The 55,128-nt window shown below is 69.5% G+C and carries 56 protein-coding genes and 1 riboswitch (1 of these 57 only partly in view); of the genes, 36 read left to right on the top strand and 20 right to left on the bottom strand.

What is annotated here, in order from left to right; genetic code table 11:
* The 6 genes from ACIQCS_RS09365 to hemC all read right to left on the bottom strand — a co-directional run.
* A protein-coding gene (locus ACIQCS_RS09365) for a CaiB/BaiF CoA-transferase family protein (protein WP_345849513.1) crosses the window boundary here: on the bottom strand, positions 1-559 show its 5' portion. The gene continues 548 nt to the left of window position 1, outside the view; 559 of the gene's 1,107 nt are visible here — the first part of the coding sequence; it begins with the start codon at positions 557-559; its stop codon lies beyond the left edge, outside the window.
* Positions 556-1,074, bottom strand: coding sequence for a GNAT family N-acetyltransferase (locus ACIQCS_RS09360; RefSeq protein WP_345849514.1), 519 nt, complete (start codon positions 1,072-1,074; stop codon positions 556-558). Before ACIQCS_RS09360 ends, ACIQCS_RS09365 begins: the two co-directional genes overlap by 4 nt.
* A complete protein-coding gene (locus tag ACIQCS_RS09355; RefSeq protein ID WP_345849515.1) occupies positions 1,074-2,258 on the bottom strand; it encodes an acyl-CoA dehydrogenase in 1,185 nt (394 codons plus the stop codon). The genes ACIQCS_RS09360 and ACIQCS_RS09355 overlap by 1 nt, the downstream gene beginning before the upstream one ends.
* A gap of 114 nt (positions 2,259-2,372) precedes the next feature.
* Positions 2,373-3,206 (bottom strand): hypothetical protein, encoded by an 834-nt coding sequence (locus tag ACIQCS_RS09350; protein ID WP_345849516.1) that lies wholly within the window; start codon positions 3,204-3,206, stop codon positions 2,373-2,375.
* Positions 3,207-3,238: 32 nt separating this feature from the next.
* Positions 3,239-3,907 carry a uroporphyrinogen-III synthase gene (locus ACIQCS_RS09345; RefSeq protein ID WP_345849517.1) on the bottom strand — a complete coding sequence of 223 codons (669 nt, stop codon included), beginning with the start codon at positions 3,905-3,907 and terminating at the stop codon, positions 3,239-3,241.
* Positions 3,904-4,818, bottom strand: coding sequence for a hydroxymethylbilane synthase (hemC, locus tag ACIQCS_RS09340; protein WP_345849518.1), 915 nt, complete (start codon positions 4,816-4,818; stop codon positions 3,904-3,906). Before hemC ends, ACIQCS_RS09345 begins: the two co-directional genes overlap by 4 nt.
* 204 nt (positions 4,819-5,022) lie before the next feature.
* Between hemC and tsaD the strand changes: the two genes are divergently transcribed.
* The 3 genes from tsaD to ACIQCS_RS09325 are packed head-to-tail and all read left to right on the top strand — an operon-like array spanning position 5,023 to position 7,555.
* Positions 5,023-6,048, top strand: a complete 1,026-nt coding sequence (gene tsaD, locus ACIQCS_RS09335) for a tRNA (adenosine(37)-N6)-threonylcarbamoyltransferase complex transferase subunit TsaD (RefSeq protein ID WP_345849519.1) — start codon at positions 5,023-5,025, stop codon at positions 6,046-6,048.
* Entirely contained in the window at positions 6,045-7,022 is a 978-nt protein-coding gene (locus ACIQCS_RS09330; RefSeq protein WP_345849520.1) for an NAD(P)H-dependent glycerol-3-phosphate dehydrogenase, read from the top strand. The genes tsaD and ACIQCS_RS09330 overlap by 4 nt, the downstream gene beginning before the upstream one ends.
* Positions 7,019-7,555, top strand: a complete 537-nt coding sequence (locus ACIQCS_RS09325; protein ID WP_345849521.1) for a DUF1697 domain-containing protein — start codon at positions 7,019-7,021, stop codon at positions 7,553-7,555. Before ACIQCS_RS09330 ends, ACIQCS_RS09325 begins: the two co-directional genes overlap by 4 nt.
* On the opposite strand, the gene ACIQCS_RS09320 is transcribed toward ACIQCS_RS09325, so the two are convergent.
* Positions 7,552-7,710: a DUF1674 domain-containing protein gene (locus ACIQCS_RS09320; protein WP_345849522.1), complete on the bottom strand. Its 159-nt coding sequence runs from the start codon at positions 7,708-7,710 to the stop codon at positions 7,552-7,554. The two genes, ACIQCS_RS09325 and ACIQCS_RS09320, sit on opposite strands and share 4 nt — an antisense overlap.
* A 35-nt stretch (positions 7,711-7,745) precedes the next feature.
* Here ACIQCS_RS09320 and ACIQCS_RS09315 point away from each other — a divergent pair, with 35 nt between their 5' ends.
* The 5 genes from ACIQCS_RS09315 to purH are packed head-to-tail and all read left to right on the top strand — an operon-like array spanning position 7,746 to position 13,341.
* On the top strand, positions 7,746-9,053 hold the full coding sequence (locus ACIQCS_RS09315; RefSeq protein WP_345849523.1) for an RsmB/NOP family class I SAM-dependent RNA methyltransferase: 1,308 nt from the start codon (positions 7,746-7,748) through the stop codon (positions 9,051-9,053).
* Positions 9,054-9,090: 37 nt separating this feature from the next.
* On the top strand, positions 9,091-9,747 hold the full coding sequence (gene rpe, locus ACIQCS_RS09310) for a ribulose-phosphate 3-epimerase (RefSeq protein WP_345849524.1): 657 nt from the start codon (positions 9,091-9,093) through the stop codon (positions 9,745-9,747).
* Positions 9,744-11,477, top strand: coding sequence for a heparinase II/III family protein (locus ACIQCS_RS09305; RefSeq protein ID WP_345849525.1), 1,734 nt, complete (start codon positions 9,744-9,746; stop codon positions 11,475-11,477). Before rpe ends, ACIQCS_RS09305 begins: the two co-directional genes overlap by 4 nt.
* 36 nt (positions 11,478-11,513) lie before the next feature.
* Positions 11,514-11,720, top strand: coding sequence for a hypothetical protein (locus ACIQCS_RS09300; RefSeq protein WP_345849526.1), 207 nt, complete (start codon positions 11,514-11,516; stop codon positions 11,718-11,720).
* A 49-nt stretch (positions 11,721-11,769) separates the two neighbouring features.
* Positions 11,770-13,341 carry a bifunctional phosphoribosylaminoimidazolecarboxamide formyltransferase/IMP cyclohydrolase gene (gene purH, locus ACIQCS_RS09295; protein ID WP_345849527.1) on the top strand — a complete coding sequence of 524 codons (1,572 nt, stop codon included), beginning with the start codon at positions 11,770-11,772 and terminating at the stop codon, positions 13,339-13,341.
* A 31-nt stretch (positions 13,342-13,372) separates the two neighbouring features.
* Here the strand turns inward: purH and ACIQCS_RS09290 are convergent, their stop codons facing one another.
* The 5 genes from ACIQCS_RS09290 to nadB all read right to left on the bottom strand — a co-directional run bounded on the left by ACIQCS_RS09290 (position 13,373) and on the right by nadB (position 22,207).
* Positions 13,373-14,902, bottom strand: coding sequence for a lipopolysaccharide biosynthesis protein (locus ACIQCS_RS09290; protein WP_345849528.1), 1,530 nt, complete (start codon positions 14,900-14,902; stop codon positions 13,373-13,375).
* Positions 14,899-17,667, bottom strand: a complete 2,769-nt coding sequence (gene polA / locus ACIQCS_RS09285) for a DNA polymerase I (RefSeq protein WP_345849529.1) — start codon at positions 17,665-17,667, stop codon at positions 14,899-14,901. The genes ACIQCS_RS09290 and polA overlap by 4 nt, the downstream gene beginning before the upstream one ends.
* Positions 17,668-17,850: 183 nt before the next feature.
* Positions 17,851-18,972 (bottom strand): serine hydrolase, encoded by a 1,122-nt coding sequence (locus ACIQCS_RS09280; protein ID WP_401530653.1) that lies wholly within the window; start codon positions 18,970-18,972, stop codon positions 17,851-17,853.
* 164 nt (positions 18,973-19,136) lie between these two features.
* Positions 19,137-20,570, bottom strand: coding sequence for a hypothetical protein (locus ACIQCS_RS09275; RefSeq protein WP_401530690.1), 1,434 nt, complete (start codon positions 20,568-20,570; stop codon positions 19,137-19,139).
* A 32-nt stretch (positions 20,571-20,602) separates the two neighbouring features.
* Entirely contained in the window at positions 20,603-22,207 is a 1,605-nt protein-coding gene (gene nadB, locus ACIQCS_RS09270; RefSeq protein ID WP_345849531.1) for an L-aspartate oxidase, read from the bottom strand.
* Between the two features lie 78 nt (positions 22,208-22,285).
* Here nadB and ACIQCS_RS09265 point away from each other — a divergent pair, with 78 nt between their 5' ends.
* A complete protein-coding gene (locus ACIQCS_RS09265; protein WP_345849532.1) occupies positions 22,286-23,194 on the top strand; it encodes a PHB depolymerase family esterase in 909 nt (302 codons plus the stop codon).
* Between the two features lie 12 nt (positions 23,195-23,206).
* Here the strand turns inward: ACIQCS_RS09265 and ACIQCS_RS09260 are convergent, their stop codons facing one another.
* Both ACIQCS_RS09260 and ACIQCS_RS09255 read right to left on the bottom strand, forming a co-directional pair.
* Complete coding sequence (locus ACIQCS_RS09260; RefSeq protein ID WP_345849533.1) at positions 23,207-24,130, bottom strand: ABC transporter ATP-binding protein; 924 nt, start codon at positions 24,128-24,130, stop codon at positions 23,207-23,209.
* Between the two features lie 57 nt (positions 24,131-24,187).
* Positions 24,188-25,282 (bottom strand): histidine kinase, encoded by a 1,095-nt coding sequence (locus ACIQCS_RS09255; protein WP_345849534.1) that lies wholly within the window; start codon positions 25,280-25,282, stop codon positions 24,188-24,190.
* 96 nt (positions 25,283-25,378) lie between these two features.
* On the opposite strand from ACIQCS_RS09255, the gene ACIQCS_RS09250 reads away from it, so the two are divergent.
* From ACIQCS_RS09250 to ACIQCS_RS09225, 6 genes are all read left to right on the top strand, one after another.
* On the top strand, positions 25,379-25,612 hold the full coding sequence (locus tag ACIQCS_RS09250; RefSeq protein WP_280277492.1) for a zinc-finger domain-containing protein: 234 nt from the start codon (positions 25,379-25,381) through the stop codon (positions 25,610-25,612).
* Positions 25,613-25,944: 332 nt separating this feature from the next.
* Positions 25,945-27,366 (top strand): metalloprotease TldD, encoded by a 1,422-nt coding sequence (gene tldD, locus ACIQCS_RS09245; protein WP_345849535.1) that lies wholly within the window; start codon positions 25,945-25,947, stop codon positions 27,364-27,366.
* On the top strand, positions 27,363-27,866 hold the full coding sequence (locus ACIQCS_RS09240; RefSeq protein ID WP_345849536.1) for a type II CAAX prenyl endopeptidase Rce1 family protein: 504 nt from the start codon (positions 27,363-27,365) through the stop codon (positions 27,864-27,866). The genes tldD and ACIQCS_RS09240 overlap by 4 nt, the downstream gene beginning before the upstream one ends.
* A 9-nt stretch (positions 27,867-27,875) precedes the next feature.
* Positions 27,876-28,808: a DUF5996 family protein gene (locus tag ACIQCS_RS09235; protein ID WP_345849537.1), complete on the top strand. Its 933-nt coding sequence runs from the start codon at positions 27,876-27,878 to the stop codon at positions 28,806-28,808.
* Positions 28,809-28,816: 8 nt separating this feature from the next.
* Entirely contained in the window at positions 28,817-29,368 is a 552-nt protein-coding gene (locus tag ACIQCS_RS09230) for a pyridoxamine 5'-phosphate oxidase family protein (protein ID WP_345849538.1), read from the top strand.
* Positions 29,368-29,586 (top strand): DUF2007 domain-containing protein, encoded by a 219-nt coding sequence (locus ACIQCS_RS09225; protein WP_275912636.1) that lies wholly within the window; start codon positions 29,368-29,370, stop codon positions 29,584-29,586. Before ACIQCS_RS09230 ends, ACIQCS_RS09225 begins: the two co-directional genes overlap by 1 nt.
* Here ACIQCS_RS09225 and ACIQCS_RS09220 read toward each other — a convergent pair.
* On the bottom strand, positions 29,570-30,025 hold the full coding sequence (locus ACIQCS_RS09220; RefSeq protein ID WP_345849539.1) for a hypothetical protein: 456 nt from the start codon (positions 30,023-30,025) through the stop codon (positions 29,570-29,572). The two genes, ACIQCS_RS09225 and ACIQCS_RS09220, sit on opposite strands and share 17 nt — an antisense overlap.
* Before the next feature lie 122 nt (positions 30,026-30,147).
* A complete protein-coding gene (locus ACIQCS_RS09215) occupies positions 30,148-30,786 on the bottom strand; it encodes a TetR/AcrR family transcriptional regulator (protein WP_345849540.1) in 639 nt (212 codons plus the stop codon).
* Positions 30,787-30,846: 60 nt separating this feature from the next.
* Between ACIQCS_RS09215 and ACIQCS_RS09210 the strand changes: the two genes are divergently transcribed.
* From ACIQCS_RS09210 to ACIQCS_RS09190, 5 genes are all read left to right on the top strand, one after another.
* On the top strand, positions 30,847-31,461 hold the full coding sequence (locus ACIQCS_RS09210; protein WP_345849541.1) for a glutathione binding-like protein: 615 nt from the start codon (positions 30,847-30,849) through the stop codon (positions 31,459-31,461).
* Between the two features lie 122 nt (positions 31,462-31,583).
* Positions 31,584-32,747 (top strand): lycopene beta-cyclase CrtY, encoded by a 1,164-nt coding sequence (gene crtY / locus ACIQCS_RS09205; protein WP_345849542.1) that lies wholly within the window; start codon positions 31,584-31,586, stop codon positions 32,745-32,747.
* Complete coding sequence (locus ACIQCS_RS09200; RefSeq protein WP_345849543.1) at positions 32,744-34,222, top strand: phytoene desaturase; 1,479 nt, start codon at positions 32,744-32,746, stop codon at positions 34,220-34,222. Before crtY ends, ACIQCS_RS09200 begins: the two co-directional genes overlap by 4 nt.
* A 64-nt stretch (positions 34,223-34,286) precedes the next feature.
* Entirely contained in the window at positions 34,287-34,868 is a 582-nt protein-coding gene (locus ACIQCS_RS09195) for a TIGR00730 family Rossman fold protein (RefSeq protein WP_345849544.1), read from the top strand.
* Positions 34,865-35,809, top strand: a complete 945-nt coding sequence (locus ACIQCS_RS09190; RefSeq protein ID WP_345849545.1) for a phytoene/squalene synthase family protein — start codon at positions 34,865-34,867, stop codon at positions 35,807-35,809. The genes ACIQCS_RS09195 and ACIQCS_RS09190 overlap by 4 nt, the downstream gene beginning before the upstream one ends.
* 12 nt (positions 35,810-35,821) lie before the next feature.
* On the opposite strand, the gene ACIQCS_RS09185 is transcribed toward ACIQCS_RS09190, so the two are convergent.
* Complete coding sequence (locus tag ACIQCS_RS09185) at positions 35,822-36,061, bottom strand: hypothetical protein (RefSeq protein ID WP_345849546.1); 240 nt, start codon at positions 36,059-36,061, stop codon at positions 35,822-35,824.
* A gap of 82 nt (positions 36,062-36,143) precedes the next feature.
* Between ACIQCS_RS09185 and ACIQCS_RS09180 the strand changes: the two genes are divergently transcribed.
* Positions 36,144-37,970, top strand: a complete 1,827-nt coding sequence (locus ACIQCS_RS09180; protein WP_345849547.1) for an ABC transporter ATP-binding protein/permease — start codon at positions 36,144-36,146, stop codon at positions 37,968-37,970.
* Between the two features lie 8 nt (positions 37,971-37,978).
* Complete coding sequence (locus tag ACIQCS_RS09175; RefSeq protein WP_345849548.1) at positions 37,979-38,896, top strand: alpha/beta hydrolase; 918 nt, start codon at positions 37,979-37,981, stop codon at positions 38,894-38,896.
* Between the two features lie 8 nt (positions 38,897-38,904).
* Here the strand turns inward: ACIQCS_RS09175 and ACIQCS_RS09170 are convergent, their stop codons facing one another.
* Positions 38,905-40,365 (bottom strand): ATP-binding protein, encoded by a 1,461-nt coding sequence (locus tag ACIQCS_RS09170; protein ID WP_345849549.1) that lies wholly within the window; start codon positions 40,363-40,365, stop codon positions 38,905-38,907.
* 174 nt (positions 40,366-40,539) lie between these two features.
* Between ACIQCS_RS09170 and ACIQCS_RS09165 the strand changes: the two genes are divergently transcribed.
* From ACIQCS_RS09165 to ACIQCS_RS09135, 7 genes are all read left to right on the top strand, one after another.
* Positions 40,540-41,061: a hypothetical protein gene (locus tag ACIQCS_RS09165; protein ID WP_345849550.1), complete on the top strand. Its 522-nt coding sequence runs from the start codon at positions 40,540-40,542 to the stop codon at positions 41,059-41,061.
* 38 nt (positions 41,062-41,099) lie between these two features.
* Entirely contained in the window at positions 41,100-42,866 is a 1,767-nt protein-coding gene (gene recQ / locus ACIQCS_RS09160; RefSeq protein ID WP_345849551.1) for a DNA helicase RecQ, read from the top strand.
* A complete protein-coding gene (locus tag ACIQCS_RS09155) occupies positions 42,863-43,351 on the top strand; it encodes a hypothetical protein (protein WP_345849552.1) in 489 nt (162 codons plus the stop codon). Before recQ ends, ACIQCS_RS09155 begins: the two co-directional genes overlap by 4 nt.
* Positions 43,348-43,782, top strand: coding sequence for a TIGR01244 family sulfur transferase (locus ACIQCS_RS09150; protein WP_345849553.1), 435 nt, complete (start codon positions 43,348-43,350; stop codon positions 43,780-43,782). The genes ACIQCS_RS09155 and ACIQCS_RS09150 overlap by 4 nt, the downstream gene beginning before the upstream one ends.
* Positions 43,779-44,138: a hypothetical protein gene (locus ACIQCS_RS09145; RefSeq protein ID WP_345849554.1), complete on the top strand. Its 360-nt coding sequence runs from the start codon at positions 43,779-43,781 to the stop codon at positions 44,136-44,138. Before ACIQCS_RS09150 ends, ACIQCS_RS09145 begins: the two co-directional genes overlap by 4 nt.
* Positions 44,139-44,203: 65 nt before the next feature.
* A complete protein-coding gene (locus tag ACIQCS_RS09140; protein ID WP_401530637.1) occupies positions 44,204-45,175 on the top strand; it encodes a sterol desaturase family protein in 972 nt (323 codons plus the stop codon).
* Entirely contained in the window at positions 45,109-46,689 is a 1,581-nt protein-coding gene (locus ACIQCS_RS09135; protein ID WP_345849555.1) for an FAD-dependent oxidoreductase, read from the top strand. Before ACIQCS_RS09140 ends, ACIQCS_RS09135 begins: the two co-directional genes overlap by 67 nt.
* A gap of 258 nt (positions 46,690-46,947) precedes the next feature.
* Here the strand turns inward: ACIQCS_RS09135 and ACIQCS_RS09130 are convergent, their stop codons facing one another.
* Positions 46,948-48,363, bottom strand: coding sequence for an ammonium transporter (locus ACIQCS_RS09130; RefSeq protein ID WP_401530634.1), 1,416 nt, complete (start codon positions 48,361-48,363; stop codon positions 46,948-46,950).
* A gap of 14 nt (positions 48,364-48,377) precedes the next feature.
* Positions 48,378-48,716: a P-II family nitrogen regulator gene (locus tag ACIQCS_RS09125; RefSeq protein ID WP_086127851.1), complete on the bottom strand. Its 339-nt coding sequence runs from the start codon at positions 48,714-48,716 to the stop codon at positions 48,378-48,380.
* A 225-nt stretch (positions 48,717-48,941) separates the two neighbouring features.
* Here ACIQCS_RS09125 and ACIQCS_RS09120 point away from each other — a divergent pair, with 225 nt between their 5' ends.
* The 7 genes from ACIQCS_RS09120 to ACIQCS_RS09090 all read left to right on the top strand — a co-directional run bounded on the left by ACIQCS_RS09120 (position 48,942) and on the right by ACIQCS_RS09090 (position 55,085).
* Positions 48,942-49,649, top strand: coding sequence for a hypothetical protein (locus tag ACIQCS_RS09120; RefSeq protein WP_345849557.1), 708 nt, complete (start codon positions 48,942-48,944; stop codon positions 49,647-49,649).
* A complete protein-coding gene (locus tag ACIQCS_RS09115) occupies positions 49,649-50,398 on the top strand; it encodes a sterol desaturase family protein (RefSeq protein WP_345849558.1) in 750 nt (249 codons plus the stop codon). The genes ACIQCS_RS09120 and ACIQCS_RS09115 overlap by 1 nt, the downstream gene beginning before the upstream one ends.
* 73 nt (positions 50,399-50,471) lie before the next feature.
* The gene (locus ACIQCS_RS09110; protein WP_345849559.1) at positions 50,472-51,320 is read left to right on the top strand and encodes a MipA/OmpV family protein; all 849 of its coding nucleotides are present in this window, start codon (positions 50,472-50,474) and stop codon (positions 51,318-51,320) included.
* 38 nt (positions 51,321-51,358) lie between these two features.
* A riboswitch (TPP riboswitch) is annotated at positions 51,359-51,466 on the top strand.
* Between the two features lie 117 nt (positions 51,467-51,583).
* Positions 51,584-53,416, top strand: coding sequence for a phosphomethylpyrimidine synthase ThiC (gene thiC / locus ACIQCS_RS09105; RefSeq protein ID WP_345852038.1), 1,833 nt, complete (start codon positions 51,584-51,586; stop codon positions 53,414-53,416).
* Between the two features lie 75 nt (positions 53,417-53,491).
* On the top strand, positions 53,492-53,968 hold the full coding sequence (locus ACIQCS_RS09100; protein WP_345849560.1) for a DUF1579 domain-containing protein: 477 nt from the start codon (positions 53,492-53,494) through the stop codon (positions 53,966-53,968).
* Positions 53,969-54,154: 186 nt separating this feature from the next.
* Entirely contained in the window at positions 54,155-54,472 is a 318-nt protein-coding gene (locus ACIQCS_RS09095) for a hypothetical protein (RefSeq protein ID WP_294050149.1), read from the top strand.
* A gap of 103 nt (positions 54,473-54,575) precedes the next feature.
* A complete protein-coding gene (locus ACIQCS_RS09090; protein ID WP_345849561.1) occupies positions 54,576-55,085 on the top strand; it encodes a RidA family protein in 510 nt (169 codons plus the stop codon).
* Positions 55,086-55,128 lie beyond the last annotated feature (43 nt).

Raw genomic sequence — 55,128 nt, 5'->3', positions numbered from 1 at the left:
CCAGGATCGCCACCGCCGAATAGACGCCGGTGAAGATGTCGGCATAGGCGATGCCGGCCTTTTGCGGCGCGCCGTCGGGTTCGCCGGTCAGCGACATGAAGCCGCCCATGCCCTGGATGATGAAGTCATAGCCCGCGCGCGGCGCATAGGGCCCGGTCTGGCCGAAGCCGGTGATCGAGCAGACGATCAGCCGGGGATGGCGCGCCCGCAGCGACGCCGCGTCGAGCCCGTATTTCACCAGCCCGCCCATCTTGTAGTTCTCGATCACCACATCGGCGTCCGCCACCAGCGCGTGCACCGCGGCCTGCCCCTCGGGCGTGGCGATGTCGATGGCCCGGCTCGTCTTGCCGCGGTTGCAGGCGTGGAAATAGGCGGCGTCGCGATTCTCGCCCTCGGCATCGTGGAGAAAGGGCGGCCCCCAATGGCGGGTGTCGTCGCCTTCGCCCGGCCGCTCGACCTTCACCACTTCGGCGCCCAGATCGGCGAGCAGCTGGCCGCACCACGGGCCGGCGAGGATCCGCGCCAGCTCGACGACCCTGATCCCCTCCAGCGGCTTCATGGCCGGGAAATCGCGTAGATCAGGTGCGGCTTCATCTCGCCCGCCATCATCCGCTCGACCGTGCCCGGCCGCACCACGCCGCCGATCTTCTCCATCGCCCGGCGCGAGCGCAGATTCTCCACGCCCACGGTGAACACCACGGTGCGCACGAACCGGTGGATGTGATCGAGCATCAGCCGCTTGATCTCGCGATTGTAGACGCCGCCCCAATAGGCCCGCGCCAGATAGGTCCAGCCGATCTCGATCTCGTCGGCCTCGGGCACCCAATTGTCGAAGCGCGACGAGCCGATCACGGTGCCGGTCGCCTTGTCGAGGATGGTCAGCGCCCCGCCGCTGGCGATGCCGGCGTCGAAATAGGCGCGGAACACCGGCTCCTGCCAGCGGTCATGCGCCGGATGCACTTCCCAGACGAGCGGATCGGAGGCGACCGCGAACAGCGCGTCCCAGTCCGCCGGCGTGCTGGGGCGCAGCACCACCAGCGCGCCTTCCAGCACCGGCTGCCGATCGGGTGCCATCAGAACGCCGCGATCCCGGTGATCGCGCGGCCCAGGATCAGGCCATGGACGTCATGCGTGCCTTCATAGGTGTTGACCGTCTCGAGGTTGATCGCGTGGCGCATCACATGGAACTCGGCCGAGATGCCGTTGCCGCCATGCATGTCACGCGCGATGCGGGCGATGTCGAGCGCCTTGCCGCAATTGTTGCGCTTGATGATCGAGATCGCCTCGGGCGCGAGCGTCCCCTCGTCGAACATCCGGCCGGCCCGCAGCGCCGCCTGCAGCCCGAGCGCGATCTCGGTCTCCATGTTGGCGAGCTTGAGCTGCACCAGCTGGTTCGCCGCCAGCGGCTTGCCGAACTGGGCGCGATCGAGCGTATACTGCCGGGCGGCGTGCATGCAGGCCTCGGCAGCGCCCATGCTCCCCCAGGCGATGCCGTAGCGCGCGCGGTTGAGGCAGCCGAACGGCCCCTTCAGTCCCTGCACCTCGGGCAGGAGCGCGTCCTCGCCCACTTCCACGCCGTCCATCACGATCTCGCCGGTGATGCTCGCGCGCAGGCTCAGCTTGCCTTCGATCTTGGGCGCCGAAAGGCCCTTCATGCCCTTTTCCAGCACGAAGCCCTTGATGCCGCCGCCATGGGCCTCGCTCTTCGCCCAGACGACGAACACGTCGGCGATCGGCGAGTTGGTGATCCACATCTTGCTGCCGGTCAGCCGGTAGCCGCCGTCGATCTTCGCCGCGCGGGTGCGCATGCCGCCGGGATCGGAGCCGGCATCGGGTTCGGTCAGCCCGAAACAGCCCACCCATTCGCCGGTGGCGAGCCTGGGGAGATATTTCCGCTTCTGCGCCTCGGTGCCATAGGCGTTGATCGGGTGCATCACGAGCGAGCTCTGCACCGACATGGCCGAGCGATAGCCCGAATCGACGCGCTCCACTTCGCGCGCGACCAGCCCATAGGAGACATAGCCGAGCCCCGCGCCGCCATAGGCTTCGGGAATGGTCGCGCCGAGCAGGCCCAGCGCGCCCATCTCGGCCATGATCTCGCGGTCGAACCGCTCTTCCAGATAGGCGCTGGTCACGCGCGGCAGCAACTCGCCCTGCGCATAGTCGCGGGCGGCATCGCGGACCATCCGCTCCTCGTCGGTCAGCTGCGCATCGAGCCCGAAGGGGTCCGACCAGTCGAACCGGCCCATCTCTGCCATTTCCTCGTCCTTCTCTCGTCGGCCCGGCCAAGGCCGGGTGTTGCTCCGCCGTCCCGCTTAATGGCTCCGGTTCCCGGCGCGCGTCGGGATGACGGCATGGGGTATGCGGTGCGGCTATCCCGCCTGCCGGGCGGCCGGCGACGGCACGTCCATCGCGGCGCGCTCGATCTCGGCAAGACCGGCGCGGGCCGCGACATAGCGTCGGGCGGCGCCGGTCCAGCTCTCGGCGACCGCGACGCCGGGCATATGGGCCACTTCGGCGAGCGCCGCCTCGACATCGCCGCGGTCGAGCGCGCGGCGGGCGCGGCGCAGCCGCTCGGCGGGCAGCGGGCTCGGCGTGTCGGCCTGGCGCAGCACCACCAGGTTGCCGAGCATCCGGCGCACCCGGTTCCACAGGCTGTCGCCCGGATCATTGGCGAGGCGCGGCCCCAGCGTGTCGAGCGCGAGCCGCAGATCCTCGAGCGTCACCGGCTGGGCGGCGGCGCGCAGGATCGCGGCGACCGCGTCGCCGTCATGCTCACCGAAACGCTGCTTGAGCTGGCCCTCGAGCGGCCCCAGCGGCTGGCCGCGCTCGAGCGCGCGCCGCGTCGCGAGGACGATCAGCATCCGCTCGGCGCGCGTCGCATAGGAAGCGGCATTGCGGGCGCTGCCGTCGGCGTCGCGCAGGCGCAGCTCGATCTGGTCCAGCTTGCCCGCCAGCAGCGTCTCGCGCGCGCTGAGCGTGGCGAGATCGGTGCCTGGCGGCAGCGTCGGCACCATCGGCTGCGCGCTGGCGTTGGGAGAGGGCAGGGGCGCCGGCGCGGGCGCCCGCGGCGAAAGCCCGCCGGCCAGCCCGACGGCGGCGATGGTCACGCCGATCCCGCCGGCGAAGGCGATCGTGCCGATCAGGCTGGCGCTGCGCCACCAGGGCACGCGCGGCGCCGCGGGCGCGAAGGTCTCGTCGCTCATGGGGCCCTTATTCGCCGCGTGGCCCGGCCCGGTCAATCGGCGAGCTGCAGGGCGAGTGCGATCAGTGTGTCCGCCCGCATGTCGGCGGCGACGGCGACGCGGAGCCAGCCCCGGCCCGCCGCTTCGGCCGCGCGCGCGCTGATCGCCGCGATGCCGGTGGTCGCGCGGTGATCCGGCGCCACCAGCTCGGCGAGCCGTGCCCCGGCCCGGGGGGACTGGACGAGCGCGACCGCGCCGTGCAGCCGCGCTGCCTGTTCGCGCGCGATCGGCAGCGGTTCGCTGGCATAGACGGTGAGCGCCCGGGCGATGATGCCGCCGGCTTCGAGCATCCGATCGCGCCCGCCCAGCAGCAATGCCCGGCGCACGCCGGCGGCTTCGGCCGCAGCCACCAGCGCGGCCCCGTCGCCGGTGCCGGCATGGGCGACGGCGAAGCCCGCCTGCCGCGCCGCCGCAGCAGTCGCGCCGCCCACCGCATGGACCGGCAGGCTCCGCAGCGCGGCCAGCTCCGGCCCGCCATGGCGCAGGGCATTGGCGCTGGTCAGCAGCAGCGCGTCGAACGCTGCCGGATCCGGCGCGTGCCAGGCGACCGGCGCCGCGGCGAACAGCGGCAGGCGGATCGCCATGCCCCCCGCCGCTTCGATCGCCGCGACGGTCGCGCCGTTGCCGGGCTCGGGCCGGAGCACGGCGATCGGGCGGCTCACCCCTCGAACAATCGGCGGACCGCTGCCGGTGCGCGTGCCAGCAGGTCGCGGGCGAGCGCGACGGGCAGCGCATGATCGAGCGGCGCGCCTTCGATCGCGCCATGGACGTGCGCGGCGCCGTCCTCGGAGAGCAGCTCGGCTTCGAGCGTCAATATGCCCCCTTCGATCGTCGCCAGCGCGGCGACGGGGGAGTGGCAGCCGGCCCTGAGCGCGGCGAGCAGCGCGCGCTCGGCGGCGATGCAGCCATGGGTCTCGACATGGTCGATCGCGCGCAGCAGCTCGCGGGCATGGGCATCGTCAGCGCGGATCTCGACGCCCACCGCGCCCTGGGCCGGGGCGGGAAGGAGGATATTGGTGGGGATCGGCGCGCCGACGTCATGGCGTCCCAGCCGGGCCAGCCCGGCGGCGGCGAGCAGAGTCGCGTCGGCTTCTCCCTGGGCCAGCCGGGCCAGCCGCGTGTCGACATTGCCGCGGAACAGCACGATCGACAGGTCGGGCCGCAGCTTGCGGATCTGCGCGGCGCGGCGCGGCGAGCTGGTGCCCAGCACGCCGCCTTGCGGGATCGCCGCGATGGATGCGGCGCCCACCAGCCGGTCGCGCACATCGGCGCGCGGCAGCATCGCGGCGATCGCGATCATCTCGGGCCGCAGGGTCTCGACGTCCTTCATCGAATGGACCGAGGCGTCGATCTCGCCGGCGAGCAGGGCGCGGTCGAGCTCCTTGGTCCACAGCGCCTTGCCGCCGATCTCGGCGAGCGGACGGTCCTGCACCTTGTCGCCGGTGGTGCGGATCACGACGATCTCGAAGTCGGTCACGGGCCGCGCGTGCGCGGCGGCGAGCGCGTCGCGTACCATCTCCGCCTGTGTCAGCGCGAGCGGCGAGCCCCGGGTACCCAGTTTGAAAACGGCCATGTCGTTCGCCTTACCGGCTCGGATGCCGCTTGTCGAAGCGGACACTTTTGTTCGCGCAGAGAGCGCAGAGGGTTTCGAGGCCGCTACGCGGCGGTTTTACTGCTCCGCGCTCTCTGCGCCTCTGCGCGAACCAAAAATCCCGAACTTCGACAATCGCGCCCCGACACCCTAGATGCGCAAGCAACGGAGTATGAAACGAACGACATGGCCCTGATCCTCGGCCTCGAATCGAGTTGCGACGAAACCGCCGCCGCATTGGTCACCACCGATCGGCGGGTGCTGGCGCACAAGCTGGCGCGGCAGGAGGCGGCCCATCGCCCCTATGGCGGCGTCGTGCCCGAGATCGCCGCGCGCGCGCATGTCGAGGCGCTGGGCCCGTTGATCGAGGGCGCGTTCGCGGAAGCGGGCGTCACCCTTGCCGATGTCGACGCGGTCGCCGCGACGGCCGGCCCGGGCCTGATCGGCGGAGTCATGGTCGGCCTCGTCGCCGGCAAGGCGCTGGCGCTGGCGGGCGGCAAGCCGCTGATCGCGATCAACCATCTGGAAGGGCACGGCCTTTCGCCGCGGCTCACCGATCCCGATCTCGCCTTTCCCTATCTGCTGCTGCTGGTCTCGGGCGGCCATTGCCAGCTGCTGCTGGTCGAGGGTGTGGGCCGGTACCGGCGCCTCGCCACCACGATCGACGACGCTGCCGGCGAAGCGTTCGACAAGACCGCCAAGATGCTCGGCCTCGGCTTTCCCGGCGGCCCGGCGGTGGAGGAAGCGGCGGCGCGCGGCGATCCCGGGGCGGTGCCGCTGCCGCGTCCGCTGCTCGGCTCGGCGGAGCCGCATTTCTCCTTTGCCGGCCTGAAGAGCGACGTGGCGCGCAAGGTCGGCCGCTACGGCGTCGAGGATATCGCGGCTTCGTTCCAGCAGGCGGTGGTCGATTGCCTGGTCGATCGCACGCGCCGGGCGCTGGCGAAGGTGCAGGCGACGGCGCTGGTCGTCGCCGGCGGCGTCGCCGCGAACAAGGCGGTGCGCGGTGCGCTGGAACGATTGGCGGCGGAAGCCGGCATGCGCTTCGTCGCGCCGCCGCTCTGGCTCTGCACCGACAATGCGGCGATGATCGGTTGGGCGGGGGCCGAACGGTTCCTCGCCGGGTTCAGCGATCCGCTCGACACGCCGGCGCGGGCGCGCTGGCCGCTCGATCCGGATGCGGAGAAGGTGCGCGGCGCGGGAGTGAAGGCATGAGGATAGGCGTGATCGGCGGCGGTGCCTGGGGCACGGCCCTGGCCCAGGTCGCGGCGCGTGGCGGCGAGGACGTGCTGCTCTGGGCGCGCGAAGACGAAGTCGTCGAGAGCGTGAACACCCGCCACCGGAACGATCTGTTCCTCTCCGGCGTGCCGCTCAGTCCCTCGATCCGCGCCACCCAGGCGCTTTCGCAGCTTTCGGATCGGGACGCGCTGCTGGTGGTCGCGCCCGCCCAGCACGTCCGCGGCGTCCTTTCCCAGCTCCCCGTCGGCACGACGCCGCTGGTCCTCTGCGCCAAGGGGATCGAGGCCGGCACCAAGCTGCTGGTCGGCGAAGTGGCCCATCAGGTCGCCCCCGGGGCGCCGCTCGCGGTGCTGTCCGGACCCACCTTCGCCCATGAGGTCGCGGCCGGCAAACCCACCGCCGTCACGCTGGCCTGCGAGGACGAGGGGCTGCGCGCCCGCCTTGCCGAGCGGCTGGCCGGCCCCGCTTTCCGTACCTATGGCTCGGCCGACCTGGTGGGGGCGGAGATCGGCGGGGCGGTCAAGAACGTCCTCGCCATCGCCTGCGGCGTGGTGGAGGGCGCCGGCCTCGGCCTCAACGCCCGCGCCGCGCTCATCGCCCGGGGCTTTGCCGAGATGACGCGCTTCGGCCTCGCCCGCGGTGCCCAGGCGGAGACGCTCACCGGCCTGTCCGGCCTGGGCGACCTGGTCCTCACCTGCTCCTCCACCAATTCGCGCAACTTCTCCCTCGGCCTCGGCCTTGGCCAGGGGAAGCAGGCGGCCGCGCTGATGGCCGACCGCAAGACCGTGGCGGAGGGCGCCTTCACCGCACCCGTCCTGCGCGAAGCCGCGCGGGACGCGGGGATCGACATGCCCGTCACCCGCGCGGTCAACGACCTGCTCGAGGGCGCCCCCGTCGCCCGGGTGATCGAGGAGCTGCTCAGCCGGCCCTTGCGGGAGGAGCTGCAGTGAAATGGGCGGCGATGCTCCGGGGCATCAACCTCGGCAAGCGCCAGCTCAAGTCGGCGGAGCTCAAGGCGGTGGTCGAGGATATGGGCTTCACCGAAGTCAGGACGATCCTCGCCTCGGGCAATGTCGTGTTCGAGGCCGGCGACGCGGCGCCCGAAGCGCTCGAGCGCGATCTCCACGCCGCGCTGGAGAAAGCCACCGGCCTAAAGTCCGAGGTGTTCGTGCGCAACCGCGCCGATCTCGAGAAGCTGGTCGAAGCCAATCCCTTTCCCGAGGAAGCCAGGGAGCGGCCGAGCTATCTGGTCGTCAGCTTCCATCGCACCGCGCCGGACCGGGCGGCGATCGACCGGCTGGCCCAAGGCTATGACGGCCCCGAGCGCATGGTGGTGGTCGGCCGCGAGCTGTTCACCGATTTCCCCGAGGGCCAGGGCCGTTCGAACCTGATCCCCGCCCTGCAAAAGGCCAGGCTCGCGCACGGCAATACCGGGCGCAACTGGAACACGGTGCTCAAGCTGCTCGCCGCGCTGGGCGACTAGAAATCGACGGCGATGCCCTTCAGCTCCCAGTCGCCATAGCGAGTGGGATCCTGGCCGAGCGGGTCCTTCGTCTCCTGCGCCGGCGCGGGCTCGGGCACCGGCGGGCTCGGCGTCAGATACGCGGGCGGTTTCACATTTGCGGGGCGCTGGGCCATAGGCGGCAGATCGTCCTTCCCATCGCCGAGGTCAAGTGAAGCCGCCGCGCCACCATTCTTCCCGCCCTGCTCCCCGCCAGGCGCCCGATGCCCCCGGTGTTCCCACGCGCCGCGCCGCGCTCAGGCTGCTCGATGCCGTGCTCCGGCGCGGGCTGGCGCTGGAGCAGGCGCTCGACTCGGCCGCGCAGGGCCTTGCCCCCAATGATCGCGGCCTTGCCCATGCCATCGCCGCCGAAGTGCTGCGCCGGCTCCCCGATCTCGACGCGCTGATCGATTCGGCGACGAAGCAGCGCCTGCCCGATGACGCCAAGGCGCGCTTCGCGCTGCGCATCGCGCTCGTCCAGGCGCTGGCGCTCGGCACGCCGGGCCATGCCGCGATCGCCACCGTGCTGCCGCTTGTCGATGGCGGGCCGCGCAAGCTGGTGCACGGCGTGTTCGGCGCGCTGGTTCGCCAGGGCGCGACTCTGCCCGAGCCGCCGACCCTGCCCGATGCGGTGGCGCTGCGCTGGCACGCCGCCTGGGGCGACCATGCGATCGAGGATGCCGAGCGCGCCATCGCGGTGCCGCCGCCGCTCGATCTCACGCTGCGCGATCCCGCGATCGCGCCCGACCTGCCCGGCGCCAGCCTGATCCCGGGCCATCTCCGCCTCGACGAGAAAGGCGTGGTGGCGATGCTTCCGGGTTATGCCGAGGGCCAATGGTGGGTGCAGGATCTCGCGGCCTCGCTTCCCGCCCGGCTGATCGGCAAGGTCGAACCCGGGGGCGATGGCACTGCGCTCGATCTCTGCGCCGCACCCGGGGGCAAGACGCTCCAGCTCGCCGCCGCCGGCTGGCGGGTGACCGCGGTCGACGTCTCCGAAAGTCGTCTGGCGCGACTTCACGAGAATCTGGAGCGCACCGGCCTCGGCGCCGAGGTGATCGCCGCCGATCTGCTCGGCTGGGCGCCCGCCGCGCCGGCCGACGCGGTGCTGCTCGATGCGCCGTGCAGCGCCACCGGTATCTTCCGCCGCCATCCCGACGTGCTCCACCGCGTCCGGCCGAGCCTGATCCGGGAGATGGCCGAGCTGCAGGGCAGGCTGCTCGCGCGCGCGGCTGACTGGGTGCGGCCGGGCGGCACGCTCGTCTTCTCGACCTGCTCGCTCGAGCCCGAGGAAGGCGAGGCGCAGCTGGCGGCGTTCCTCGGGGCGCGTTCCGACTATGCGATCCTGCCGGTCCGGCCCGAAGAGCTCCCCGATGGCGTCATGCCGCGCGCGGACGGGAGTTTGCGCCTGCTCCCCGGAACGCTTGCCGATGCCGGGGGGTTGGACGGTTTCTTCATCGCGAGGCTCGTCCGCAACGGCTGAGGTTGCGCGCGAATCGCGGGGTGCCTAAGGATTCGTCATGGCCGTCCGCATCGCACCTTCGATCCTCTCCGCCGATTTCGCCAGGCTCGGCGAGGAAATCCGCGCCATCGACGCGGCGGGAGCCGACTGGATCCATGTCGACGTGATGGACGGGCATTTCGTGCCCAACATCACGATCGGGCCGGGCGTGATCAAGGCGCTGCGCCCGCACACGGCCAAGCCGTTCGACGTGCATCTGATGATCGCGCCGGTCGATCCGCTGCTCCAGGCGTTCGCGGATGCCGGTGCCGACTGCATCTCGGTGCACCCGGAATCGGGCCCGCACCTCCACCGCACGCTCCAGACGATCAAGGGCCTGGGCAAGCGTGCCGGCGTGGTGCTCAATCCCTCCACGCCGGTCGACGCCGTCGACTATGTGATGGACATGATCGATCTCATCCTGGTGATGAGCGTGAATCCGGGCTTTGGCGGGCAGAAGTTCATCGAGAGCCAGCTCGGCAAGATCGCCGAGCTGCGCAGGCGGATCGATGCCAGCGGCCGGGCGATCGACCTGGAAGTGGATGGCGGCATCGACCGCGAGACCGCGCCGCGCGCCGTTGCCGCGGGCGCCGATGCGCTGGTCGCCGGCACCGCCACCTTCACCGGCGGGCCCAGCCATTATGCGGCGAACATCGCCGCGCTGCGAGGCGGGTGAGCGATGACGGCATCGACTCCGCGGCCGACGGAGTCGAGCAGGGCAAGCGGCTCATCCGCACCGGCGGGGAACATGGGCTCAGCCTTGCCGAGCGCATTTCCGAGCGCTTCCAGCGGCTCGCCTGGCGCACGCCGCTCCACAATATGCGCCTGAAGGGCCGGCATCCCCTGAAATTGATCGCGGTCGGCGAGGACCCGTTCTTCGGCGATGTCGAGCGCGGCAACGCGCTGCTCGACGGTCATATATCGTTCCGCGGCGAGCAGCGCGCGATCGCCGGGCTCGACTTCGCCCGGCCCGACTGGTCGGCGGCGATGGGCGCATATCTCCACGGCTTCAGCTGGCTGCGCGATCTCTCCAGCGTCACCACGCGCGTCACCGCGGCGCCGATCGCCGAGGCGCTGACGCAGCGCTGGCTCGCGGTGCATGGCGACAAGGTCTCCGATCCCGCCTGGCGCGCCGATCTGGTCGGCCGGCGCATCCTGGCCTGGACGGCCCATGCGCCGCTGATCCTCTCGGCGAACGATCTGGTCTATCGCTCCTCGGTGCTCCATGCGCTCGCCAAGGGTGCGCGGCACCTCGATCGCGCCGCCGATCGCGTCCCGCTCGGCACGCCGCGCATTGCCGCCTGGTGCGGCGTGCTGGCCGCCGGGCTGATGATCCCGGGCGGCGATCCGCGCCGTTCCTTCGGCGAGACCGGGCTGCGCCGCGCGCTCGAACAATCGATGTTCGACGATGGCGGCACCGTCGGCCGCTCGCCCGCCGGCCAGCTCGACGCGGTGCAGCTGCTCTCGGTCCTGGCCAATGCCTATGCGGCGCGCCGGCTCGAGCCGCCCGCCTTTATCGGCTCGGCGCAGGCGCGGATGGTCACCGCGCTGCTCGGCGTCTGCCATGGCGACAAGGGGCTGGGCAGCTGGCAGGGCAGCGCGCCCGTGCCTGGCGCGCTGATCGAGCAGGCGGTGGAGGCGACCGGCGTGCGCACCCGCCCGCTCAAGCAGGCGCGCGAATGGGGCTATCAGCGCCTGGGTGCCGGCGGCACCGTGCTGATCGTCGACGCAGCGCCGCCGCCGCTCGCGCGGCTGGCCGCGGGCGGCTGCGCCTCGACGCTCGCCTTCGAGCTATCGGACGGGCCGCACCGGATCGTCGTCAATTGCGGTGGCGCGAACATGGCCCATGCCGCGATCCCCGCCGCGCTGAGCGAGGGCCTGCGCACCACCGCCGCGCATTCCACCCTGGTGCTGGCCGACAGCAATTCGACGGCGATCCACCCGGATGGCTCGCTGGGCCGCGGCGTGGTGGAAGTCGAGCTGGCCCGGACCGAGAGCGAGAATGGCAGCCGGATCGAGGCGAGCCATGACGGCTATGTCCGCCGCCTGGGCTTCGTCCATCGCCGGCTGATCGCGCTGGGCGGCGACGGGCGCGACGTGCGCGGCGAGGACATGCTGCTGCCCGCCGACAAGCGGAGGCGCAAGGCGAACACGCCGTTCGCGATTCGCTTCCACCTGGCGCCCCAGGTCGAGATATCGCCCACCGCGGACGGGCAGGCGGCGATCCTGCGCCTGCCGAGCGGGCATCTCTGGCAGTTCCGCTGCAAGGGCGGCCTGCTGGCGTTCGAGGATTCGCTCTGGATCGACGGCACGGGCAAGCCGGTGGCGACGAAACAGCTGGTGATTACCGGCGAATCGCTCGCGGGTGGTGCAAACGTCAGCTGGCTGTTCCACCGCGCGAAGTGATAAGGCCTCGCCCGCGGATTCGGGGGAGGAAGCAAGATGGCGCAGGTCGAGGTGTTCGATGAGGAGGAAGCGCGCGAGCCGCTCTTCGTCGGCGAGTTCGGGTTTCTGCCGCGTGCCGGCGAATGCCTGTCGATCGAAGTCGACGGTGCGTTCAGCTATTACCGGGTGACGGAAGTATGGTTTCGCCACGACGAGGAAGGCGAGGCATTCCAGCCTTGCCTGCGCGTCGAGCTCGAAGACTAGCCGTTAGGGGGTTGCGCGGTGCGCCCCGATCCGTAGAGGGGCTTGCCGCATGGATCAGGTGAAAATCAGGCGCGCACTCCTCTCTGTCTCCGACAAGACCGGGATCGTCGAACTCGCACGGGCGCTGGCGGCGCAGGGAGTCGAGCTCGTCTCGACCGGGGGCACCGCCACCGCGCTCCGCGATGCCGGGCTCGCGGTCCGCGACATCTCCGACCTCACGGGCTTTCCCGAGATGATGGACGGGCGCGTGAAGACGCTCCATCCCAGGGTGCATGGCGGCCTGCTCGCGATCCGCGGCAACGAGGACCATGAGGCCTCGATGGCCGAGCACGCGATCGCGCCGATCGATCTCGTCGTGGTCAATCTCTATCCCTTCGCCGAGACGGTGGCGCGCGGCGCGAGCCGCGACACGATCATCGAGAATATCGATATCGGCGGCCCCTCGATGGTGCGCTCGGCGGCGAAGAATCACGAAAGCGTCGCGATCCTCACCGATCCCGCCGACTATGCGCTGGTGACGGACGGCACGACCACGCTGGCCCAGCGCCGCAAGTTCGCCGCCAAGGCCTATGCCGCCACCGCCGCCTATGACGCGATGATCGCCAGCTGGTTCGGCCTGGTCGATCAGGGCGAGGAATTCCCCGACACGATGCACCTTGCCCTCAAGCGCGGCCAGCAGCTGCGCTACGGCGAGAATCCGCACCAGAAGGCCGCCTTCTACATCCATGGCGGCCCGCATGTGCAGGGGATCGGCCAGGCGCGCCAGGTCCAGGGCAAGGAGCTGAGCTACAACAATTATAACGACGCCGATGCGGCGCTCGAGCTGGTCAGCGAGTTTCGCGACGGCCCGCCGAGCGTGGTGATCGTCAAGCATGCCAATCCCTGCGGCGTGGCCAGCGCGGAGACGCTCGCGGACGCCTATGCCGCGGCCTTTGCCTGCGACACCGTCTCGGCGTTCGGCGGCATCATCGCGGTCAATCGCCCGCTCGATCGCGCCACCGCCGAGCAGATCACGTCGATCTTCACCGAAGTGGTGGTCGCCCCCGGTGCCGATGCGGAAGCGCTGGCGCTGTTCGAGGCGAAGAAGAATCTCCGCCTGTTGCTGACGGAGGGCCTGCCCGATCCGGCGCGCGGCGGCCTGACCGCCAAGTCCTTCGCGGGCGGCTGGCTGGTCCAGAGCCGCGACAACGGCATCACCGCGCGCGAGGACCTGAAGGTGGTGACCCGGCGCGCGCCGACCGAGCAGGAGCTGGCCGACTGCCTGTTCGCCTGGAAGGTGGCCAAGCACGTCAAGTCGAACGCGATCGTCTATGCCAGGGACGGCAGCACGGCCGGCATCGGCGCGGGCCAGATGAACCGCCTGGAGAGCGCGCGCATCGCCGCCTGGAAGGCGAAGGACGCCGCCGAGAAGGCCGGCTGGGCGCAGCCGCGCACCATCGGCTCGGCGGTCGCCTCCGACGCCTTCTTCCCCTTTGCCGACGGCCTGCTCGCCGCGGTGGAGGCCGGGGCGACGGCAGTGATCCAGCCCGGCGGCTCGATCCGCGACGACGAGGTGATCGCGGCGGCCGACGCGGCCGGCCTGGCGATGGTCTTCACCGGCATGCGGCATTTCCGGCACTGAGCAATTCCCCCTCCCCGGCAAGGGAGGGGGGCTAGAGCGGCCCTTCCGTCGGCAGCGTCGCTTCGCTGGCCGCCGGCATCTTGCGGAACAGCGCCCGGTCCTCCGGGCCGAAGCCGAACTTGATGATCACGAACAGATAGGTGACCAGGATCGCCGGCATGCCGATGCTGAGCTCGGCCCATTCATATTGCTTGGGCAGGGAAGTGAACGCGCCGCCGACCAGGCCGGCGATCGCGATCGCGGCGAAGAAGCTCGGGCGGATCGAGACGACCGATGCGCCGGTGAGGCGATAGAGCAGGGCGGCCTTCACCGCCGAGCCGATCGTCAGCGACACGGCGAGCGCCAATGCCGGCCCGGCGGCCTGGACCGGCTCGGGCCAGCCCTCCGCCCGTGCGACGAAGACGAACACGAAGCTCAGCACGATCTGCAGCAGCAGCACGCACACCGATATCGCCAGGTTCTTGTGCCGGGCGATATAGACCAGGCCGGTCTCGCAGACCGCCCCGGTCGAGGCGAGCACCTCCGCGACGAGCAGGATGCACAGCGCGCCGGCGCCGATCACGAACTCCTTGCCGATCAGTCCCATCACGCCCTCGGCCGGGAGCGAGAACATCACCGCCAGCGCCGCCTGGGCGCTGGTCACCCAGAAGCCGACCTGGCGCACCTGCTTGGCGACCGCCACCCGGTCGTCCTCGGCCAGCGCCTTGGTGACGACCGGCCCCAGGATCGGATCGAAGCTCGATTTGAGCCGCTGCGGCACCGATGCCACCTGCTGCGCCATATAGTAGATTCCGACCACCGCCGGGCTGAACAGCAGCGCGAGGATGAAGCGATCGACGTTGCGTGTCGCCCATTCGATCGCGTCGGCGCCGGCGAGCGGCGCATTGGCGCGCGCGAGCCACCAGATTGAGCTGGGGCGCGGCCGCCAGCCATGCGGCAGGCCATATTCCTTGATGAAGGGCACGATCGAGGCCGCGAGCGCCGCGACCATCGACAGCGCATAGGCGAAGATCAGCCCGTCGCGCGCCGAGACATAGGAAAAGGCCCAGGCGGCGATGCTGATCGTCCAGGGCTCGATGATCGCCCGCGCGGTCACCGCCGCGCCGATATTGTGGCGATAGGCGCAGGCTGACAGCGCGACGTCGGAAAGCGCAGGGCACAGCACCACCAGCGCGACCAGCGGCTCGAGCCCGGTCACCTGGCTGTTGGGAAACATCGCCTGGGGGAAGACGACCAGCACGCCGCTGGCGATCAGCGACGCGATCAGCGCCACCACCATCGCATCCCACACGACATGGGCATGCGGCCGATCGGTACCGGCCAGCGCCTGGGCGAGCCCGCGCTTGAGGCCCAGCGTGGCGAGCAGCGCCGCGACTTCGATCACCAGCACCGCGATCGCATAGCGGCCGACAATGTCCGGGCCATAGGCGCGGCCGGCGATGAACAGGAACGGCAGCCGGGCGGCGAGGCGCAGGACGAAGCCGAGAATGTTGGTTCGCCCGCCCTTGGCGAGCGCGTCGATGTCCTCGCCCCCCGACGGCGCGGTCACGGCCTGGCTCAATGCGCCGCGCCCCAGCTCGGGCCCACGCCGATCTCGACGCCCAGCGGCACGCTGAGCCTGACCGCCGGCTCGGCGGCGGTCGCCATCACCCGCTGGATGACCGGCCGCGCCGCCTCCACATCGCCCTCGGGCAGCTCGAACACGAGTTCGTCGTGCACCTGGAGGAGCATCCGGACGTTCGGCAGGCCAGCTTCGAGCAGTGCCGGGCCCATCCGCGCCATCGCCCGCTTGATGATGTCGGCGCTGGTGCCCTGGATCGGCGCGTTGATCGCCGCCCGCTCGCTGCCGGCCCGCTCGTTCGGATTGGGCGATTTGAGCCGCGGGAAATGCGTCTTCCGGCCGAACAGGGTGGTGGTGTAGCCGCGCTCCTTGGCCAGGTTCAGCGTGTCGGCGATGTAGCGGTTGATGCCGGGGAAGCGCTCGAAATAGCGGTTGATCATCGCCTGCGCCTCGTCGGGCGTGACGTCGAGGCGGCCGGCCAGGCCCCAGCGCGAGATGCCGTAGAGGATCGCGAAGTTGATCGTCTTGGCGCGGCCGCGCGTATCGCGGTTCACTTCGCCGAACAGCTCCATCGCGGTGCGGTTGTGGATGTCCTCGCCCTGCTCGAACGCTTCCCGCAAGGCGGGCACGTCGGCGATATGCGCCGCCAGGCGCAGCTCGATCTGCGAATAGTCGGCCGAGAGGATCACATTGCCCGGTTCCGCCACGAACGCATCCCGGATCTGCCGGCCGGTCTCGGTGCGGATCGGGATGTTCTGGAGGTTGGGGTCGGTGGAGGAGAGCCGCCCGGTCTGCGCGCCGGTCAGGCTGTAGCTGGTGTGCACGCGCCCGGTCGCCGGGTTGATCTGCGCCTGGAGCGCATCGGTATAGGTGGATTTGAGCTTGGTCAGCTGGCGCCAGTCGAGCACCTTCAGCACCATCTCGCGGCCCCGCTCATTCTCGGGCGAATCCTTGTCGGCCGCGATGCGCTCCAGTTCGTTCACGTCGGTGGAATAGACGCCGGACTTGCCCTTGCGCCCGCCCTTGATCCCCATCTTGTCGAACAGCACGTCGCCCAGCTGCTTGGGGCTGCCGATGGTGAACTTGAAGCCGGCCAGCCCGTGGATCTCCTCCTCCAGCGCGGCGATCTGGTGCGAGAAGTCGGTCGAGAGCCGGTGGAGCACCTGCGCATCCACCTTGATGCCCGCGCGCTCCATGCCCGCGATCACGCCGACCAGCGGCCGGTCGACCATCTCATAGACTCGGGTCGATCCCTCATAGGCGAGCCGCGGCTTGAAGCGGCGCCACAGCCGCAGCGTCACGTCCGCGTCCTCGGCGGCGTAGCGGGTCGCGGCCTTGAGATCGACCTGGCCGAAGCCGAGCTGGTTCTTCCCCGTGCCGACCACGTCCTTATAGGCGATGCAGCTGTGCGAAAGATGGGTGGCGGCCAGCTCGTCCATGCCGTGCCCGTGCAGCCCGGCGTCGAGATCGAAGCTCATCACGATCGTGTCGTCATAAGGGGCGACTTCGATGCCGCAGCCGCCGAGCACGATCAGGTCGTATTTCAGGTTGTGGCCGATCTTGAGGACGGCGGGATCCTCGAGCAGCGGCTTCAGCTTGGCGATCGCCACCGCGCGATCGATCTGCACCGGCTTCTCGGCGAACATGTCGGTGCCGCCATGGGCGATGGGCACGTAGCAGGCCTTGTTCGGCGCCAGCGCCATCGAGACGCCGACCAGCTCGGCGCGGGTGGCGTCCACGCCGGTGGTCTCGGTGTCGACCGCCAGCCAGCCCTGGTGCCGGGCCTCGGCGATCCACCGGTCGAGCGCGGCTTCGTCCACCACGGTCTCATAGCCGTCGTGATCGCAGGGCGGATCTTCCTCCAGCCCGGGCGTCTCGTGCGTCTCGGCCGGCGCGTCCGCCACCGCCGAGAGCCGGTTGAGCAGCGTGCGAAAGCCGTGATGCTCGAGGAATGCGCGCAGCGGCGCGTCGGGAATGCCCTGCAGCGCGAAGGTCTCGAGCGGTTCGGGCAGCGGCACGTCGCTGGCCAGCTCGACCAGCTGGCGCGACAGCCGCGCCATGTCGGCATGCTCGATCAGATTGTCGCGCAGCTTGCCGGCCTTCATCGCCGGCGCGGCGGCGAGCACCGCCTCGACATCGCCATGCTCGAGGATCAGCTTGGCCGCGGTCTTGGGACCCACCCCCGGCACGCCGGGGACGTTGTCGACGCTGTCGCCCATCAGCGCCAGCACCTCGCCCAGCTTCTCGGGGCCCACGCCGAACTTCTCGATCGTGTTCTCCGGCCCCAGCCGCCGGTTGTTCATGGTGTCGAGCATGTCGACGGACGGGTCCGTCATCAGCTGCATCAGGTCCTTGTCGGAGCTGACGATGGTCACGCTCCAGCCCTGGGCCAGCGCCGCCTTGGTATAGCTCGCGATCAGGTCGTCGGCTTCCCAGCCCGCTTCCTCGATGCAGGGCAGCGAAAAGGCGCGAGTCGCGTCGCGGATCATCGGGAACTGGGGCACCAGGTCCTCGGGCGCGGGCGGGCGGTGCGCCTTGTACTGGTCGTACAGCTCGTTGCGGAACGTGTGCTCGCTCTTGTCGAGCACCACCGCCATATGGGTGGGGCCGTCGGCCTTGTTCAGCTCGTCGACCAGCTTCCACAGCATGGTCGTATAGCCATAGACGGCGCCCACCGGCTCGCCATGCTTGTTGGTGAGCGGTGGCAGCCGATGATAGGCGCGGAAGATATAGCCGGAGCCGTCGACGAGATAGAGATGGGGCATCGCCGCGCCGGGATAGCCGAGCCGGTGCGCCGAACAAAGCCCGCTTTGCTCCAGTTTGCGTCGGGGACGCCGATTCCCGGCACGGGCAGCGCTCCGGCGCGCATTTCGCCGGCGTCATCGGCCATTGGCGGGATGCGGTCGCCGCGGTCATGCGCGCGGCGTGCTCCGCCGCGTTGCCGCGCGCTAGTCGCGATGGGCGACGATCGCCTGCGCCACCTGCTGCATCAGCAGCTGGCGCTCGCGCACCGGGCGGTGGGTGTCGCCGATCATGATCGCCAGCGCATAGGATTTGCCGTCGGGCGCCGTGAGGATGCCGACATCGTTGAAGCCCGCGGTGCGCGCGCCCAGATCCTGGCCGGTGCCGGTCTTGTGGCCATAGGTCCAGCCCGGCGGCACCGCGCCGTGCACGCGGGCGCGGCCGGTCCTGGCGCCGTCCATGGTCTGGAGCAGCCAGGCAGTGGCGGTCGGCGACAGCAGCTCGCCGCGCTTCAGCCGGGCGAGCGCCACCGAGATGCCGGCGGCGGCGGCGCCGTCGGGCGGATCCTTCACATAGGATTCGAATGCCGCGAGGCGCACGGCGGGCGAAAGGCGCGAGCGGGCGATCGCGAAGCTGTTGCCCATCGAATATTCGGGCTTCCACGCCAGGCCCGCGGTGCCGGCCTGGAGCAGCTTCTCGCCGGGGCCGAAGCGCACGCCGGTAATGCCCTTGCGCGCGAGGAAGCTGCGAACGGCGTCGGGCCCGCCGACCAGCCGCAGCAGCTTGTCGTTGCAGGTGTTGTCGCTCATCTGCATCGCGCGGCGGATGATCTCGCCGACGCTGGCGGTATAGCCGGCATCGCCCTTCACCAGCGCGGCGACCGGCTGGTGGAACAGCGTGAAATCGGCCCGGGTGATCGTGATCGGGTCCTCGAGGCGGATCCTGCCCTGGTCGACCTGGTCGAGCACGGTCATCGCCACCCAGAGCTTGGACACGCTCTGCTGCGGCATCGGCCGCTCGCCATTGGCGGCGACGATCCAGCCATCGTCGATGCTGGTCACCGCGACGCCGACAAGGCCCTCGAAATTGCCGGTGATGCCGCGGATCGCCTGGTCGAGCGCGCGGGGCGCCGGCGCGGTCGGCTTCCATGCCGAGCTCTTCGCCTTGGCGTCGCCCCAGGGAAAGGCCAGGCTCACGCCATAGGCGGCGGGCAGATAGGTGGCGAGCGACGGATCGCCGTGCACGGTGCAACCCACCAGCATCGCCGGGCCGAGGCCCGCGATGGTCACTGCACGTTGAAACGTCGAGAAGTCCTCGAACTTAAACACTTAACACGACCCCTTGCCCGTCTCCGACCATGCGGCGGATGTGTTTCGCGGGAAAGTCCGCGCCATGCCGGGTTGCGACGAATACCCGTCTTGTAGCGGTGAAGCGTGAACGCAGCGAAAACGCACCGCGATTTTTCGGCGGAATGCGGGGAAAGTCCGGAGGTTCAGTTGCCGCTGGCGCGAAGCCATGCGTTGATCTCGGGCGCGGCCGGATCGGGCGTGCAGCCGCCGGCGCGGCGCAGGACGCAGCCGGGCGCGTCGGTGAGGCCGGGGGCGGCGCAGGCCTCGAGCCGATATTGCTTCGGCAGTTCCCCGGCATGGGCACGCGGCGCCACCACCACGTCGAAGGCGCCCGCATGGCGCGCGGCTTCCGCCGGCGTCCGAACCAGGTAGATCGGCGTAGCGCGGCGATAGAGCGCATAGGCGCCCGCAACGGTGTCGCGCGGCCGGTAGAGAGCGAGGCCGCAGGTGGCGGCCGGCCGGCCGGCGCGTTCGAGCGCGGCGGCGAGATCGGCCTCCAGCGACCAGTTGGGGCGGAAATGCCCCGCCGCGAGCGCCGCCGAAGCCGTGCCCCACAAGGCGAGCGTGCCCATGGTCGCCAGCGCCAGCCGGCGGCGGGGCACGCGGCGGAGCAGCTCGGCGCTGCCGATCGCGGCCAGGATCACCAGCAGCGCGGTGCTCGCCAGCACGAAGCGATATTCCTTGTGCCCGATCAGCGCATGGAAGCCGAGATGCGCCAGCGCCACCCAGAGCAGCACCGGGTAGCGCTTCGCGCCGATCCAGGCGAGCAGCAGGATCGGCGCCGTCGCGAGATACCAGTACCAGGCGATCAGCGAGAAATAGCCGGTGAGGGGCATCTCGCCATAGGCACCGGCGCGCCCGGCGATCAGGTTGATCCGCGCCGCCTCGATCATCCAGCGGAAGGGCATGGCGCCCATGGCGAGATTGGCGGCCGCGTCGATCGCCAGCGCCCCGCAGCCGCCCGCGATCAGCGGCAGCCAGGCGCCGCGCCACTCCCGCCGCGCGGTGAGGATCGCCAGCGTCAGCAAGGCGGGGGCATATTGGATGCGCGCGACGAAGCAGAGCCCCATCAGCAGCCCGGCGACCGCGAACTGGCGCGGCCCCGGCTTCCCACCCGGCTTCCCACCCGGCTTCCCACCCGGCTTTCCGCGCGCGAGCAGCAGCCAGATCGCGCCCATCAGCAGCGCCAGCCCGATCGGTTCGGAAAGCGCGCGCGGGGCGAAATAGACGAGCTCGAACCAGGTCGCCGCGACGAACCCGGCCACGATCCCGTGCAGCCGCGAGAGCCGGAGCCCCAGCGACACCGCGCTTCCCACGATCACCAGCGACAGCGCCGCGAGCATCAGCCGCGCCAGCAGCAGATGGAGCGTGGTGTCGGGCGAGAGCGCGTGCCCCAGCGCCATCGGCCCGGCGAGCAGCTCGGGGATCAGCCAGCTGCGCAGGCCTGCGCGATAGTCCCAGGTCTGCACCCAGGGGCCGGCGACCAGGTGCCAGGCGGGCTCCAGATACTGCCAGATCTCGTCGAACCAGCCGACCGTGAAAGGGATCGCGGCGGCGATGCGGAGCGCCGCCGCCAGGGCGATCGCGCCCCAGAAGATCCGCGCGCGGCTCAGGGCACCAGCACCGTGTCGACCGCCACCGGCAGCATCTCGGGATAGTCGAGCGTGTAGTGGAGGCCGCGGCTCTCCTTGCGGTGGAGCGCGGAGCGGACGATCAGGTCGGCGCTCTCGAGCAGGTTCCTGAGTTCGATCAGGTCGGGCGTCACGCGGAAATGGCCGTAATAGTCCGCCACTTCATCGCGCAGCATCTTGATCCGGTGCGCCGCGCGCTCGAGCCGCTTGGTGGTGCGCACGATGCCGACATAGTTCCACATGAAGCGGCGGATCTCGGTCCAGTTCTGCTTGATCACCACTTCCTCGTCGGAATCGGTGACGCGGCTCTCGTCCCAGGGGCGGATGGCGGGGGGCGGGGCAAGGTCGCCCCAATGCGCGGTGATGTGGCTCGCCACCGCCTCGCCGAACACGAAGCATTCCAGCAGCGAGTTGGACGCCAGGCGATTGGCGCCGTGCAGCCCCGACTGGCTGACTTCCCCGGCGGCATAGAGATTGGGCAGGTCGGTGCGCCCGTCGCGATCGATCACCACGCCGCCACAGGTATAGTGCTGGGCGGGGACGACGGGGATCGGCTCCCGCGTCATGTCGATGTCGAGGTCGAGCAGCCGGGCATGGATGGTCGGGAAGTGCTGCTTCACGAACTCCGGGCCCATGTGACTGATGTCGAGATGGACATAATCGAGGCCGAGCCGCTTGATCTCATGGTCGATCGCCCGCGCCACGATGTCGCGCGGGGCCAGCTCGGCGCGGGGATCGAGATCGGGCATGAAGCGGCGGCCCGCTTCGTCGCCGGCATCCGGGGGCAGGAGCAGGCGCCCGCCTTCGCCGCGCACCGCCTCGGTGATCAGGAAGTTCTTGACCTCGAGATTGTAGAGGCAGGTCGGGTGGAACTGCATCATCTCCATGTTCGAGATGCGGCAGCCCGCGCGCCAGGCCATGGCGATGCCGTCGCCGGTGGCGCCGCGCGGTGCGGTGGAGAACAGGTAGGTGCGCCCCGCGCCGCCGGTCGCCAGCGCGGTGGCGCGCGCGGTGAACAGCTCCACCCGGTTGGTCCGCCGGTTGAAGGCATAGACGCCCCAGACGTTGCCGGCCCCCGAATAGCGTTCCTCGTGCCGGCTGGTGGCGAGGTCGATCACCACCATGTCGGGCACCAGGGTGATGTTGGGATTGGCCTGCGCCGCCTTGAGCAGCGCGGTCTGCACCGCCAGGCCGGTCGCGTCGTCGACATGGACGATGCGGCGATGGCTGTGCCCGCCCTCGCGCGTGAGGTGCAATGCGCCGCCCTCGGTGTTGAACGGCACGCCGATCTCCGCCAGCCGGGCGATCGCGGCGGGGGCGTTCTCCACCACCATCTCCACGGTCGCGCGGTCGTTGAGCCCGGCCCCGGCGATCATCGTGTCCTCGATATGGCTCTCGAACGTGTCGCCCGGCTCCAGCACCGCGGCGATGCCGCCCTGCGCCCAGGCGGTCGATCCTTCGGCGAAGCCGCCCTTGGCAAGCACGGTCACCTTGAAGCGCTGGGCAAGGTTGAGCGCCGCGGTGAGCCCCGCCGCGCCCGATCCGATGACGAGGATGTCACTGCTATGGGGATCGTGCGCCATGTCTTCGCTGGATGTCTCTTCGGCTGGTTCCCGCCCGGACTAGGCGCTAGGCAGGGGTGCTGGCAACGGGAGAGAGATATGCGCCGCCAAAGCCTGGGTTTCGCGACGGCCGCGCTGGCGGCGCTCTGGGCCGCACCCGCCGCCGCTGCCGGCTGTACCCTGGGCGCTTCCGGCGAGACGGTGCGTGTCGCGGTGGGCCAGACGGGGCGCTTGGCGATGCTGCATCTGCCCGCCGGCTTTTCGCGCAAGCGCCCGGCGCCGCTCGTCCTGCTGCTCCATGGCAGCGGCGGCAGCGGCAAGGGCATATTCGAGAATTCGAAGCTCGCTGCGGCCGCCGATCGCCACGGCTTCATCGTCGTCGCGCCCGACGCCGGCATCCCCGTACAGCAGGGCTTCGTCTGGAACATCCCGGGCGTTCCCACGGTCACCGGCAAGATCCCCGGCCCGGGGGATGCCGACGACGTCGCGTTCCTGAAGGACGTGATCGACTGGCTGGCGGCCAATCGCTGCGCCGACCGGACCCGCGTGTACGCGACCGGTCTTTCAGGCGGGGGGCGGATGAGCAGCTGGCTGGGCTGCGTCGCCGCCGATCGCTTCGCCGCGATCGCGCCGGTGGTCGGCCTGCGCGCCGGCAATCCGCTGGCGGGCAATCCGCGCGTGCCGGATCCCGCCACCTGCACGCCGTCGCGCGCCGTTCCTGTGATCGCCTTCGCCGGAGACGCGGACAGGACCAACCCGATCCAGGGCGGCGGCGCGGGCTATTGGCAATATACGATGGCGATGGCGCTCGCCCGCTGGTCGGACCTGGATGGCTGTCGCGCCGGCCCGGCGCAACGCGCGCTGGGCGCGGCGCTATATGAGGTGCGCTATTCCGATTGCCGCGCCGGTGCCGAGGTGCTCGGCCGGATCACCCGCGGCGCCGGCCATGTCTGGGCTGCCGACAATGACGCGATGTGGGCCTTCTTCGCGCGGCACCGGCGGCGCTGAGCCGGCCCCGGCCTAGCTATTGGCCGCCCGGGTGAGGTTGAGGAACACGTCCTCCAGGTCCGCCTCGCGGGTCGAGACGTCGACGATGCCGAGGCCGGCGCCCTGCACCGCGCCCAGCACCTCGCCGGCATTCGCCTGGTCCTTGCGATAGGTGATCACCAGCGTCCGCGCGCCCTTCATCTCCACCTTCTGGAAACAGGCATTGGCCGGCGGTGCCGCCACGTCGCGGTCGACCGTCACTTCGACCACCTTCTCCTGCGCCATCCCCACCAGCTCGCGCGTCGGCTTGTTGGCGATCAGCTTGCCGTGGTTGATGATCGCGATCCGGTCGCACAATTGCTCGGCTTCCTCGAGATAATGAGTGGTCAGCACCACTGTCACCCCGCGCTGGTTGAGCTGGCGCACATAGGCCCAGAGCTGCTGGCGAAGCTCGACGTCCACGCCCGCGGTCGGCTCGTCGAGCACGAGCACCGGCGGCGAATGCACCATTGCCTTGGCCACCATCAGCCGGCGCTTCATGCCGCCCGAAAGCGTGCGTGAATAGGCATCGGCCTTGTCCTCCAGATGCACCGCGCGCAGCAGCTCCATCGCGTCGAACCGGCCCCGGGCCACGCCGTAGAGCCCGGCCTGGATCTCCAGCGTCTCCTTGGGCGTGAAGAAGGGATCGAAGATGATCTCCTGGTTGACGATGCCGATGCTCGCCTTGGCGTTGCGCGGATGCGCATCGATGTCGAAGCCCCAGATCGAGACCGCGCCGCCGGTCTTGTTGACCAGCCCGGCCAGGATGTTGATCAGCGTCGACTTGCCGGCGCCGTTCGGGCCGAGCAGCCCGAATATCTGCCCGCGCGGCACGTCGAAGGTCACCCCGTCGAGCGCGCGCTTGCCGCCCTGATAGGTCTTGCAGAGATCCTGGATCGCGATCGCAGCCTGAGTCATGCCCCGCGCATATCGCGTTGCGGCGGCTCGGCAAAGGCCCGGCGGCGGCGTGGGGCGTCAGGCGGCGTCGCGCAGCCCGTCGGCAGGGGGGATCGGCAGCCGGATCGTCGCGCGATAGCCCCGGTCGATCGGTCCGCCCTCGAGCGAGGCGGCCTCCGCATAGACCATTTCCAGCCGGGTACGGGTGTTGGCCAGGCCGATGCCATGCCCGTCGTGCCGGCCCCGGGGCGGGTTCTGCCCCTCCCAGCGATTCTCCACCGTCAGCACGAGCATGTCATCCTCGCGGTGGGCGCGTATCGCGATCTCGCTCCTGCCGGAGACTGCCTCCACGCCATGCTTGATCGCATTCTCGACCAGGGGCTGGAGCAGGAAGCTCGGCACGGATACGGCACCAAGCCCGGCCGCCACTTCCATCCCGACCTCCAGCCGCTCGCCGAAGCGCGCGCCTTCGATCTCGAGATAGCGCTCCACCGTTTCCAGTTCCTCGGCCAGCGGCAGGCTCTGCGTCTCGATGTCCATCGATGCCTGGAGGAAATTGGCGAGCCCCTCTGCCATCTGGTTCGCCTCGGCGGTGCGCCCGGTCACGATCAGGCTGGAGACGACGTTGAGCGAATTGCACAGGAAATGCGGATTGAGCTGCAGGCGCAGCATGGTGAGCTCGGCCTCCAGCCACGCCACCTTGGCCTCGGCCAGCTCGCGCTCGCGCAGGCGGATCTTCCGCATCGTGCCGGTGATGACGAACAGCGAGAGATTGCATGCGTCGATCAACAGGTAGATCACGGTGACGAGGAGCAGCGCCTGGCCCGAATGGTCGGGAATGCGCGTGGCCATGAACTCGTGGGTCGCGAACTGGCCAGCATAGTCCAGGACCATCTGGAGGATCGCCGTGCCGAGCAGCACGGCGACTCCGGCCGGGATGGCGAGCCGCAATCGCTTGCCGACCGCCCAGCGCAGCACGGCATAGGGCAATGCGACCAGCAGGATCGCCGCGCCCGTGCCCCAGGCGAGGGTGATCCATTCGCCCGCGCCCACGATCTGCCCCGAGACGAACGAGCCGGGTATGATCACCGACATCGTCGCGCCCCACAGCACCGCGGTCAGCTGTGCGGCCTGTTTCGGGGTGGGCGGCACGATATCGAACCGGTTCGTCATGGCGTGACAGGATACTAACACACGGCGCCGATAGGCAAGCGCCGCCGAATCCCGCGCATCGTTGCGGGACGCGAGCGCGCTTGCTATCGGCGACTCATGACCGCGCCCCTGCCCGAGACCATCCGCACCGCTTCCGCCCGCGTCGCCTGTGACGGCACCGGCCCCGGCCTGCCCGCTGCCCTGGGCCATCCGCGGGTGTTCCTGCAGATCGACGAGCATGGCTATGTCGATTGCGGCTATTGCGATCGCCGCTTCGTGCTGATCGGCGGCCCGGCCGACGGCGCCGACCAGGGCCGCCTGCCGGATCATCCGGCCGGCGCGAGCATCTAGGGCGGATCACGCTTCGATCCGGGGCTGCGCCGCCGTTCCTGCACGCCGTGCGGTTGCAAATCAGGATTTCGCCTGCCTGGCTCGCGCAGCCGGGATCACGGCCCGGCCGCTTTCTGATTCCGTTGGAAAAATAGGATCGGGCTTGCGCAAGAATATTGCGGGATGCCCGCTATTTCCGGCGCAACAGGGAAGGTGGGCGCGCCGGGAATCTGCCGCGTGCACGACCTTTGCGATCTTCCGCGCGCCGGCCCGGCCCGCAATATAGGGAGGCAGTGGCTGCCGCAGGTGCGAAGCCATATGGCGTCCGTCGGCGGCGCCCCTATATCTGCGGCATGTACAGCGATCCACGCAACTTCCTCTATCGCGACGGTTTCGATCCCGATGCCGCGGCGACGCTCACCGCCGAGGCGCTTCGCGGCGCGGAAGATGGCGAACTCTATCTCCAGTATCGCAAGACCGAGGCGTTCGGCTTTGACGACGGCCGGCTGAAGACCGCCTCGTTCGACACGCAATCGGGCTTCGGCCTGCGTGCCGTATCGGGGGAGACCACGGCGTTCGCCCATGCCAACGAGATCTCGCCCGCGGCGATTCGCCGCGCCGCCGAGACGATGGCGCTGATCGATCCGTCGAAACGGGCCAAGGCGCCGCCGCCCCAGGGCAACAACCGCCATCTCTACACCCATGCCGATCCGCTCGACCTGGTGCCCTTCGCCGACAAGGTGAATCTGTGCCAGGCGATCGACGCCGCCGCCCGCGCCCGCGATCCGCGCGTGGCGCAGGTCTCGGTCGGGCTCACCGGCTCGTGGAGCGTGGTCGAGATCGTGCGGGCCGACGGCTTCGTCGCCACCGATGTCCGCCCGCTGGTCCGCCTCAACGTGTCGATCGTGGTCGAGCAGAACGGCCGGCGCGAGACCGGCAGCTTCGGGCTGGGCGGGCGCACGCTCTACGACAATCTCTTCCGGCCCGAGACCTGGAACCGCGCGATCGACGAGGCGCTGGCCCAGGCGCTGGTCAATCTCGACGCGGTCGACGCGCCGGCGGGCGACATGACCGTGCTGTGCGGCCCGGGCTGGCCCGGCGTGCTGCTCCACGAGGCGGTGGGCCATGGGCTCGAGGGCGATTTCAACCGCAAGGGCACCTCGGCCTTTTCGGGCCGGATCGGCGAGCGGGTCGCGGCGCCGGGAGTCACGGTGGTCGACGACGGATCCCTCCTCGACCGGCGCGGTTCGCTGTCGATCGACGACGAAGGCACGCCGACGCGCGAGACGGTCCTCATCGAGGACGGCATTCTCAAGGGCTATATGCAGGATCGGCTGAATGCCCGGCTGATGGGCGTGGCGCCCACCGGCAACGGCCGCCGCGAATCCTTCCAGCACGCGCCGATGCCGCGCATGACCAACACCTTCATGAAGGGCGGCCGGGACGATCCCGCCGAGCTGCTGAGCCGCGTGAAGAAGGGCATCTACGCCAAGTCGTTCGGCGGCGGCCAGGTCGACATCGTCTCGGGCAAGTTCGTCTTCTCCTGCACCGAGGCGTACAAGATCGAGGACGGCAAGCTGGGTGCCCCGATCAAGGGCGCGACGCTGATCGGCGACGGCCCCTCGGTGCTCACTCGCGTCACCGGCATCGGCAACGACTTCGCGCTCGACGAGGGCGTCGGCATGTGCGGCAAGGGCGGGCAGAGCGTGCCGGCCGGCGTCGGCCAGCCGACCCTGCTGGTCGAGGGGCTGACGGTGGGCGGCACCGCGGCGTGAGATCGGCCGGGCGTCGCCTTCACGCGGCGTTCGCCACCTGGCCCGATGCGCATGGCTGGCGGCGGGCGGGCCGGGAACTGCTCTGGGGACTGCCTGTCATCGCCCTGCTCGCCTTCGCGACCGGGCTTGCCCGGTTCGATCCGATGCCGTTCGGTGCGCCTTGGCTCGCTTGCTTCTTCGGCCTGATGCTGGTGCCCGCGCTGGGCGAGGAACTGGCGTTTCGCGCGCTGCTCGTGCCCAGGCCGGATCAGCCCTTCCCGGCATGGCAGGCGGTGCTGGCCGTCACTGCCTTTCTCCTCTGGCATCCCTTGCAGGCGCTCGGCTTCGGCCCGCCCTGGTCGGCGCTCTTCCTCGATCCGCGTTTCCTGGCGATCGTCGCGGTGCTGGGCACGCTGCTCGTCCGCCTTTATCGTGCGACCGGCAGCATCTGGCCCTGCGTCGCCAGCCACTGGCTCGTCGTCGCGGCATGGAAGCTGTTGTTCGCCGGGCCGATCGGATAGGATCCGGGCATGACCCAGGCGTTGCCCCGACTCGACTGGTCCGGCTGGCGCGAGACCGCGCGGCACCTGCACCTGATCACCCAGATGATCGGCAAGATTCGCCTCGCGCGGACGCCCTGGCTCAACCATGGCTGGCACGTGGCGCTCTATCCCACGGTGCATGGCCTCACCACCGGCCCGATCCCCTGTGCCGAAGCGACGCTCCAGCTCGATCTCGATCTGCAGGTGGGCGAACTCCGCCTCGCCACCGATGCCGGGGGCGAGGCCAGCCTGCCGCTCGGCCCGGGCAGCATCGCCGATTTCCATGCGGCGCTGACCGGCGCGCTCGCCGCGCTCGGCACGCCGGTGACGTTCAACGGCGTGCCGAGCGAAATGCCGGATGCCGTCCCCTTCGCGCAGGACGTCGAGTCCCGCCCGTGGGACGGCGAGGCGGTGCGCGATTTCCACCACGCGCTGCTCTGGATCGATCGCGTCTTCCAGCAGTTCCGCACCGGCTTTCTCGGCAAGGCCAGCCCGGTGCATTTCTTCTGGGGCAGCTTCGACCTGGCGGTGACGCGCTTCTCCGGGCGGACGGCCCCGCTGCATCCGGGGGGCATTGCCGGCCTGCCCGACGCAGTGACCTGCGAAGCCTATAGCCATGAGGAAGCGAGCGCCGGCTTCTGGCCCGGGAACGACGCGTTCCCGAAGGCGGCCTTCTACGCCTATGGCTATCCGGCGCCCGCCGGCCATGCCGAAGCGCAGATCCCGGCGCCCGCTTATTACGACGCCGCGCTCGGCGAATGGCTGCTCGACTATGACGCGGTGCGCTTGGCGGAAGATCCGCGGGCGGTGCTGCGCGACTTCCTTCAGGCAAGCTATGACGCCGTCGCCGATCTCGGCCATTGGGACCGCGCCCATCTCGAATGCGTGCCGGGCATCCCGCGCCGCCCGCGCCAGGTGTAGCCGGCGGCATGGCCCGGTTCTTCGACGTGCTTTCGGACGATCAGTGCGCCTTTATCGCCCGCCAGCCCCTGTTCTTCGTCGCCACCGCCGCGGCCGGCGGCCGCGTCAACCTCAGCCCCAAGGGCATGGACTGTTTCCGCGTGCTCGGGCCCGATCGCATCGCCTATCTCGACGTCGCCGGATCGGGGAACGAGACTCATGCCCATCTGGTCGCCGATGGGCGCATCACCCTGATGTTCTGCGCGTTCGACAATCCCGCCCTGATCCTGCGCCTCTATGGCCGCGCCGTGCCGGTGCTGCCCCAGGACGAAGGCTGGGCGGCGCTGCGGGCGCATTTCACGCTGCTGCCGGGCACGCGCCAGATCTTCGACATGACGGTGGAGAGCGTCCAGACCTCGTGCGGCTGGGGCGTGCCGCACATGCGCTTCGAGCGCGAGCGCGAGACGCTCGCCAAATATCATGCCACGCACGATTCCGCGCTGCGCCTCGCCAAATATGCGGTGCGCACGCACAGCATCGACGGGCTGCCCGTCCGCAATCCCACGCAGGAGCCCCGCTGATGCCGCTCGTCGAACTGGGCCGGTACGACCGGCAGGAAGCCTTCATCGTCCAGGGGCGGCTGGAGGATGAGGACATCCCCAGCTTCGTGTTCGACGCCGGGACCAGCATCGCCGATGGCTCGTACCTGCTGATCCCGGTGCGCGTGATGGTGGACGACGAGGATCTGGCGCGGGCGCGCGCGATCCTCGACGCCGCTCGGCTCAGGTCACGATCCTGACGGGCATCGTCGCGATTTCCTTGCCGTCGCAGAAGATCGTGACGGCCCGGTATCTCGGCAGCGCCGGCTTGACCTCGGCCTTCACGTCCTGCGTCGTCACGACCTGCGGGACCGGACCGGTCGGCGCGGTGGCGATGAAATCGAAGCGCTGGGTCGGCGGCAGGGCCTTGTCGAGGATGCCCCGATGGAGCGCCAGCTTCCAGCCGGCCGTGGGCGTGGTCGCCTTTCCGAGCACATGAAGCGTCGGCGTGGAACCGGGCCCGGGCATCTTGTCGAGCCATGCCTTCCAGCCCGTCGTCTTGACTCTCGCACAGGCATTGGCCGGCACGGCCGATGCGTCGGCTGCGGCGGGAAGCGACGCCTCCCTGGTATCCAATGCCGTATAGCCGGCGGCGAGCATCGCAACGAGGGCCAGCGACGGCCAAGATAGAGCCTGCATGTCCATTTCTCCCCATGAGTCGTGGTGCGGGGATGCTGCGCCCGTTCTACTGGGAGTCAAACAGGTTCGGCGCCGAAATGGACATGTAATGCAGGGCGGTCGATTGCGGATTGATAATAAAGCTATTTAGTTTCGTCGTCCGGATTTCGAAGAGTATTTGCTTCGGCCAGCAGCAGGGCGGTCGCTTTCTTCGCGATCGCGATCAGGTCGTCGCGCGAAGTGCCGGCCCGGGCGCGGGTGCTCAGCGAATGGATCACCGAAGCGGCGATCTGGGCATCGCCGCGCGGGTCGGCGCTTCCCGCCTGCGCCATCAGCCGCTCGATCCAGCCGTCCTGCAATGCCATGAACGCGGCCAGCGCCGCGCGGATGTCCGGATCGGTAACCGCTTCGGCCGCCGCGGTATTGACCGCGATGCAGCCCGAGGGGCCATGTTCGCCGGTCAGAAAGCCTTCGATCGCGCCGAGGAACAGCGCCTTGAGCATCTTCTCCGGCGGATAGCCCACCGCATGGAGCGCGGCGAAGGTCGAATCGATCACGGCATGGGTGCGCGCCAGGCCGGCGAGATACAGCGCCTTCTTGTCGCCGAACGTCGCATAGAGGCTCGGCCGGTTCACGCCGGTCGCCGCGGCCAGCTCGTCGAGCGAAGTGTTGGAATAGCCGAGCGTGCGAAAACGCTGGAGCGCGGCGCGCAACGCCGCCTCCTCGTCGAACTTGCGCGGCCGTCCCCGCCCGCGCGACGCTGTTTTTGTATCGTTTCGCATTAAATTCCTTGACGCGCCTATTTTTGTGCGGGATCGTACAAAAATCAAGGGAGACTCGGGATGAAGCTCTATTTCACGCCTTTCGCCTGCTCGCTCGCGGCGCGCATCGCGCTCGAGGAAGCCGGGCTCGACGCCGAATATGTCCAGGTGCCCAAGGATCTGCGCCTGGCGGACGGGCGCGATTTCACCGAGATCTCGCCGATGGGCTATGTCCCCGCGATCGAGACCGGCACCGGCTTCGTGCTCACCGAAGGTCCGGCAGTGCTTACCTATATCGCCGAGCTGGCGCCCGAAGGCGCGCTCAGCTTCTCCGGCTTTTCCGACGGGCATTACCGGATGCTCGCCTGGCTGAACTTCGTCAGCACGGAGCTGCACAAGGCGGTGTTCATGCCGATTCTCGGCAAGGGCTATGGCGCGGCCGAGCAGGATGCCGCCCGGGCCCGCCACGCCCGGCCCTTCGCCGTGCTGTCGAAGCATCTCGAGGGTCGCGAATATCTCGACGATCGCTTCACCGTGGCGGACGCCTATCTGCTCGCCGTGCTCAACTGGTGCGAATATTCGAAGGTGCCGCTTGCCGAATGGCCGGTGCTGGCAGCCTATCGCGAGCGCGTTCGTGCCCGCCCGGCGGTGGCCCGGGCGATGGCCGCCGAATGGCCGCTGCTCCAGGCGGCCTGATCTTCCTCCCGGGCTCCGGGCGCGGCCGCATCGCGGCCTCTCCCGCCACACCTGCCCCTTCCGCCGGCGCGGAAGGGGCATTTTTGTTGGAATCGCGCGAATCGCTGGGTTAGGCCTGTGTCATGCCCGCAACGATCAACTGCGACGTGGCGATTGTCGGCGGGGGCCTGGCCGGCGGACTGATCGCGCTCGCCCTGCGCCGCAAGCGCCCGGATTGCGACGTGCGCATCGTCGAGGGCGGCAGCCGGATCGGCGGCAACCATCTCTGGTCCTTCTTCGCCACCGATGTCGCGCCGGGGGACCGCTGGCTCACCGCGCCGCTGATCGGTCATGGCTGGACCAGCTACGACGTCGCCTTTCCGGCGGTCTCGCGGACCCTGCGCACCGGCTATTATTCGATCGAATCGCGCCGGCTCGACCAGGTCGTCCGCGCCGAGCTGCCCGCGCAGGCGGTGATGACGCGGCGCAAGGTGCTTGCCGCCAGTCCCACCGCGGTCGTCCTGTCCGATGGCGACCGGATCGAGGCCAAGGGCGTGATCGATTGCCGCGGCCCCGCCGATCTCGCGGCGCTGCGCTGCGGCTGGCAGAAATTCTACGGCCGTGAGCTGGCCCTGGGCGAAGCGCACGGCCTGGCGCGGCCGAAGCTGATGGACGCGACCGTCGAGCAGCTGGACGGCTACCGGTTCGTCTATGCGCTGCCGTTCGGCCCCACCTGCGCGTTCGTCGAGGACACCTATTACAGCGACACCCCGGATTTCGATGCGGCGCTGCTCGGCGCGCGGATCGCCGCCTATGCCGATGCGCAGGGCTGGCAGGTCGATCGCGTCGTGCGCGAGGAGGGCGGCGCGCTGCCCGTGGTGATGGGCGGCGACTTCGAGGCCTATTGGCAGGCGGGCGGCAACAAGGTCGCCAAGGCGGGCGCGCGCGCCGGCCTGTTCCATCCGCTCACCAGCTACGCGCTGCCCGATGCGGTGCGCACCGCCACGCTGGTCGCGGCCGCGAGCGACCTTGGCGGGCCGGCGCTGCACCGGCTGCTGCACGATTTCGCCCGATCGACATGGCGCCGCCGCCATTTCTACCGCATGCTCGCCGCCATGTTGTTCAAGGCCGCCGAACCCGCGGAGCGTTACCGCATCCTCCAGCGCTTCTACCGGCTCGATCCGCAGCTGATCGGGCGCTTCTATGCCGGGCATTCCACCCTGGCCGATCGCCTGCGCCTGGTTTCGGGCAAGCCGCCGGTGCCGATCGGCCGCGCGCTCGCGGCGATCCGGGAGTCGTTCCGGTGAAGCGGGCCGTCGTGGTCGGCGCCGGGATCGGCGGCCTGGCGCTCGCGATCCGGCTGCAGGCGGCGGGCGTCGACACGGTGGTGCTGGAGGCGCGCGACAAGCCGGGCGGGCGCGCCTATTTCTGGGAGAAGGACGGCTTCACCTTCGACGCCGGCCCCACGGTGATCACCGCGCCCGAGGCACTGCGCGAACTCTGGCAGCTTTCCGGGCACGACATGGCCGCCGATGTGAAGCTGAAGCCGGTCACGCCCTTCTATCGCCTCTCCTGGCCCGACGGGACGCGCTTCGACTATTCCAACGACGATCACCAGCTCGCCGCCGAGATCGCGCGGTTCGAGCCGCAGGATGTCGCCGGCTATGGCCGCTTCCTCGAATATGCCGCCGGCGTGTACGAGGAAGGCTATGTGAAGCTCGGCCATGTCGCGTTCCAGGACGTCATGTCGATGGTCCGCGCCGCGCCGGCGCTCGCCAAATATGGCGCGTGGCGCTCGGTCTATGCCAAGGTGGCGAGCTTCATCCGTAACGAGAAGCTGCGCCAGGCCTTCTCCTTCCACACGCTGCTGGTGGGCGGAAACCCGATGACCGCGAGCGCGATCTATGCGCTGATCCACCAGCTCGAGCGCCAGAGCGGGGTCTGGTGGGCCGAGGGCGGCACCAACCGGCTGGTCGCCGGGATGGTCCGCCATTTCGAGCGGCTGGGCGGCACGCTGCGGCTCGGCGATCCGGTGACCGGCATCGACACGCTGGGCGATCTCGTCACCGGGGTGCGCACGGCGGGCGGCCTGGAGCTGCAGGTCGATGCGCTCGCCTGCAACGCGGACGTGGTCCATGGCTATCGCGATCTGCTGAAGGGCTCGCGCTCCAGCCAGCGCGCGGCGCAGGCGCTGGTGCGCAAGCGCTTCTCGCCGTCGCTGTTCCTCGTCCATTTCGGCGTGCGCGGGACCTTTCCCGAGATCGCGCATCATTCGGTGCTGTTCGGGCCGCGCTATCAGGGCCTGCTCGCCGACATCTTCGATCACGGCGTGCTGAGCGAGGATTTCTCGCTCTATCTCCACCATCCGAGCGCGAGCGATCCGACGATGGCACCGGCCGGCCATGCGACCTTCTATGCGCTTTGCCCGGTGCCGCATCTCGGCAAGTTCCCGGCGGACTGGAGCGAGATCGCCCCGATCCTGGAGGAGCGTATCCTTGCCGAAATCCAGCGCCGGCTGATTCCGGACCTCGGGAATCGTATCCTCACCAGGTTCAGCTATGCGCCGCCCGATTTTCGCGACGATCTCGGCGCGCATCTGGGCTCGGCCTTCAGCCTCGAGCCGATCCTCACCCAGAGCGCCTGGTTCCGCACCCATAATCGCGACGATGCGATCCACAACCTGTTCTTCGTCGGTGCCGGCACCCATCCCGGGGCCGGCATTCCCGGCGTGGTCGGCAGCGCGAAGGCGACCGCCGCGCTGATGCTGGGCGACGGCAAGTGAGCGGCTTGCCCCCGCGCGCATTCTGGCCGAAGGCGGGGCGAATCATGGCTATCGGGAAGATCAGATGAAGCGCGTCGCAGTCTATTGCGGTTCGGCCAGCCCGGCCGATCCCGTCTATATCGAGGCCGCGCGCCATGTCGGCCGCACGCTGGCGCAGCGCGATATCGGCATCGTCTATGGCGGCGGCCGGCTCGGCCTGATGGGCGCGGTCGCCGATGCGGCGCTGGAGGCCGGCGGCGAAGTGATCGGGGTGATCCCCGAGCTGCTGGTCAATGCCGAAGTCGCGCATCGCGGCTGCACCGAGCTCCACGTCGTCGCCACCATGCACGAGCGCAAGGCGCGCTTCACCGACATCGCCGACGGCTTCATCAACTTGCCGGGCGGCACGGGCACGATGGACGAGCTGTGGGAAGCGCTCAGCTGGGCCCAGCTCGGCTATCACACCGATCCGGTCGGCCTGCTCAACATCGCCGGCTATTATGACAAGCTGGTCGAGTTCTGGCAGCATATGGGCAAGGTCGGCTTCGTCCGCCCGCAGCACCAGAACATGCTGATCGTCGACGACACGCTCGAGGGGCTGCTCGACAAGATGATCGCGGCCAAGCCGGTGGAAACGATCGTCCAGATGCGGCGCGGCGATCTGTGAGCTATCCGCTTCCTGGGCGGGCCGCGATCGTCGCGACCGCGCAGGAAGCGATCGCGCGGGGCTCGCGGAGCTTCGCCGCCGCCAGCCGGCTGTTCGAGCGCGAGACGCGCGAGCGGGCCTGGCTGCTCTATGCCTGGTGCCGCGCCTGTGACGACCTTGCCGACGGGCAGGACCATGGCGGCGAAGCGCGGGCGGCGGATGCCGCAGCCGGGCTGGCGCGTATCCGGCTGCTCACCGAGGCGGCGCTCGCCGGGGAGCGGGTGGGCGATCCCGCCTTCGATGCGTTGCGCATCGTCGCTGCCGAGGCGAAGCTGCCGCACCGCTTTGTCCGGGACGTGGTCGAGGGCTTCGCGCTCGATGCGGCGGCGTGGGTGCCGCGCCATGAGGACGACCTGTATCGCTATGCCTATCACGTCGCCGGCGCGGTCGGCTGCCTGATGGCGGTGATCATGGGCGTCTCGCCCGAGGACGAGGCGACGCTCGACCGGGCCTGCGACCTCGGCATCGCCTTCCAGCTCGCCAATATCGCCCGCGACGTCGCGGCGGACGACCGGATGGGTCGCTGCTACCTGCCGCAGGACTGGCTGGCCGAGATGGATATCCCGCCCGGCCAGCACATGAAGCCGCCCTTTCGCCAGCGCCTTGCGGTGCTTGCCGGCCGGCTCAGCGGCCGGGCCGCCGACTATGCCGCGAGCGCGCGGGGGGGCACGCCGGCGCTGGGCTTTCGCTCGGCCTGGGCGGTGCTCGCCGCCGCCGGCATCTATGGCGATATCGCGAGGAAGGTCGCCGAGCGCGGCGAGCATGCCTGGGATCGCCGCATCGCCACTTCCGGCTTCGAGAAGATCGGCTGGATCGCCCGCGCCGGGTGGCAGGCGCTCCGTCGCCGGGATCTCCGTCCTGCGGCGGCGCGCGATCCCGCGCTCTGGACGCGCCCGCGCTAGAATGGCGGCCTGCTAGCGGCCCCTGCCGTCCGTCCGGGGGGCCGCCTGGCGCGCCGTTTCGGGCGTCTGGCGCCGGCAGATGCCGGCGATCACCGGGAAATCCAGATCGGCGTTGCGCCGCAGCGCATCGGCCATCGCTTCCTGGCAGCTGGCATGGCTGGTGTAGCGTGCCGGCTCGATCCGCGCCTGGCGGCAATCGAGCGTGTCGTCGCCGCACCCCAGGATCGCCAGCAGGTAGAAGACCTGGTCCATCGCGCTTTCCTTTCCGGGGCTGACAACCAGCGGGACGGCCAACCGTTGCATCCCGGCGCCGAGCGCCCCAGATTTGGCGGCGATGGCTTCCAATCCCGATACACCCGCCGGCGAGCGCCCGATGCTCGCCACGCTGCGGCGTTTCCTCCCCTATCTGTGGCCCAAGGACGCGCCCGGCCTGCGGGCGCGCATCGTCTTCGCGCTCGGCCTGGTCGTCGTGTCGAAGCTGGTCCAGGTCTATGGCGCGCCCTTCGCGCTGCAGGGCGCGATCGACCGGATGGCGGGCGGTTCGCGCGATGCGGTGTGGCTCGTCGTGGCGCTGGTGGCCGGCTATGCCGCCGCGCGCTTCGGCACCGTCCTGTTCGACAATCTGCGCAACGCGGTGTTCGAGAAAGTGGGGCAGGACGCGACGCGCCGGCTTGCCTCGGACGTGTTCCGCCACCTGCATCAGCTGAGCCTGCGCTTCCATCTCGAGCGGCGCACCGGCGCGATCACCAAGGTGGTCGAGCGCGGCACCAAGAGCATCGACACGATGCTCTATTTCCTGCTGTTCAACATCGCACCCACGATCCTCGAGCTCGCCCTGGTCATAGGCATCTTCTGGACCCGCTACGGGGTGTGGCTGGTCGTCGGCACCCTGGTGATGGTGGTGCTCTACATCGCCTTCACGCGCTGGGTGACCGACTGGCGCTCCAAGCTGCGCGAGAAGATGAACGACCTCGACACCGGCGCCGTCGCCCATGCGGTCGATTCGCTGCTCAACTTCGAGACGGTGAAATATTTCAACGCCGAGGCGCGCGAGGCGCGGCGCTACGAGAATGCCGTCACCGCCTATGCCCGCGCGGCGACCACCAGCGAGAACAGCCTCGCCTGGCTCAACATCGGCCAGGCGCTGATCACCAACTTCATGCTCGGCGCGGGCATGGCGCTGGTGGTGTTCGGCTGGAGCAGCGGCAAGTTCACCGCGGGCGATGTGGTGCTGGTCTCGACGCTGCTGTCGCAGCTCTTCCGCCCGCTCGACATGCTCGGCTGGGTCTATCGCACCATCAGGCAGGGCGTGATCGACATGGGCAGCATGTTCGACCTGCTCGACAGCGCCGCCGAAGTGAAGGATGCGCCGGGCGCCACGCCGCTGGTCGTCAGCGCCGGCCATGTCCGGTTCGAGGGCGTGCATTTCGGCTATGATCCCGAACGCGAGATACTGAAGGGCATCGATCTGGACATCCCGGCCGGCGCCACGGTCGCGGTGGTCGGCCCTTCGGGTGCGGGCAAGTCGACGCTGGCGCGGCTGATGTACCGCTTCTACGATGTGACCGGCGGCCGCATCACCATCGACGGGCAGGACATTCGCGACGTCACCCAGACCACGCTGCGCGGAAGCATCGGCATCGTTCCGCAGGACACGGTGCTGTTCAACGACACGATCGGTTACAACATCGCCTATGGCCGCGAAGGCGCGAGCGACGACGAGATCGCGTCCGCGGCGCGGGGGGCGGCGATCGCCGGCTTCATCCAGTCGCTGCCCGCCGGCTTCGAGACTCGGGTCGGCGAGCGCGGGCTCAAGCTCTCGGGCGGCGAGAAGCAGCGCGTCGCCATCGCGCGGACGCTGGTCAAGAATCCGCCGATCCTGATCCTCGACGAGGCGACGAGCGCGCTCGACAGCCGGACCGAGGCGGACATCCAGGCGACGCTGGAGGCGATCGAGCATGGCCGCACCACCATCGTCATCGCCCATCGCCTCTCGACCGTGGTCCATGCCGACCGGATCATCGTGCTCGAGGCCGGCCGCGTCGCCGAGCAGGGCACGCACGCCCGGCTCTTGCGCAAGAACGGTCTCTATGCCGAGATGTGGGCGCGGCAGGCGCAGGAGCGCGCGGCCGAGGGCGGAGAGGAAGTCCCCGCCGAATAGGAGGGGCGATGATTGGGTTCCTGGTTGCGCTGGCGGTGGTGATCGCCGCACTGGTCCTCTGGTCGGGCTATGTCTCGCGCGGCGTCGAGCGCTGGGTGCCGATGGACGGCAGGCAGGTCGAGGTGCCGGGCGTGCGGATCCATTATGTGGAGACCGGGCCGGCCGACGCGCCCGCCATCGTGATGATCCACGGCATCCTGAGCCAGCTGCGCGTCTTCACCTATGCGCTGGCCGGCCGGCTGGCGACGGATCGCCGGGTGATCGTGATGGACCGCCCCGGCTGGGGCTATTCCACGCTAACCGGGCCGCGGCTCGACATTCCCGGCCAGGCCGATGCCGTCGCCGCCGCGATCCTGGCGCTGGGGCTGGAGAAGCCCCTGCTCGTCGGCCATTCGATGGGTGGGGCGGTGAGCCTGGCGCTGGCGCTGCGGCATCCCGGCGCGGTGCGCGGCCTCGGGCTGATCGCGCCCTATACCCAGCCGATCGACGTGCCGCCCGCGCCGCTCGCGGGGCTGCGGGTGCCGGGCCCGCTTCGCCCGCTGATCGCCTGGACGATCGCGGTGCCGCTCGCGATGCGCACCGGCAAGGCGAAGACGGCGGCCGTCTTCGCGCCCGATCCGGTGCCCGAGGATTTCGCGATCCGGGCCGGCGGCGCGCTCGCCATCCGTCCGGCGAGCTTCCAGATGGGCTGTTACGAGATCGAGATGGGGCCCGCCGCGATGAAGGCTCAGGCGCCGCGCTATGGCGAGATCGCCGTGCCGGTTGCGATCCTATATGGCCGGGAGGACGCGCTGCTCGATCCCGAGCTGCACGGGCGCAAGACCGCTGCGGACGTGCGGAACGGCCGGGTCGAGATCATCGAAGGCGGCCATATGCTGCCGGTCACGCATGTCGACGCGACCGAGGCCTGGCTGCGCGGGCTCTGATCCGGGCCTTAGCCGCCGATCTCCGCCGGCTGGGTGGTCCAGCCGAGCCGCGGAATCGTGATCGAGCGCTTGCCCGAAAGGTCGGTGCGCGTCACGAACAGCTCGCGGCTCTCGATATATTGCAGCAGCCGGCGCACGCGGCCGAGCGAGCTGGTGCCATAGGTGGCGGCGATCTCGGTGTCGCTCGGGCAGGGGGCGCCTTCGCGCGCCGCGCGGGCGACGAGCAGGAACGGGCCGAGCATGTCGTCGGGCAGGGCGCGCGCCGCGTCGAGCGCCTGCGCCCATTCCGCGTCCGGATCGCCATGGATGCCGGCACGCGCGGCGGAGAGCCGGCGGACGAAGGCGGAAAGGTCGAGCGGAGGCCGGGCCAGACCCACCATCCGGCAGCGCACCAGGAAATCCTGATAGAGCACCGCAGGCGAGCGATAGGCGCTCTCGGCATCGGCGACGATGTCGCGCAGCACGTCGGCGATCTTGGCGGCGGCTTCCTCGGGATCGACCTCGGGGATTTCCTCGCGCGCCGGCACCGAGCGGGCGAGCGCCTCGAGCAGCCGGTCCGAGGCGAGCTGCGGCGCCTGTGCCGGTGCCGGCGGAGCGGGAGGTGTCCATTCGGGCTCGGCGGGGGCAAGGAGCAGGTCCTTGAGTTCCGCCGAGGGCGCCTCGGGCAACGGCGTGAGCTTGGGGCTGCCGCTGCGCGCGCTGGTCTCCACCGCGCCGATCTGCACCGAGATCGGCCGGCGCGACACGGCGGGGCCGAGCGCCAGGAAATGACCGCGCGCGAGATCGCGGATCGCCTCCGCCTGGCGCCGTTCCATGCCGAGCAGGTCGGCGGCGCGCGCCATGTCGATGTCGAGGAAGGTGCGGCCCATCAGGAAGTTCGAGGCTTCGGCCGCCACGTTCTTGGCCAGCTTGGCGAGGCGCTGGGTGGCGATCACGCCCGCCAGGCCGCGCTTGCGCCCGCGGCACATCAGGTTGGTCATCGCCGAGAGCGAGGCGCGGCGCACGTCCTCCGCCACCTCGCCGCCGCCTGCAGGCGCGAACAGCTGGGCTTCGTCGACCACCACCAGCGCGGGGTACCAATGGTCGCGGGGCGCATCGAACATCGCGTTGAGGAAGGCGGCGGCGCATTTCATCTGCCCCTCGGCCTCCAGCCCTTCCAGGCTGAGCACCACCGACGCGCGATGCTCGCGAATCCGGGTGGCGAAGCGGGCGATCTCGCGCTCCGAATAATCGGCGGCCTCGATGGCGATATGGCCATATTTGTCGCCGAGCGTGACGAAATCGCCCTCGGGATCGATCACCACCTGCTGGACATGGCCGGCACTCCGCTCGAGCAGCCGGCGCAGCAGATGCGACTTGCCGGACCCCGAATTGCCCTGGACGAGCAATCGTGTCGCCAGCAGCTCCTCGAGATCCATGGCAACGGCATCGCCCTTGCCGTCCACCCCCATGTCCACACGCACCGTCATCGCATCCGCTTTGGCCGATGGCGGGGTCGGGGGGAAGCTCGGCCGGGCGAAAAATTGTGGGCGATACGCTTCCGTTCCCATTCGTGTGCGCAAAGGATCCCGTGTCGGTGCAAACCGCGCTTGCCGCTCTCCTCCCTTCGGCGGATAGTCACAGCGCATCGAAGGGGGGATGGCATGCGCAACGCGATCTGGATTCCGGCGGCGGCGATGGTGATGGCTGCGGTGCCGGCGGCGGCACAAAGCGTCACGCTCGCCCCGGGTGAGGGCGCCTCGGTCACCAGTCCGGGGCCCGCGCCCGTCGCCACCCGCACGAAGGCCAGTCTCACGCCGTTCGAGGCGGCGGTGGTCAAGCAGTTCGAAGCGAACCTGTTCCCCGACGCGATGGGTGCCAATTCGGCCACGGTGAGCGGCGACGGCCTGCCCCAGCCCGAGGCGATCGCGCCCGACCGCTTCGTCGCCAAGTTCATGGCCATCGGCGGCGGCAAGGCGACCCTGCTCGTGCTCGAGAACGGCTATGACCAGGCGATCGCCTATCGCGCCAGGATCACGGTGAAGGGCAAGGCCACCCCCACCGACGTCTGCACCGTGCTGCCCGGCAAGCGCGGGTTCGAGAACTGGCCCTATGCGATCGAGAAGATCGAGCTGAGCGCGATCGCGCTCGAGAGGTATGACGGCGGCAAGCCACGCTGCGAATAGCCTCGACTTACCCGGCCCTCGCCCGCTAACCGGGCGCGATGGTCCCCACCGATACGCTCCGCCGGGTCTTCGGCTTCGACGCTTTCCGCGGCGTGCAGGAGCAGGTCGTGGCCCGGGTCCTCGCCGGCGAGCGCACCCTGGCAGTGATGCCCACCGGCGCGGGCAAGTCGCTCACCTATCAGCTGCCCTCGGTGATGCTCGAGGGCACCTGCGTCGTCGTCAGCCCGCTGATCGCGCTGATGCACGACCAGCTCCGCGCCGCCGAAGCGGTGGGCATCCGCGCCGCGACGCTCACATCGGTCGACGACAACCGCGCCGAGACGATCGAGCGCTTCCGCGCCGGCCAGCTCGACCTGCTCTACATCGCGCCCGAGCGTGCCTCGGGCGAAGGCTTCCGCAACCTGCTCACCCAGGCGAAGCTCAGCCTGTTCGCGATCGACGAGGCGCATTGCGTCTCCGAATGGGGGCATGACTTCCGCCCCGATTACCGCCTGCTCCGCCCGCTGCTCGATCGCTTTCCGGAGGTGCCGCGCCTCGCGCTCACCGCCACGGCGGATGCGCATACCCGCGCCGACATCCTCGAGCAGCTCGGGCTGCCGCAGGAGGGGCTGATCGTCGCCGGCTTCGACCGGCCCAACATCCGCTATGCGATCACCCCGCGCGAGAACACGACGCGGCAGGTGATCGACCTGATCGCGGAGACGCCCGGCCCCGGCATCGTCTATGCCCAGACCCGCGCCGGGGTGGAGAAGCTGGCCGAGAAGCTGGCGGCGGAGACCGGCCGGCCGGTGCTGCCCTATCATGCCGGGCTCGATCCCGCGGTCCGCCGCCGCAATCAGGCCGCGTTCGTCGCCTCGGAGGAGATGGTGATCGTCGCCACCGTCGCCTTCGGCATGGGGATCGACAAGCCGGACGTGCGCTTCGTCGCCCATGCCGGCCTGCCCAAGTCGATCGAGGCCTATTATCAGGAGACCGGCCGCGCCGGCCGCGACGGCGATCCGGCGGTCGCGCATCTCTTCTGGGGCGCCGATGATTTCGCCCGTGCCCGCCAGCGGATCGGCGAAGTCGAGCCCCAGCGCCAGCCCGGCGAGCGTGCCCGGCTGACGGCGCTCGGCGCGCTGGTCGAGACCGCGACTTGCCGGCGCCGCATCCTGCTGCGCCATTTCGGCGAGGAACCGGCGGAGCAGTGCGGCAATTGCGACAATTGCCTGAGCCCGCCCGCCGCGATCGACGCCACGGTGACGGCGCAGAAATTCCTCTCGGCGGTGTTCCGCACCGGCATGCTGTTCGGCACCGGCTATATCGAGAGCATCCTGCTGGGCCAGTCGAGCGAGCGCAGCCTGACGAACGGGCACGAGAACCTCTCCGTCTTCGGCATCGTCGACGGCGAGGAGGCGGCGCTGATCAAGCCGGTCGCCCGCGCGCTGCTGCTGCGCGACGCGCTGCGCGCCAACGAGCATGGCGGGCTGGAATTCGGGCCCGAGGCGCGCTCGATCCTCAAGGGCGGCGCCACGGTGGCGCTGGTGCTGCCCCCCAAGCGCGAGCGCAAGCGGCGCGGCGGCAAGTCCGGTGCCCCCAATCCGGTCGGCAACCCGCTGTTCGAGGCGCTGCGCGCCAAGCGCCGCGAGATCGCCCAGGAGACCGGCCTGCCGCCCTATGTGATCTTCCATGATTCGGTGCTGCGCGACATGGCCATGCTCAAGCCCGACAGTATCGCCGCGATGGGCAACATCTCGGGCGTTGGCGCGCGCAAGCTCGACGCCTATGGTGACGCCTTCCTGCAAGTGATCCGCGAGGCCGCATGAAGACGATCCTGCTCGCCGCCCTGGTCCTGCTCGCCGCCTGCGCGCCGCAGCGCGCGCGGGTCCCGACCATGCCCGTGCCTGCGACCATCGCGATGGACCGCAACAGCTGGGGCCACCTGGTCTCGCGCTGGACGATCGACGGGGCGGGCAAGGGCAGCTACACCGTGGCCGAGCCCGATACGTACAAGCCCGAGCGGCTGGTGACGCGGCGCTTCTCCGCCGGCAGCGCCGGCTTCGCCGAGATCCGCAAGCTGCTTGCCCTGGGCGAGGCGCAGGCGGAGAGCGAGCTCGACTGCGGCGATCGCATCACCGACCAATATTACGGAACGGTCCGCTGGGACGATGCGAGCCTGAGCTATGACATGGGCTGCCAGGCCCCCGCCACCGAGGAAGTGCTCAAGGGCATCACCGCGGCCGAGCGCCGGATCGCCGCCTGGGCCGCCAACCAGCCGATCACGGAAACCCAGAAGGTGGAGAAGCAATGACCAGCCCGCGCCGCGTCGACGACAATATCTCGGTTGCTCCCCAGATCGCGGCCGAGGACATCGCCTTCCTCGCCGAGCAGGGCTTCACCTATGTGATCAACAACCGCCCCGACGAGGAAGAGAGCGGCCAGCCCGAGGGCGAGGCGATCCGCGCCGCGGCGGCGGCGGCCGGGCTCGGCTATGCCGCGATTCCCGTCACTCATGCCGGCTTCTCCTCCGCCCAGGTCGAGGCGATGGCGGCGGCCCTGGCGGAGGCTTCGGGGCCGGTGCTCGCCTATTGCCGCTCGGGCACCCGCTCGTGCAACCTCTGGGCGCTGGCCGAGGCGGCGCGGGGCGGCGATCCGGCGGAAATCACTGCCAAGGCCGCCCAGGCCGGTTACGACCTGTCGGGCATCCGCCCGCTGCTGGACCAGCTGTCCGGCCGGGCGTGACGCAGCTGGCCATCTTCGGCGGCTCGATCGTCGCGGTGCTGGTGCTCGCTCTGCTCGCCCGGCTGCTCGGGCTCGGCGGTGCGCGCATCGGCAGCGCCGAGGAGGCGCGCGCGGCGGCGGAGGCAATGATCCCTGGTTTCGAAGGCGGCGCGGTGGTGATCGGCAGCGATGGCAAGGCAGCGCTGGTGCGGGGCGGCGCGGGTGACGCCGCGCTGCTCAAGATCCATGGCGCCCGCATCGCGGCGCGGCACCTGCGGGCACCGCTCGCCGGCACGCCCGCGCCCGACGGGCTCGCCCTCGACAGCGGGGATGCGCGATTCGGCACGGTGGTGCTCAAGGGCGTGACCGCGCTGTGATCCCGCCCGCTTTCCATGCCGCAGCGCGGCGTGACTCGCTACTGACATTGCGGTAAACAAGGCCGATGCCCGCGATGCCGCTGCTCTTCGATCCGGTGAACTATGCCATTCCCGGCTTCGTGGCGCTGATCGTCGTCGAGATGCTGATCGCGCGGACGCGCGACCGGCAGCGCTACTGCCCGCGGGACACGCTCACCTCGCTGCTGCTCGGCTTCGGCAGCACGGTCTCCAGCGCGCTTACCGCCGGGCTGGTCTTCGCCATCTCGATGTGGGTCTATCAGTTCCGCTTCTTCACCATCGGCTTCGCCTGGTACTGGTTCCTGGTCGCCTTTGTGCTCGACGATCTCGCTTATTATTTCGCGCATCGTACCGGGCACCGCGTCCGCTGGTTCTGGGCGAGCCATGTCATCCACCATTCCAGCCAGCACTATAACCTGTCGACCGCGCTGCGGCAGACCTGGACCGGCTTTGTCAGCCTGAGCTTCCTCTTCCGCCTGCCGCTGTTCCTGATCGGCTTCCATCCGCTGATGATCTTCTTCTGCGCCGGGCTGAACCTGATCTACCAGTTCTGGATCCATACCGAGGTGATCGGCCGGATGCCGCGCTGGTTCGAGGCAGTGATGAACACCCCGTCGCACCACCGGGTCCATCACGCCACCAATCCGCGCTATCTCGACAAGAATTATGCCGGCGTCTTCATCGTCTGGGACCGGCTGCTCGGCACGTTCGAGGCGGAGCGGGAGGACGAGAAGCCGCGCTACGGCATCGTCAAGGATCTCGGCAGCTTCAGCCTGTTCTGGGCCGCGTTCCACGAATGGGCGGGCATCGCGAAGGACGTATGGGCCGCGCCGGACCTGAAGTCCCGAATCCTGTACATGATCGCGCCGCCGGGCTGGAGCCATGACGGCAGCCGCGATACATCCGAGACCATCAAGGCGCGCTGGGAAGCGCGGCAGCAGCGGGGGATCGCGTGGAAGCAGCCGACATCGTCGTCATCGGTGGAGGATCGGGCGGAAGCGCCGTCGCAGGCCGCCTGAGCGAAGGCGGCAGGTACAGCGTCGCGGTGCTCGAGGCCGGCGGCCGCAATGCCGGCATCAAGACGCGCATGCCCGGCATGCTTCCGTTCCAGGGCCCGGCGACCAACTGGGCGTTCGAAACGGTGCCGCAGCGCGGGCTCAACGGCCGGCGCGGCTATCAGCCGCGCGGCAAGGGGCTGGGCGGGTCGAGCGCGATCAACGCGATGCTCTATGTCCGCGGCCATGCCCGGGACTATGACGAATGGCGCGACCTTGGCTGCCCCGGCTGGGGCTGGGACGAGATGCTCCCCTGGTTCCGCCGCGCGGAGCACAATGTCCGTGGTGCCGATGCTTTCCATGGCGACAGCGGCCCGCTCTGGGTAAGCGACCAGCTCTATGCGCATGGCGGCAGCGAGGCGTTCATCGAAGCCGCCGGCGCGCTGCAGATCCCGCGCAACGATGATTTCAACGGCGCGCACCAGTCGGGCGCCGGCCTCTACCAGGTGACGCAGCGCAACGGCGAGCGGTGGAGCGCCGCGCGCGCCTATCTCGAGCGCCGCGAGACGCTGGAGATCATCACCGAGGCCAGCGTGGAGCGCGTGCTGTTCGAGGACGGCCGGATATGGGGTGTCGCCTATCAGCGCGACGGCGTGGCGCGTGAGATCCGGGCCCGGCGCGCGGTGGTGCTCGCCGCCGGCACCTTCCAGACGCCGCAGCTGCTGATGCTCTCGGGCATCGGCCCCGGCGAGCATCTGCGCGAGATGGGCCTGTCGGTGCGGATCGACCGGCCCGCGGTGGGCGGCAATCTCCAGGACCATCTCGACTATGTCGCCGCCTTCGAGACGCCGGGCAGCTATTTCCTCGGCAGCTCGGGCATGGGCAAGCTGAAATCGCTGGCATCGATGGCGCGCTGGATGCTCACCCGCAAGGGCGGGATGACCAGCCCCTATGCCGAGGCCGGGGCCTTTCTTCGCAGCGATCCCGCGCTGGCGCGGCCCGATCTCCAGCTCCATTTCCTGATCGCCATCGTCGAGGATCATGGCCGCACCCCGGTGCCGGCGCATGGCTTCAGCTGCCATGCCTGTGTGCTGCGGCCCGAGAGCCGCGGCACCGTGCGCCTCCAGTCGCTCGATCCGCGCGTGGCGCCGCTGATCGATCCCGATTTCCTGGGGGATCCGCGCGACCTGGCGCTGCTCAAGCAGGGTGTGCGGACCATGTACCGCATCCTCGAAGCGCCGGAGCTGGCGCAGTATAAGGGGCGCGATCGCTATCCGATCGATCTGGCCGACGATGCCGCGCTCGAGCGGCTGATCCGGGCCCGGGCGGACACGATCTACCACCCCGTCGGCACCGCGCGCATGGGCTCGGACGAAGGGGCGGTGGTGACGCCGCGGCTCAAGGTCCGGGGCGTGGAGGGGCTCTACATCGCCGATGCCTCGATCATGCCGCGCCTGATCGGCGGCAACACCAACGCGCCGACCATGGTGATCGGCGAGCGCTGCGCCCGGTTCATCGAGGAGGATCTGGCGATCTAGTTCCTCCCCCAGCTCGCTGGGGGAGGGGGACCGCGACGCATCGCGTCGTGGCGGAGGGGGGCGCCGGGCATCGGCGCTCCCGCGCCAGCCCCTCCACCATCGCTTCGCGATGGTCCCCCTCCCCGAGCCGAGTTCGGGGAGGAATGAAGAAGATGAAAAGAGGGCCGATGGTCGAAACCACCGGCCCAAGTCGTCCGCAGGAGGAACCTCGGTTGGGCGCCGCGCCCGCAGGAGAGGCCTGCGCGGCGCCCGATCTCGTCAGTAGTTGTAGGCACGCTCGCCATGGGCATTGATGTCCAGGCCTTCCACCTCGACTTCCTTGCTCGGGCGGATGCCGATCGTGAACTTGAGCAGCAGGAACAGGACCAGCGACACGCCGCCCGACAGGGCCAGCGTGGTCAGCACGCCCTGGGTCTGCACCCAGAGCTGGCTGGCCATGTCATACTTGCCGGCCACTGCCGGGATCACGGTGAAGTCCATGAAGCCCTGGCCGCCCAGCGCCGGATCGGCGACGATGCCGGTGCCGATCGCGCCGATGATGCCGCCGATGCAGTGCACGCCGAACACGTCGAGCGTGTCGTCATATTTCAGCGCGTTCTTCACCGTGGTGACGAAGAAGAAGCAGCCGACCGAGGCGACCGCGCCGAGCACCACCGACGTCATCGGGGCGGCGAAGCCTGCGGCCGGGGTGATGGCGACCAGGCCGGCGACGACGCCCGAGGCGGCGCCGAGCAGCGACGGCTTGCCGTGCACCACCTGCTCGATGATCGCCCACATCGCGCCCGCCGCGGCGGTGGCGACCATGGTGTTGATGAAGGCGAGCGAGGCGAACTTGTTCGCCTCCAGGTTCGAGCCGGCGTTGAAGCCGAACCAGCCCACCCAGAGCAGCGAGGCGCCGATCATCGTCATGGTCAGCGAATGCGGCGGCATCGGCTCGCTCTTGTAGCCCACGCGCTTGCCGATCACGAGGCAGCCGACCAGGCCGGCGATGCCCGCATTGATGTGCACCACGGTGCCGCCCGCAAAGTCGAGCGCGCCCTTGCCCCACAGGAAGCCATGGTCGTCGGGCAGGCCGGCGGTGAAGTCCGGACCCGGCCAGTACCAGACCATGTGGGCCATCGGATAATAGACCAGGATCGACCAGGCGACGACGAAGAGGATCAGCGGCGTGAACTTCACCCGCTCGGCAAAGGCGCCGACGATCAGCGCGGGCGTGATCATCGCGAAGGTCATCTGGAAGACGACGAAGGTCGTCTCGGGCAGATAGACGCCGTTCGAGAAGGTGGCGGCGAAGGTGTTGGCATCGACGCCCTGCATCAGCGCCTTGGAGAAGCCGCCGACGAACAGGTTGAGCGCGCCGCCATTGGTGAAGGCCATCGAATAGCCGATGGTCACCCAGAGCAGGCCGGCGACGCAGACGATGGTGAGCACCTGCATCAGCACCGAGAGCATGTTCTTGGTGCGGACCAGGCCGCCATAGAAGAGCGCCAGGCCGGGCACCGACATCATCAGCACCAGCGCGGCCGAGACGAGCATCCAGCTGACGTCGCCCTTGTTGACCATCGCGTCGGTCGGCACCACCGGGGCGGCGGCGGGCGCCTGCGCGAGCGCGGGCACGGCGGCGAACAGGGCGCCGAGCCCCGCTCCCGCGGCAATCTTCATCGCTAGTTTCATCTGGACCCCCATCTTCACAGCGCCGTCTCGTCGGTCTCGCCCGTGCGGATGCGCACGGCCTGGCCGACATCGAGGACGAAAATCTTGCCATCGCCGATCGCGCCGGTGCTGGCGGCGGCCTGGATCGCTTCGACGGCGCGATCGGCCAGGTCGGCGCCCACCACGACCTCGATCTTGATCTTGGGCACCATGTTGGTGCTGTATTCCGCGCCGCGATAGATTTCGGTCTGGCCCTTCTGGCGGCCGAACCCCTTGACCTCCGACACGGTCATGCCCGCGACTCCCACGCCCGTGAGCGCCTCGCGAACCTCGTCCAGCTTGAACGGTTTTATGATGGCGATGATGAGTTTCATGTCGCCCCCTCGTTGGCGGTTATCCCGAGAGGTGCAGCAGCAAGCGGCGTGCCAAGAGCAAGAATCCCACGATTCTGCGGGTTTCCGCGTAATCAAATGTTACCTGGCGGTAAATTTTTGTGCAGTTGCGAAGGCGTGCCTAAAAAACGGGCAGGATTTGTTACGCATCCGGCGCGGCGGAGCGGAACATGTCGATCCGCGCGAAACTGGGGTAAGGAGCGACCCATGCCATTCGCCATGCCCGTTCCGCAGGACAATGTGCCGGCGGTCAGCTATCCGGTGCTCGCGGCTGAAGCCGTGGGCGCCCGGGGCTTCGTGCCGCGCGGCTGGACATTGGAAAGCGCGGTGACCGGCGATCTCGACGGCGATGGCCGGCCTGATCTCGCCTTCGTGCTCCACATGACGGACCCCGCCAATGTCCGGAAGAACGATGACGGCCTTTGCGGCGATACGCTCGACACCAATCCGCGCATCCTCGGCGTCGCGCTCGCGCGGCCGGAGGGCGGCTATCGCCTCGTCGTACAGAATCACGATCTGGTGCCGCGCCGCGACAATGCCTGCGCCGAGGACTGGTTCGATGGCGAGACGGGCGGCGGGATCGCCATCGCACGCGGCAATGTCGTGGTCACGCTCGGCCGGTTCATGAGCGCGGGCGGATGGGGCATGGGGCGCACCGTCTTCACTCTGCGCTGGCGTGAGGGTGCGCTGCGGCTGATCGGATTCGACGCCCGAAACACCCAGCGCAACAGCGGCGAGACTTCGTCGCTCAGCGTCAACTATCTCACCCGCAAGGTGCGGATCGCGCATGGCAGGATCGACAGCGATGCGGAAACGGTACGCTGGACGCGGCTGCCCGGCACCACGCTCCCCGCGATCGATGCGATCGGCAACGGGCTCGACTATGATCCGGCGGGGCTGGCCGGGAAGCTCTGATGCTGCTCGCCACCCTCCTCTCCGCGCTGGCGATGACGCTGATCGTCGGGGTCCGCTATGTGCTGGCGAGCGGCGGCTTCGCGCTGGCGACGCGGCTGCGGCATCCCGGCCTCTATCACGGCCTCGACGGGCAGATCCGCCGCGAGATCGCCTGGAGCCTGGCGAGCGCCGCCATCTACGGGGTCCCGGCGGGTGTCGTCGCCTGGGGCTGGGCTCATCGCGGCTGGACGCGGATCTATGCCGATGTCCATGCCCTTCCGCTCTGGTATCTCCCCGTCTCGGTGCTGCTCTATCTCCTCGCGCACGATGCCTGGTTCTACTGGACGCATCGCTGGATGCACCGGCCCGCGCTCTTCCGCCGCATGCATGCCGTCCATCATGCCAGCCGGCCGCCCACCGCCTGGGCGGCGATGAGCTTCCATCCGCTCGAGGCGATCACCGGCGCGGTGGTGATCCCGGCGCTGGTCTTCCTCATTCCCGTCCATGTCGGCGCGCTGGGGCTGGTGCTGGCGATCATGACGGTGATGGGCGTCACCAACCATCTGGGCTGGGAGATCTGGCCGCGCTGGGTCTGGCGCGGGCCGCTCGGCGCCTGGCTGATCACTGCCAGCCACCACCAGCGCCATCACGAGCGCTACAACCGCAATTTCGGCCTCTATTTCCGCCATTGGGACCGGCTGTGCGGCACCGATGCCGGGCTCGGCGGCTTCGCGCCGCCCGGACCGCCCAAAGGCCGCGATCGGTCCTGATTTGCCGCCGGCCGGAGGAACCGGGTTCGCGCGGGCGGCGTTTCGCAGCTGCAACATCCGGGAAACCCAGTTCATGCGTATCCACCGTGCCGCGCTCCTCGCGGCGCTCTGCCTCGCCGCCGTGCCTGCCCTGGCTCAGGACGAAATGCCCCCCGCCACGCGCGATAGGGGCGATTTCGCGATGATCGGCGTCGGCGCGGCGGTGCTGCCCGATTATGAGGGCTCGAACGACTATCGCTTCGCCCCCGTGCCGTTCGCCGTCGGCAAGCTTTCGGGGTTCGGCTTCGAGCTTGCCGGCACCCGGCTGAGCGTCGACCTCATTCCAGATCGTTCGGCCAGCGGCCTCGACTTCCAGGCCGGCCCCACGATCAACGTCAACTTCAACCGCACCAGCATCGGCGCCATCGCGGATCCGCGGATCCGGGCGCTGGGCAAGCTCGACGCGGCGATCGAGGTCGGCGGCTTCGTCGGCGTCGCCAAGACCGGGGTGTTCACCAGCGACTATGACCGGATCGCCTTCCGTGCCTCCTATCGCCACGACGTGGCCGGGGTCTCCAGGGCGGGCGTGTTCAATCCCTCGATCACCTACATGACTCCGCTCAGCCGCAAGGCGATGGTCGGGCTGTTCCTCTCCGCGACCCGCGTGGAGAAGGGCTATGCCACCACCTATTTCGGCGTGACTCCCGCCGGCGCGGCCGCCAGCGGCCTGGCCGTGTGGAACCCCAGGGGCGGCTGGAAGGACTGGACCGCGGGCCTGGGCGGCGCGGTGTCGCTCGGCGGCGACCTCACCCATGGCCTCCAGCTCGTCGGCGGCGCCACCTATCGCCGGCTGATCGGCGATTTCGGCGATTCGCCGATCGTCAGCACCGCCGGCGCGCGCGGCCAGTGGCTGGGCAGCATCGGCATTGCCTACAGCTTCTGAAGCATCGCTGGACCTTGCCGGCCCGAGCGCCTAAGACTCGGCCATCCCCGGGGGACCGCGCCTGAGCGGTTGAGAGTTGGCTGAAGCCAAGACCCGCTGAACCTGATCCGGTTGAGACCGGCGTAGGGAGGGAGCGGCCTTTACCCGAAGACCGTCCTCTCCCGTCATGGAGAAGACGAATGGCCGACATGCTTGTTCTGAACAACGCCGCAGGCGGCGTCGAAGGGCCCGCCAAGACCGAACTCGCCCTCGCGGGCAGCGCATTGGCCGTCACCACCGGCGCGATCCGCGGTTCGAAGAAGATCCATGTCGGCCCGCTGAAGGTCGCGATGCGCGAGATCCATCTCGAGCCCGGCTCGGGCGAGCCGCCGGTCCGCGTCTACGACACTTCCGGCCCCTATACCGATCCCGACGCCCGTATCGACATCATGGCCGGCCTGCCCGAGCTGCGCCGCGACTGGATCCGCGGGCGCGACGATGTGGTGGAAGTGCCGCAGCGCGAGGTCCGGCCCGAGGATAACGGCCAGCTCGGCCCCGATCGCTCGGGCGGCGTCCAGCCCTTCCCGAACGTCCGCAAGCAGGTGCTGCGGGCCAGGCCGGGCATGAACGTCTCGCAGATGCACTATGCCCGGAAGGGCATCGTCACGCCCGAGATGGAATATGTCGCCGAGCGCGAGAATCTCGGTCGCGAGCGCCTGAAGGAATATGTGCGCGACGGCCAGGGCTGGGGCGCCGCCATCCCCGATTACGTGACTCCCGAATTCGTCCGCGACGAAGTGGCGCGCGGCCGCGCGATCATCCCGAACAACATCAACCACCCGGAATCGGAGCCGATGGCGATCGGCCGCAACTTCCTGGTCAAGATCAACGCCAATATCGGCAACTCGGCCGTCGCCTCGAACGTCGCGCAGGAAGTGGACAAGATGGTCTGGGCGATCCGCTGGGGCGCCGACACGATCATGGACCTGTCGACCGGCCGCAACATCCACGACACGCGCGAATGGATCCTGCGCAATGCGCCGGTCCCCGTGGGCACCGTGCCGATCTACCAGGCGCTGGAGAAGGTCGGCGGCATCGCCGAGGACCTGACCTGGGAGATCTTCCGCGACACGCTGATCGAGCAGGCCGAGCAGGGCGTCGACTATTTCACCATCCATGCCGGCGTCCGCCTGCCCTATGTGCCGCTCACGGCGAAGCGCGTCACCGGCATCGTCAGCCGCGGCGGCTCGATCATGGCGAAATGGTGCCTCGCGCACCACAAGGAGAGCTTCCTCTACGAGAAGTTCGACGAGATCACCGAGATCATGAAGGCGTATGACATCGCCTATTCGCTGGGCGACGGCCTGCGCCCCGGCTCGATCGCCGACGCCAATGACGAAGCCCAGTTCGCCGAGCTCTACACGCTGGGCGAGCTGACCAAGCGGGCCTGGGCGCAGGACGTGCAGGTGATGATCGAGGGCCCCGGCCATGTGCCGATGCACAAGATCAAGGAGAATATGGACAAGCAGCTCGAAGCGTGCGGCGAGGCGCCCTTCTACACGCTCGGGCCGCTCACCACCGATATCGCGCCGGGCTATGACCATATCACCAGCGGCATCGGCGCCGCGATGATCGGTTGGTACGGCACGGCGATGCTCTGCTACGTCACGCCCAAGGAGCATCTGGGCCTGCCGGACCGCGACGACGTGAAGGTCGGCGTGGTGACGTACAAGCTCGCCGCCCATGCCGCCGATCTCGCCAAGGGCCATCCCGCCGCCAAGGTCCGCGACGATGCGCTGAGCCGCGCCCGCTTCGAGTTCCGCTGGCGCGACCAGTTCAACCTGTCGCTCGATCCCGACACGGCCGAGCAGTATCACGACCAGACGCTGCCGGCCGAAGGCGCCAAGACCGCGCATTTCTGCTCGATGTGCGGCCCGAAATTCTGCTCGATGAAGATCACCCAGGAAGTGCGCGACTTCGCCGCGAAGCAGAATGCGCCGGTCCAGGGCTTCCTGGCGGCGGAAGATGCCGAGGCGGGCATGGCCGCGATGAGCCAGGTCTTCAAGGAAACCGGCAGCGAGCTCTATATGGGCGCGGGCGGGCGCGAGCACGACTAGCGGAGTCGTTCCTTATATGTTCCAACTCTGCGGGGGCTGTGCTAGGGTTGCGCCGTCCCCGCAGGAGGAATGTCCGTGAACCACGCCGAACCTTGCCGCGATTTCGATTTCCAGCAGGGCCGCTGGCACGTCCGGCATCGCCGGCTCACCGCGCGGCTGGCGGGCTGCACCAGCTGGAAGGAATTCACCGGCACCAGCGAGCAGCGCCCGCTGCTCGGCGGCAACGGCAATATCGAGGACAATCTGCTCCATCTGCCCGGCGGGACGTATCGCGCGGTGGCGCTGCGCTCCTATGATCCGGGGAGCGCCAGCTGGGCGATCTGGTGGCTCGACGGCCGGGCGCCCCATCGGCTCGACGTGCCGGTGATCGGCGCGTTCGAGGATGGCGTCGGCCGCTTCCATGCCGACGACGTGCTGGACGGCCGTCCCGTCCGCCTGCGCTTCCTCTGGCTGGGGACCGACGGCGCTGCCCCGCGCTGGGAGCAGGCCCTTTCGCCGGACGGCGGCGCGACCTGGGAGACCAACTGGACGATGGACTTCACCCGGGCCTGACCAGGTTTCCGCCCGGGGCGGAATCATCTCCGGAACGGATGAGCCTGTGTCCATTCCCGATGCATTGGGCGCTATTTCCCCCACCGTTCGCATCGGGGAGAGGTCATGGCGCGGGGCGGGAAACGATGGGCGGGAGCGTTGCTCCTCTTCGGCGGGCTCGTTCCCCCAGCCGTGGCGCAGGAGCGAATGGCGTGCGCGCCGGATTTCTCGGCGGTCACCAGCGATGCGGCGGCGCACCGGCTCGTCCGCGAGGGGCGGCTGGTCGCGATCCGCCCTTTCCCCGGCGGCCCGGACGATATCGGCTATCTCTCCCCCGCGGCCGAGGCGGCGCGTCGTCATTTCATCGGCATGCTCGGCCGCCTGGTCGAGCAGGACCTGATCGACAGCCTCGAGGTTCTGCCCGAATATCGCGGCGAGAGCATCGTTCCCGTCCGCCTCCGCTTCCGCGGCGACCATAGTCGCGGCGGCGGCGCGCCGTTCGAGGCGGTGGTCGAGATCTGGTGACCGCTCGCCCGGATGGCGGCACTGGCATCGGAGGCCGTGCGGGTGCAGGCTGTTCCCGCCGCGCCATGGGGCGGGCATCGGACATCCAGGGTGGAGGCAGGCAATGGCACGGGACATGGATCGCAGCATCGGTGGTGCGGCGAATCGGCGGCGCGCGCGGCGCGCCATGGCGCTGGCCGCAGCGGCGCTGGCCTGCCTGCCCGCCGCCGCCCACGCCCAGCGCAGCGCGATGACGGTGATCATGCCGGAGAATCCCGGTGCGAAGGCGTCGCAGGAGGATTGGGGCTATGCTGAGGCAGTGGTGGCGGGCAACACCATCTATCTCTCCGGTGTGGTGGTGGGGTTCGCGCCGGGCGAGACCGATCTCGAGGCCGCGTTCGACCGCGCGTTCCGCCGGATCGAGGCGACGCTGAAGCGTGCCGGCGCGAGCTGGGACGATGTGGTGGACATCACCAGCTTCCATACCGATATCCTGCCCCAGCTCGCGGCGATGAAGCGAGTCAAGCACCGTTATGTCCATGCGCCCTTTCCCGCCTGGACCGCGATCGACGTCGATCGCCTGCTCCCCGACGCGGGACTGACGGAGATCAAGGTCGTGGCGGTGAAGCGCTAGGGTGAGGATCCAATCAGCAAACCTCGTCATCCCCGCGCAGGCG

The sequence above is a fragment of the Sphingomonas sp. NPDC092440 genome, from assembly GCF_044754985.1.
Classification (GTDB): Bacteria; Pseudomonadota; Alphaproteobacteria; order Sphingomonadales; family Sphingomonadaceae; genus Sphingomonas.
This window is presented reverse-complemented; position numbering and strand designations above follow the sequence as displayed.

Excerpts from the sequence above, each read along its gene's own strand:
- ACIQCS_RS09125 (WP_086127851.1), bottom strand. The coding sequence starts at position 48,716 with ATGAAACTCATCATCGCCATCATAAAACCGTTCAAGCTGGACGAGGTT.
- ACIQCS_RS09220 (WP_345849539.1), bottom strand. The coding sequence starts at position 30,025 with ATGCAGGCTCTATCTTGGCCGTCGCTGGCCCTCGTTGCGATGCTCGCC.
- ACIQCS_RS09260 (WP_345849533.1), bottom strand. The coding sequence starts at position 24,130 with ATGACTCAGGCTGCGATCGCGATCCAGGATCTCTGCAAGACCTATCAG.
- ACIQCS_RS09195 (WP_345849544.1), top strand. The coding sequence starts at position 34,287 with ATGAAGCGCGTCGCAGTCTATTGCGGTTCGGCCAGCCCGGCCGATCCC.
- ACIQCS_RS09115 (WP_345849558.1), top strand. The coding sequence starts at position 49,649 with ATGCTGCTCGCCACCCTCCTCTCCGCGCTGGCGATGACGCTGATCGTC.
- ACIQCS_RS09230 (WP_345849538.1), top strand. The coding sequence starts at position 28,817 with ATGGCCCGGTTCTTCGACGTGCTTTCGGACGATCAGTGCGCCTTTATC.
- ACIQCS_RS09090 (WP_345849561.1), top strand. The coding sequence starts at position 54,576 with ATGGCACGGGACATGGATCGCAGCATCGGTGGTGCGGCGAATCGGCGG.
- ACIQCS_RS09330 (WP_345849520.1), top strand. The coding sequence starts at position 6,045 with ATGAGGATAGGCGTGATCGGCGGCGGTGCCTGGGGCACGGCCCTGGCC.
- ACIQCS_RS09355 (WP_345849515.1), bottom strand. The coding sequence starts at position 2,258 with ATGGCAGAGATGGGCCGGTTCGACTGGTCGGACCCCTTCGGGCTCGAT.
- ACIQCS_RS09120 (WP_345849557.1), top strand. The coding sequence starts at position 48,942 with ATGCCATTCGCCATGCCCGTTCCGCAGGACAATGTGCCGGCGGTCAGC.
- ACIQCS_RS09255 (WP_345849534.1), bottom strand. The coding sequence starts at position 25,282 with ATGACGAACCGGTTCGATATCGTGCCGCCCACCCCGAAACAGGCCGCA.
- ACIQCS_RS09235 (WP_345849537.1), top strand. The coding sequence starts at position 27,876 with ATGACCCAGGCGTTGCCCCGACTCGACTGGTCCGGCTGGCGCGAGACC.
- ACIQCS_RS09185 (WP_345849546.1), bottom strand. The coding sequence starts at position 36,061 with ATGGACCAGGTCTTCTACCTGCTGGCGATCCTGGGGTGCGGCGACGAC.
- ACIQCS_RS09170 (WP_345849549.1), bottom strand. The coding sequence starts at position 40,365 with ATGACGGTGCGTGTGGACATGGGGGTGGACGGCAAGGGCGATGCCGTT.
- ACIQCS_RS09250 (WP_280277492.1), top strand. The coding sequence starts at position 25,379 with ATGACCGCGCCCCTGCCCGAGACCATCCGCACCGCTTCCGCCCGCGTC.
- ACIQCS_RS09095 (WP_294050149.1), top strand. The coding sequence starts at position 54,155 with ATGGCGTGCGCGCCGGATTTCTCGGCGGTCACCAGCGATGCGGCGGCG.
- purH (WP_345849527.1), top strand. The coding sequence starts at position 11,770 with ATGGATCAGGTGAAAATCAGGCGCGCACTCCTCTCTGTCTCCGACAAG.
- ACIQCS_RS09265 (WP_345849532.1), top strand. The coding sequence starts at position 22,286 with ATGCGCCGCCAAAGCCTGGGTTTCGCGACGGCCGCGCTGGCGGCGCTC.
- ACIQCS_RS09150 (WP_345849553.1), top strand. The coding sequence starts at position 43,348 with ATGACCAGCCCGCGCCGCGTCGACGACAATATCTCGGTTGCTCCCCAG.
- nadB (WP_345849531.1), bottom strand. The coding sequence starts at position 22,207 with ATGGCGCACGATCCCCATAGCAGTGACATCCTCGTCATCGGATCGGGC.
- ACIQCS_RS09110 (WP_345849559.1), top strand. The coding sequence starts at position 50,472 with ATGCGTATCCACCGTGCCGCGCTCCTCGCGGCGCTCTGCCTCGCCGCC.
- ACIQCS_RS09180 (WP_345849547.1), top strand. The coding sequence starts at position 36,144 with ATGGCTTCCAATCCCGATACACCCGCCGGCGAGCGCCCGATGCTCGCC.
- ACIQCS_RS09320 (WP_345849522.1), bottom strand. The coding sequence starts at position 7,710 with ATGGCCCAGCGCCCCGCAAATGTGAAACCGCCCGCGTATCTGACGCCG.
- crtY (WP_345849542.1), top strand. The coding sequence starts at position 31,584 with ATGCCCGCAACGATCAACTGCGACGTGGCGATTGTCGGCGGGGGCCTG.
- ACIQCS_RS09225 (WP_275912636.1), top strand. The coding sequence starts at position 29,368 with ATGCCGCTCGTCGAACTGGGCCGGTACGACCGGCAGGAAGCCTTCATC.
- ACIQCS_RS09360 (WP_345849514.1), bottom strand. The coding sequence starts at position 1,074 with ATGGCACCCGATCGGCAGCCGGTGCTGGAAGGCGCGCTGGTGGTGCTG.
- ACIQCS_RS09155 (WP_345849552.1), top strand. The coding sequence starts at position 42,863 with ATGAAGACGATCCTGCTCGCCGCCCTGGTCCTGCTCGCCGCCTGCGCG.
- hemC (WP_345849518.1), bottom strand. The coding sequence starts at position 4,818 with ATGGCCGTTTTCAAACTGGGTACCCGGGGCTCGCCGCTCGCGCTGACA.
- ACIQCS_RS09175 (WP_345849548.1), top strand. The coding sequence starts at position 37,979 with ATGATTGGGTTCCTGGTTGCGCTGGCGGTGGTGATCGCCGCACTGGTC.
- ACIQCS_RS09165 (WP_345849550.1), top strand. The coding sequence starts at position 40,540 with ATGCGCAACGCGATCTGGATTCCGGCGGCGGCGATGGTGATGGCTGCG.
- recQ (WP_345849551.1), top strand. The coding sequence starts at position 41,100 with ATGGTCCCCACCGATACGCTCCGCCGGGTCTTCGGCTTCGACGCTTTC.
- ACIQCS_RS09215 (WP_345849540.1), bottom strand. The coding sequence starts at position 30,786 with ATGCGAAACGATACAAAAACAGCGTCGCGCGGGCGGGGACGGCCGCGC.
- ACIQCS_RS09210 (WP_345849541.1), top strand. The coding sequence starts at position 30,847 with ATGAAGCTCTATTTCACGCCTTTCGCCTGCTCGCTCGCGGCGCGCATC.
- tldD (WP_345849535.1), top strand. The coding sequence starts at position 25,945 with ATGTACAGCGATCCACGCAACTTCCTCTATCGCGACGGTTTCGATCCC.
- ACIQCS_RS09300 (WP_345849526.1), top strand. The coding sequence starts at position 11,514 with ATGGCGCAGGTCGAGGTGTTCGATGAGGAGGAAGCGCGCGAGCCGCTC.
- rpe (WP_345849524.1), top strand. The coding sequence starts at position 9,091 with ATGGCCGTCCGCATCGCACCTTCGATCCTCTCCGCCGATTTCGCCAGG.
- ACIQCS_RS09140 (WP_401530637.1), top strand. The coding sequence starts at position 44,204 with ATGCCCGCGATGCCGCTGCTCTTCGATCCGGTGAACTATGCCATTCCC.
- ACIQCS_RS09350 (WP_345849516.1), bottom strand. The coding sequence starts at position 3,206 with ATGAGCGACGAGACCTTCGCGCCCGCGGCGCCGCGCGTGCCCTGGTGG.
- ACIQCS_RS09130 (WP_401530634.1), bottom strand. The coding sequence starts at position 48,363 with ATGAAACTAGCGATGAAGATTGCCGCGGGAGCGGGGCTCGGCGCCCTG.
- tsaD (WP_345849519.1), top strand. The coding sequence starts at position 5,023 with ATGGCCCTGATCCTCGGCCTCGAATCGAGTTGCGACGAAACCGCCGCC.
- polA (WP_345849529.1), bottom strand. The coding sequence starts at position 17,667 with ATGCCCCATCTCTATCTCGTCGACGGCTCCGGCTATATCTTCCGCGCC.